Annotated in this window: 39 protein-coding genes and 1 pseudogene; 27 read left to right on the top strand and 13 right to left on the bottom strand. The window is 42.7% G+C overall.

The genetic code is table 11. The annotated features are described in order from the left end of the window. Positions 1-117 precede the first annotated feature (117 nt). From uvrA to M2135_RS13005, 3 genes are read right to left on the bottom strand one after another with little or no spacing between them, the layout of a single operon-like run. Complete coding sequence (gene uvrA / locus M2135_RS13015) at positions 118-3,003, bottom strand: excinuclease ABC subunit UvrA (protein ID WP_280748949.1); 2,886 nt, start codon at positions 3,001-3,003, stop codon at positions 118-120. 16 nt (positions 3,004-3,019) lie between these two features. Then, positions 3,020-3,994, bottom strand: coding sequence for a lytic transglycosylase domain-containing protein (locus M2135_RS13010; protein WP_280748948.1), 975 nt, complete (start codon positions 3,992-3,994; stop codon positions 3,020-3,022). Then, positions 3,975-5,300: a gliding motility-associated C-terminal domain-containing protein gene (locus M2135_RS13005; protein WP_280748947.1), complete on the bottom strand. Its 1,326-nt coding sequence runs from the start codon at positions 5,298-5,300 to the stop codon at positions 3,975-3,977. Before M2135_RS13005 ends, M2135_RS13010 begins: the two co-directional genes overlap by 20 nt. An 83-nt stretch (positions 5,301-5,383) precedes the next feature. Between M2135_RS13005 and M2135_RS13000 the strand changes: the two genes are divergently transcribed. Then, positions 5,384-7,201 (top strand): LysM domain-containing protein, encoded by a 1,818-nt coding sequence (locus tag M2135_RS13000; protein ID WP_280748946.1) that lies wholly within the window; start codon positions 5,384-5,386, stop codon positions 7,199-7,201. Positions 7,202-7,254: 53 nt separating this feature from the next. Further along, the gene (locus tag M2135_RS12995; protein WP_280748953.1) at positions 7,255-7,881 is read left to right on the top strand and encodes a porin family protein; all 627 of its coding nucleotides are present in this window, start codon (positions 7,255-7,257) and stop codon (positions 7,879-7,881) included. A gap of 75 nt (positions 7,882-7,956) precedes the next feature. Here the strand turns inward: M2135_RS12995 and M2135_RS12990 are convergent, their stop codons facing one another. Continuing rightward, positions 7,957-8,547, bottom strand: coding sequence for a 30S ribosomal protein S16 (locus M2135_RS12990; RefSeq protein WP_280748945.1), 591 nt, complete (start codon positions 8,545-8,547; stop codon positions 7,957-7,959). A 266-nt stretch (positions 8,548-8,813) separates the two neighbouring features. Here M2135_RS12990 and M2135_RS12985 point away from each other — a divergent pair, with 266 nt between their 5' ends. The 3 genes from M2135_RS12985 (at position 8,814) to yihA (ending at position 12,550) form a co-directional block, all read left to right on the top strand. Next, positions 8,814-10,124, top strand: coding sequence for a SpoIID/LytB domain-containing protein (locus M2135_RS12985; protein WP_280748944.1), 1,311 nt, complete (start codon positions 8,814-8,816; stop codon positions 10,122-10,124). Between the two features lie 340 nt (positions 10,125-10,464). Then, entirely contained in the window at positions 10,465-11,940 is a 1,476-nt protein-coding gene (locus M2135_RS12980; RefSeq protein WP_280748943.1) for a sodium:solute symporter, read from the top strand. 7 nt (positions 11,941-11,947) lie between these two features. After that, entirely contained in the window at positions 11,948-12,550 is a 603-nt protein-coding gene (gene yihA, locus M2135_RS12975; protein ID WP_280748942.1) for a ribosome biogenesis GTP-binding protein YihA/YsxC, read from the top strand. Here yihA and M2135_RS12970 read toward each other — a convergent pair. The 3 genes from M2135_RS12970 to M2135_RS12960 form a co-directional block, all read right to left on the bottom strand. Beyond that, complete coding sequence (locus tag M2135_RS12970; RefSeq protein ID WP_280748941.1) at positions 12,542-13,081, bottom strand: DUF2148 domain-containing protein; 540 nt, start codon at positions 13,079-13,081, stop codon at positions 12,542-12,544. The two genes, yihA and M2135_RS12970, sit on opposite strands and share 9 nt — an antisense overlap. 87 nt (positions 13,082-13,168) lie before the next feature. Continuing rightward, entirely contained in the window at positions 13,169-15,283 is a 2,115-nt protein-coding gene (locus tag M2135_RS12965; protein WP_280748940.1) for a KamA family protein, read from the bottom strand. Between the two features lie 135 nt (positions 15,284-15,418). Next, on the bottom strand, positions 15,419-15,829 hold the full coding sequence (locus M2135_RS12960) for a response regulator (RefSeq protein ID WP_280748939.1): 411 nt from the start codon (positions 15,827-15,829) through the stop codon (positions 15,419-15,421). A gap of 603 nt (positions 15,830-16,432) precedes the next feature. On the opposite strand from M2135_RS12960, the gene M2135_RS12955 reads away from it, so the two are divergent. The 3 genes from M2135_RS12955 to M2135_RS12945 are packed head-to-tail and all read left to right on the top strand — an operon-like array spanning position 16,433 to position 20,187. Next, on the top strand, positions 16,433-18,283 hold the full coding sequence (locus M2135_RS12955) for an SLC13 family permease (RefSeq protein WP_280748938.1): 1,851 nt from the start codon (positions 16,433-16,435) through the stop codon (positions 18,281-18,283). Between the two features lie 55 nt (positions 18,284-18,338). Next, complete coding sequence (locus M2135_RS12950) at positions 18,339-19,289, top strand: phosphatidylglycerol lysyltransferase domain-containing protein (RefSeq protein ID WP_280748937.1); 951 nt, start codon at positions 18,339-18,341, stop codon at positions 19,287-19,289. Next, positions 19,243-20,187: a GNAT family N-acetyltransferase gene (locus tag M2135_RS12945; RefSeq protein WP_280748936.1), complete on the top strand. Its 945-nt coding sequence runs from the start codon at positions 19,243-19,245 to the stop codon at positions 20,185-20,187. The genes M2135_RS12950 and M2135_RS12945 overlap by 47 nt, the downstream gene beginning before the upstream one ends. Here the strand turns inward: M2135_RS12945 and M2135_RS12940 are convergent. From M2135_RS12940 to M2135_RS12925, 4 genes are all read right to left on the bottom strand, one after another. Then, positions 20,184-21,548 (bottom strand): sigma-54 dependent transcriptional regulator, encoded by a 1,365-nt coding sequence (locus M2135_RS12940; protein WP_280748935.1) that lies wholly within the window; start codon positions 21,546-21,548, stop codon positions 20,184-20,186. The two genes, M2135_RS12945 and M2135_RS12940, sit on opposite strands and share 4 nt — an antisense overlap. A gap of 307 nt (positions 21,549-21,855) precedes the next feature. Further along, positions 21,856-24,348 carry an ATP-binding protein gene (locus M2135_RS12935; protein WP_280748934.1) on the bottom strand — a complete coding sequence of 831 codons (2,493 nt, stop codon included), beginning with the start codon at positions 24,346-24,348 and terminating at the stop codon, positions 21,856-21,858. A gap of 327 nt (positions 24,349-24,675) precedes the next feature. After that, entirely contained in the window at positions 24,676-25,662 is a 987-nt protein-coding gene (locus M2135_RS12930) for a glycoside hydrolase family 43 protein (RefSeq protein WP_280748933.1), read from the bottom strand. 29 nt (positions 25,663-25,691) lie between these two features. Next, positions 25,692-26,900 carry an L-serine ammonia-lyase gene (locus tag M2135_RS12925; protein WP_280748932.1) on the bottom strand — a complete coding sequence of 403 codons (1,209 nt, stop codon included), beginning with the start codon at positions 26,898-26,900 and terminating at the stop codon, positions 25,692-25,694. A gap of 482 nt (positions 26,901-27,382) precedes the next feature. Here M2135_RS12925 and M2135_RS12920 point away from each other — a divergent pair, with 482 nt between their 5' ends. From M2135_RS12920 to M2135_RS12830, 19 genes and pseudogenes are all read left to right on the top strand, one after another. Then, positions 27,383-27,982: a rhomboid family intramembrane serine protease gene (locus tag M2135_RS12920; RefSeq protein ID WP_280748931.1), complete on the top strand. Its 600-nt coding sequence runs from the start codon at positions 27,383-27,385 to the stop codon at positions 27,980-27,982. Positions 27,983-28,065: 83 nt separating this feature from the next. Continuing rightward, positions 28,066-29,514: a hypothetical protein gene (locus M2135_RS12915; protein WP_280748930.1), complete on the top strand. Its 1,449-nt coding sequence runs from the start codon at positions 28,066-28,068 to the stop codon at positions 29,512-29,514. Continuing rightward, positions 29,486-30,883: a GDSL-type esterase/lipase family protein gene (locus M2135_RS12910; protein WP_280748929.1), complete on the top strand. Its 1,398-nt coding sequence runs from the start codon at positions 29,486-29,488 to the stop codon at positions 30,881-30,883. The genes M2135_RS12915 and M2135_RS12910 overlap by 29 nt, the downstream gene beginning before the upstream one ends. 177 nt (positions 30,884-31,060) lie before the next feature. Beyond that, on the top strand, positions 31,061-32,527 hold the full coding sequence (locus M2135_RS12905) for an MBOAT family O-acyltransferase (protein ID WP_280748952.1): 1,467 nt from the start codon (positions 31,061-31,063) through the stop codon (positions 32,525-32,527). 81 nt (positions 32,528-32,608) lie between these two features. After that, positions 32,609-34,543, top strand: a complete 1,935-nt coding sequence (locus tag M2135_RS12900; protein WP_280748951.1) for an NAD(+) synthase — start codon at positions 32,609-32,611, stop codon at positions 34,541-34,543. An 832-nt stretch (positions 34,544-35,375) separates the two neighbouring features. Continuing rightward, the gene (locus tag M2135_RS12895) at positions 35,376-36,281 is read left to right on the top strand and encodes a DUF5119 domain-containing protein (protein WP_280748928.1); all 906 of its coding nucleotides are present in this window, start codon (positions 35,376-35,378) and stop codon (positions 36,279-36,281) included. A 31-nt stretch (positions 36,282-36,312) separates the two neighbouring features. After that, entirely contained in the window at positions 36,313-37,368 is a 1,056-nt protein-coding gene (locus M2135_RS12890) for a fimbrillin family protein (protein ID WP_280748927.1), read from the top strand. A 56-nt stretch (positions 37,369-37,424) separates the two neighbouring features. After that, positions 37,425-38,477 (top strand): fimbrillin family protein, encoded by a 1,053-nt coding sequence (locus M2135_RS12885; RefSeq protein ID WP_280748926.1) that lies wholly within the window; start codon positions 37,425-37,427, stop codon positions 38,475-38,477. Between the two features lie 149 nt (positions 38,478-38,626). Beyond that, entirely contained in the window at positions 38,627-42,859 is a 4,233-nt protein-coding gene (locus tag M2135_RS12880) for an IPT/TIG domain-containing protein (protein ID WP_280748925.1), read from the top strand. Between the two features lie 193 nt (positions 42,860-43,052). Beyond that, positions 43,053-44,285, top strand: a complete 1,233-nt coding sequence (locus M2135_RS12875) for a Cof-type HAD-IIB family hydrolase (protein ID WP_280748924.1) — start codon at positions 43,053-43,055, stop codon at positions 44,283-44,285. Continuing rightward, complete coding sequence (locus tag M2135_RS12870; protein WP_280748923.1) at positions 44,285-45,361, top strand: isochorismate synthase; 1,077 nt, start codon at positions 44,285-44,287, stop codon at positions 45,359-45,361. The genes M2135_RS12875 and M2135_RS12870 overlap by 1 nt, the downstream gene beginning before the upstream one ends. A gap of 25 nt (positions 45,362-45,386) precedes the next feature. Further along, complete coding sequence (menD, locus tag M2135_RS12865; RefSeq protein WP_280748922.1) at positions 45,387-47,066, top strand: 2-succinyl-5-enolpyruvyl-6-hydroxy-3-cyclohexene-1-carboxylic-acid synthase; 1,680 nt, start codon at positions 45,387-45,389, stop codon at positions 47,064-47,066. 5 nt (positions 47,067-47,071) lie between these two features. Next, entirely contained in the window at positions 47,072-47,896 is an 825-nt protein-coding gene (gene menB / locus M2135_RS12860) for a 1,4-dihydroxy-2-naphthoyl-CoA synthase (RefSeq protein WP_280748921.1), read from the top strand. Positions 47,897-47,899: 3 nt separating this feature from the next. Further along, positions 47,900-48,916, top strand: a pseudogene (locus M2135_RS12855) (o-succinylbenzoate synthase); the annotation flags it as partial. An 18-nt stretch (positions 48,917-48,934) separates the two neighbouring features. Continuing rightward, positions 48,935-49,993, top strand: a complete 1,059-nt coding sequence (locus M2135_RS12850; protein ID WP_280748950.1) for an AMP-binding protein — start codon at positions 48,935-48,937, stop codon at positions 49,991-49,993. A gap of 369 nt (positions 49,994-50,362) precedes the next feature. Continuing rightward, positions 50,363-51,277 carry an aspartate carbamoyltransferase gene (gene pyrB, locus M2135_RS12845; protein WP_280748920.1) on the top strand — a complete coding sequence of 305 codons (915 nt, stop codon included), beginning with the start codon at positions 50,363-50,365 and terminating at the stop codon, positions 51,275-51,277. Between the two features lie 13 nt (positions 51,278-51,290). Next, the gene (gene pyrI, locus M2135_RS12840; protein WP_280748919.1) at positions 51,291-51,755 is read left to right on the top strand and encodes an aspartate carbamoyltransferase regulatory subunit; all 465 of its coding nucleotides are present in this window, start codon (positions 51,291-51,293) and stop codon (positions 51,753-51,755) included. Between the two features lie 9 nt (positions 51,756-51,764). Beyond that, on the top strand, positions 51,765-52,331 hold the full coding sequence (locus M2135_RS12835) for a flavin reductase family protein (protein WP_280748918.1): 567 nt from the start codon (positions 51,765-51,767) through the stop codon (positions 52,329-52,331). Between the two features lie 3 nt (positions 52,332-52,334). After that, positions 52,335-53,057: a porin family protein gene (locus M2135_RS12830; RefSeq protein WP_280748917.1), complete on the top strand. Its 723-nt coding sequence runs from the start codon at positions 52,335-52,337 to the stop codon at positions 53,055-53,057. 3 nt (positions 53,058-53,060) lie between these two features. On the opposite strand, the gene M2135_RS12825 is transcribed toward M2135_RS12830, so the two are convergent. Further along, the gene (locus tag M2135_RS12825) at positions 53,061-55,964 is read right to left on the bottom strand and encodes a PD-(D/E)XK nuclease family protein (protein ID WP_280748916.1); all 2,904 of its coding nucleotides are present in this window, start codon (positions 55,962-55,964) and stop codon (positions 53,061-53,063) included. A gap of 48 nt (positions 55,965-56,012) precedes the next feature. Further along, positions 56,013-57,017: an L-glyceraldehyde 3-phosphate reductase gene (gene mgrA / locus M2135_RS12820; protein WP_280748915.1), complete on the bottom strand. Its 1,005-nt coding sequence runs from the start codon at positions 57,015-57,017 to the stop codon at positions 56,013-56,015. Positions 57,018-57,429 lie beyond the last annotated feature (412 nt).

Below are 57,429 nucleotides of genomic sequence, written 5' to 3'. Positions count from 1 at the left end.
GCAAAAAGCAGTAAACAAATCAGGCATACACTGGCTGGCAGAAAGTCTTCCGAACATGACTGGGTTTCACCCGGGGTTATGTACATTAAAGTCCTCTGGACTTTTGAGGTTTACAATTTATAACGACATTTCGTTCAATTCTGCTTTAAGAAAAGATGAAGTAAACCCGATCCCGCTATCGGCCAAAGCCTCCGGAGTTCCTGAAAATAAGACATTTCCTCCGTTACGACCTCCTTCCGGACCAATATCGATCACATAATCTACACTTTTTATCACATCCAGGTTATGCTCGATGATAATAATTGTATTCCCTTTTTCTACCAATCGGTTCAAAACACCCAACAGAACGCGGATATCCTCAAAATGAAGTCCTGTTGTCGGTTCATCAAGGATATATAATGTCTTCCCCGTATCTCGTTTGGCCAACTCCGTAGCCAGTTTTACCCGCTGACTCTCCCCACCGGATAAGGTAGTCGAAGGTTGTCCCAGTTTGATATATCCTAATCCCACATCTTGTAAGACTTTTATCTTGGAAAGGATATTAGGCACATTTTCAAAAAATTCTACAGCCATATTAATGGTCATATCCAATACATCGGCAATGGATTTTCCCCGAAAACGCACTTCCAAAGTCTCCCGGTTATACCGTTTTCCGTGACAATCTTCGCACGGAACGAGTACATCGGGAAGAAAATTCATCTCAATGGTCTTATATCCATTCCCTTTACAGGTTTCACAACGACCTCCCGATACATTAAAAGAGAAACGACCCGGCTTATAACCTCTGATCTTCGATTCCGGCAACTCCACAAATAAATTGCGTATATCGGAAAAGACTCCCGTATACGTTGCTGGGTTGCTCCGAGGAGAACGACCGATAGGCGACTGGTCGACATTGACTACCTTATCGATGTTTTCTATACCCTTCACCGACTCATAAGCCAACGGATCTTCCAGTGAACGATAAAAATGCTGACTGAGAATCGGCTGGAGTGTATGGTTGATTAATGTTGACTTACCACTTCCGGAGACACCGGTTACTCCGATTAATGTACCTAATGGAAATTTAACGTCTACCTGTTTCAGGTTATTCCCGGAAGCGCCTTTAATTGTAATCGATTGTCCATTTCCTTTCCGTCGTTTCTTTGGTATCGCTATTTCCTCCTGACCATTGAGAAAAGCGGATGTTAGTGTATCGGCTTTCAACATCTCATCCGGTGTTCCGGCAAAAACGATCTCGCCGCCCAATCGTCCTGCACGAGGCCCCATGTCTACGACATAATCTGCGCTTAACATCATGTCTTTATCATGCTCCACAACAACTACCGAATTCCCTGAATCACGCAGCTGTTTCAAGGAATTGATCAGACGGATATTATCCCGTTGATGTAATCCGATACTCGGCTCATCCAAGATATAAAGCACATTGACCAACTGACTCCCTATCTGTGTAGCCAGCCGGATACGCTGGCTCTCTCCTCCTGATAACGTTGCTGAAGCACGATTCATAGAGAGATAATCCAATCCGACGTCTAACAGGAAGGAAAGACGTGAACGTATTTCTTTCAGTATTTCTACTGCGATTTGTTTTTGTTTGGCATTTAGTTTCTCTTCTACACCTTCAAGCCATTCATAAAGTTCTGAAATATCCATTACAGCCAATTCAGCGATATTCTTGCCGGCTATGCGGTAATGAAGCGCTTCTTTATTCAGCCGTTGACCGTTACATTCCGGGCATGCAGACATTTTAATAAACTGACCGGCCCACTTCTGTGCAGATGCAGATGCTTCACTTTCCTGTTGCATCAAAATATATTTGGCCACCCCCTCGTAGGAGAGAAAATAATTGGAATTACCCAAAGAGGCGTTTTTGATCTGCAAGCGTTCATCCGTACCGTTCATAATGTCGTCCATCGCCTCTTCCGGAATATCTTTTATAGGAGTCTTTACTGTGACGCCATACTTTTCACAAATAGCCTCTATCTGCCAAAATATCAGGGTATTTTTATACTTACCCAAAGCCACTATACCACCATTATGGATACTCAGGGACGGATCAGGAACAATTTTTTCCATATCCAGCAGATTAACTTGTCCCAACCCTTTGCATTTCGGACATGCCCCTTGCGGAGAGTTAAACGAAAAGTTATGAGGTGCTGGTTCGCTATAAGACAATCCTGTTTGCGGATCCATTAAACGACGGCTGTAGTGACGTACCTCTCCCACTTCACCATCCATGATCATAATCAGACCATCCCCCTGTTTCATTGCGACTTTCAGACTCTCTTTCAGCCGACGTTCATCAGAAGAAGATACTTTCAACTTATCAATGACCACTTCTATACTGTGCATTTTGTAACGGTCGAGTTTCATGCCATGAAAAACCTCTTTGATCTCGCCATCCACCCGCACATGCAAATATCCTTTTTTCCGGACATGCTCAAAGAGTTCTTTGTAGTGTCCTTTTCTGTTACGAATCAATGGGGCCAATAAATAGATCCGTTCACCTTCATACTCTTCAAGAATAAGTTGCAGGATCATCTCTTCGGTATATTTCACCATCTTCTCCCCACTCAAATAGGAATAAGCCTCTCCTGCCCTGGCGTATAGTAAACGAAAAAAGTCGTACACTTCGGTAGTCGTTCCTACGGTAGAACGGGGATTACGGTTTGTCGTTTTTTGTTCGATTGAGATAACAGGGCTCAATCCGGTTATTTTGTCTACATCCGGACGTTCCATATTTCCCAGAAAATTACGTGCATACGCTGAAAACGTTTCAATATAACGCCGTTGGCCTTCCGCAAATATGGTATCGAAAGCCAATGATGATTTTCCACTTCCACTCATACCTGTGATTACCGTCAACTGGTTACGCGGAATGGTTATATCAATATTCTTCAGGTTATGCACACGGGCACCCCATACGGAGATCAGGCCGCCCTCTATTTGATTTACGTCTGTAGAAGAAGAGGTCTTTTCACCTCCACGTTTATTTTTTGTCATATTCTTTACCTAAACATCATCTGACCACCCAGGCAGGATTATGTACGACTGCGTTGGGGGTGTTGTAATACATCTCTTTTTCTTTGGGGACTTTGATTTTATATGTTTTACCTGCTGTTTGCAATTTCCGGTCACGCAACCATGGATTGAAACGTTTAAGATCGGCATAAGTCATATTATATTTCTTTGCAAAAGCTGCCAAATCCTGTATATCCGAACGAACTGTTATTTCTTCGCATTCGATCAGTTTATACAGATCACGGGCACGAAAGATAAAGCCATATTTATACGGATTTTCAAAAAGCTGTTTGATCGCCATAATCCGATAAGGATAACGGGAGGTTTCCTCTACCAGCCACAGGTCTAATGCCTGATCTGCTTTCTGTTTCTCCAATTCACCCGTAATTCGGGCCATCCCACCATTGTAAGCACAGGCCACATCTATCCAGTTACCATATTTGTCATAGGCTTCTTTCAAATACTTACAAGCCGCCACTGTTGATTTCTCCACATGACAACGTTCGTCTACCGTAGGGGTAATCGTCAAGCCATACTGCCTACCCGTACCTTCCAAAAACTGCCACATCCCTACCGCACGTGCCGGCGAAGTCACTCTTGGATCCAACTGACTTTCGATCACTGCCAGGTATTTGAAATCATCCGGTATCCCATTGGCTTTAAGAATAGGTTCAATAATGGGGAAGTATCTGTTTGCCCGCTTGAAATAGAGCATTGTGGTCGAATGAAAATAGGTAAAACTGGATAATTCACGATCAAACCCTTCACGGATATTATACCTGCGAAGATCGATTGTTTCACCACAGAATAGTATAGAGGTCGGCACTTCAGGCGTAACAGTCATTGATGAAACCACCGGCCGTTCATCCATCACCTTTTTGGCATCATTCGCACTAATATACACATATGCAGCCATCAGACAGCATAAAACTCCTGTCAGAAAATGAAACACACTATTGTTCAATAACTTCATCTTGTACTGTTTTTGAGCGGAGAATATTGATATCCCCTTTCTTTTTATACTTTGTTCCATCCGAACCTTCTGCTTCTATGACATAGAAATAGACTCCCGGAGAAACATATTTTCCTCCTTTTTTACCATCCCATCCCACAGCCGGGTCTGTCCAATGAAACAATTGTACCCCCCAACGATTAAAGATCCACCCTTTAAAACGAACTAGCGATTTATAGGAAACCTTAAACTCGTCATTCACCCCGGGAGACATTCCGGGAGAAAATGCATTCGGAACAGCCAGAAAAGATTCAGCCACATTGATCACAAAAGAGAGAGAATCCTGACAACTATTCGTTCGGTCACCAACTTCCAATAATGCACGGTAGCTTCCTGCACGATTAAAGGTATATTCGACCTCATCGGATGTAAAATCAATAATAGGTAATGTTTCTCCATCTCTATAGATCCGCCATTTATAATCTGCCGCTACCGGATCGTTACCATAAGCGACAAACCGGATCGTTACCGGAGCCGAATATCCTTCTTTCGAAGAATCCATATTAGGCGATTCCTGTGAAACAACAGTAGTATCCGCATCTATCTTTATTGCAACAGTGGCATATTCACCTGTATTTATCTCTTTTTCCACATTAAAATGACGGGCAAAATAATCGCCTCTCAACCAAATATCCGTATCGATTAAAGGAGCATCATACGATTTTTGAAAAGGATTACCCGACACAATACAAGTCGTATCTTTAGTTGTAAAGATTTTGCTTTCTTCATTATAATCCAACGTATAATAAGAGATTTCAAAGGTTCGGTTTACCACCAATGGAACGCCATTAATGGAGTGATAACTCAATTGAGGCATCGTGTATTCCCCTGTCAGAAGAAAAGATTCACAGACATTACTATTTTCTGATACGCGCAGACTGGTGATATCAAATGCATATTGACTATAATCAATGATCCAGACATACCGATCCAATTGGCCCTGTTCTTTTACATAATATCCATAACCACCATCTATATGAGTCACCAAAGAGGTATTCCCATTTTGCGAACTGGTGACTGCTTCACTTTCATTCACCTTTGTCTTATAACGAAACCATTGATGATTAGAAGATGTCGAAGTATAGCTGATCTCAACACCATCCATTCCATACACCAGATAAACTTCTATTTTATTAGCGGTATCGTGATGCGCAAGAAGCGGGGTGCCTCTCCCTCCGGTTACGGTATATTGTTGGGCATAGGCTGTCAGTATAACGAGTAAAAAACAGATAATTAAGCCTGGTTTGCCGAATAATTTACTTTGCATATATATGATCTAATTAGCTTTCAAAATTAGTATTTTATGCGGACATACACTATCTTTGCCTCCTAAATATTGTATACGAACAGATGAACAAAAGTTTTATATACGCACTTCTTTTTATCCTGCATTTCTTTTGTCTGCCTCTTTTTTCACAAGTAGTAAACAGACAAACTATAACTACAAACGAACAAGTATCGGATATATTTTACCATACGATAGAACCCGGGCAAACCGTATATGCTATTGCCACCATGTATGGTGTAGGCGTTGAAGATATCCATCGGTTAAACCCGGAAAGCCGTGAAGGAATCCGTGCCGGAGCGACATTAAAAATCCCACAACGCGACGTTGCCGTGGCTCCCATTGACGCCCATGATGACGGGTACACTTATCATACCATTCAACCCAAAGAGACATTGTATTCCTTATCTGTACGGTATACTATTCCGGCTACAGATATTATGGAAGCCAACCCCGGGTTATCGGTCGAGACCTTCACGATCGGTAAAACGATCCGTATCCCAGCTACACGCATAGAGACTTTGCCAACTACCGAAATACAAACAGTAACCAAAGAAATTGATTATAAGATTCAGCGTAAAGAAACGATGTATAGTATATGTCGAAAATTCAATATCTCCAGCAATGAACTTATCGCCTTAAATCCGCAATTGAGAAGTGGGCTTAAGACCGGAATGGTTATTCGAATACCTGTTCAAACAGAAGAAACAGTCACCACCGAACCTGTTCCTCTTCAGGAAGGAGAAGTGAATGCTTTATTAACCGAACCCAAAAGAATAAAAAAAGTCGACCGACTGAGAGTGGCTCTCCTATTACCTTTTATGGTAAACGATTTGGTACCATCAGCAAATACCGCCCGTTTTATTGAATACTACGAAGGATTGTTGTTATCCATTGACAGTCTGCGGAGTTTAGGGAGCTCAATTGAATTATCCGTATTTGATATAGGCAATGACACACGTAAATTAAATGAAACACTTCGGGAAGAAGCTGTTTTAAACGCCCATTTAATCATTGGTGCCGTACAGAGTGAACAGATTAAACCGGTTGCCGACTTTGCCCAAAAACACGATATAAAATACATTATCCCATTTACTTCCCGAAATGATGATGTATTATCAAACGCAAGTGTATATCAAGTCAACACCCCTCATTCTTATCTGTATTCCAATGCAGCCTTTGCCGGTTGCAATTTGTTTGCAAACGATAACATCATTATCGTAAATATCATGGATAAAGAAGAAAAAATGGATTTTATTAAAACATTCAAATCCGAGATGTTAAACCAGAATATTCCTTTTAAAGAATTGGTCTATAAAAGTGAAACATTTGCGATGGATATTCAACAACTCCTACTACCAGACAAACGAAATATTGTTCTACCCACTTCGGCCTCATTAGAAGCATTAAATAAGATCAAAGCGCCTTTACGCACGCTGACCGAACCCTCTGTTATCGAAGAGCGAATCGGTTATACCATTCATTTATTCGGTTATCCCGAATGGCAAACCTATACCCGTGACTGTCTGGAAGATTTCTTTGCATTGAACACATATATATACAGTAATTTCTATGCCGAGAACCTCTCACCGGATGTACAACGGTTTTATGTTAAATACAAAAACTGGTACAGTAAAAATCTGATCAACACATATCCCAAATACGGCATACTTGGGTTTGATACGGGAATGTTCTTTTTAGATGCCATGAGAAAATATGGTTTGGATTTTGAAAATCACCTGGGTCAGATCCGATATAAAGGGTTACAGACGAATTTCAATTTCGAGCGGGTCAACAACTGGGGAGGATTTATCAATACCAATATTTTCATTGTCCAGTACAGAAATGATTATACCATTACACGAAGCGAGATAAAAAAATGAGAAAGCGGATCACTCTCCTCTTGGCCATAACGACGTTGTTTTCTGTCTTCAAGATGACAGCTCAAACTCCTTTCCAACAGGAAATATGGATAGGTGGTTCTCTGGGTGTCAACTTTTCATCCATCAACTTTGTCCCTAAAGTATGGCAAGGGATGAATATGGGGTATACCGGTGGATTAGCCTTACGTTGGATTACAGAAAAACATTTAGGATTGCAGGCTGAACTCAATTATAGCCAGCAAGGGTGGAAAGAAGATTTCACAGACAATCCCAACTACGAAGAATATGCCGGTTCGCATTATGAGCGAACCATCAATTACCTTGAACTGCCTTTTCTCACACATATCTATTTCGGCAAAAAAAGTTTCCGGTTTTATGTTAATTTAGGACCGAAAATAAGTTATGCCATCAGTGAAAGCACTTCCTCCCTATTAGAAGGAGAAGCTGCAAATTACAAAAACGAACAACATGATATGCCGATCGAAAATAAATTCGAATGGGGACTATGCGGAGGACCTGGTTTGGAATTACGTACCGGTGTAGGATCGTTTATGCTTGAAGGACGTTATTATTACGCCCTCAGTGATATCTATGGTAACAAAAAGAAAGATGAATTCTCCAAGTCCTCCGGACAAACATTATCTGTCAGACTAACCTATTTACTACCATTACGGAAATAAGATACTGAAATTCAAAAAATAAAAAAAGACTATTCCCCCGAAGGCGAATAGTCTTTATTTTTTTGTCAGCAGAAATTATTCTGCACTCTCAGCAGGAGCCTCTTCTGCAGGAGTCTCTTCAACTACAGGAGCAGCATCTTCTACTACTGGAGCCTCAGCTTCCTCTGCAACTTCTTCTGCTTGTGCTTCAGCAGCAGCAACGGATAATTCCGCCTTTTTCTTAGCTACTTCTTCTGCTTTCGCTTTGTTCACTTCTTTTTCAGCTTCAAGGCGAGCCTTCGCTTCTGCTCTCGCAGCTTCACGATCTTTATCCTTTAATGCCTGCACTGAAGCTTGTCTGTCTTTCAACCAAGCCTGGAATTTATTTTCCGCTGTAGCTTCGTCGAAAGCACCTTTCTTCACACCTTCCAATAAATGCTTTTTCAAGCATACACCTTCACGTGAAAGAATATTACGCGTTGTGTCTGTAGGTTGAGCACCTACTTGTAACCAATACAAAGCTCTTTCGAAATTCAAATCTATTGTAGCAGGATTAGTGTTCGGATTATAAGAACCTATCCTTTCAATAAACTTTCCATCACGTGGAGCCCTGCTGTCTGCGACAACGATCTGGTAAAAAGCATAATTTTTACGACCGTGTCTTTGCAATCTGATTTTTGTTGCCATGTTTGAATAATTAGTTTACGCTGTTTGTATTAGCGGCTGCAAAGTTAGGAATAATTGTGAAAACACAAAATATTTGAACCAAAAACAGGCCGGGAATATGCGAGGAAGACAAAGATACGGCAATAATGACATTTTGTTTTGTTTTTACCAAGAATAGAGTCTATATTTGCTTATATAAGACACTACAATTCTTAAATTGGCGCAATTTTATTGACATTTTTTCATTAAACCCAATAAAAGGCTTACTTAAGCAGTAAAAATAAAATATGGAAGCTCCTGTTGTAAATATAGGCATTCTGACTAAAAAAAATGTCTCTTTCATTCTGAATGATGAATATATCCACGTTGAAACAGCGTCTTTCCTAAAAGGGAAACAGCGTGCTGTATGGAGAAATGGAAAAATTCTCTTCAGAAGCAAACTCTACACCGAACTCTTCTTTGAACCGACCAACAAAACGGCCTCTTTTGATTTGAAAGAGGTTACGATCGGTGTCGATTTTCATTGGCAAAGAAAAGAAGACCAACGCTTTCGGGGAGCACTGAACCTTATCGCAGGGGCAGATGGTATTATCGTCATCAACCAGTTGGATATCGAAGAGTATCTGACCAGTGTCATCTCCTCCGAAATGCGTGCTACTGCTTCAAAGGAATTCCTGAAAGCACATGCCGTTATTTCCAGAAGCTGGCTATTGGCGCAAATTGAGAAAAACAGTCGCCTCGCCAATAAGAAGAATTACAAAAGTAGTTTTCAGGATGAAGAACAACTGATTAAATGGTACGACCGGGAAGATCATGCCATTTTCGACGTTTGCGCCGATGATCACTGCCAGCGCTATCAGGGAATTACCCGTGCTTCTACGCCTATCGTAGAAGAGGTGATCAGCGAAACCCGGGGAGAGATTCTGATGAGTGATTCTACGATTTGTGACACGCGGTTTTCCAAATGTTGTGGAGGTGTCACCGAAAAATTCGAACATTGCTGGGAACCCATCCCTCATACTTACCTGACAACCGTGCGAGACCATACGGAAAAGAACGTACCCGATCTGACCAATGAAAAAGAAGCCGATCAATGGATCAGGACTTCTCCGGAAGCATTCTGCCATACGACCGACAAATCCATACTGAGTCAGGTACTCAACAATTACGATCAGGAGACTACCGATTTCTACCGCTGGCAGATCACCTATACACAAGATGAACTCGCTCGATTGATCCATCGTAAAACCGGGTATAATTTCGGTAAAATACTCGATCTGATCCCGCTGAAAAGAGGGGGATCCGGCCGGATAGAACAACTACAAATTGTTGGCAGCCTACTCACTTACACCATCGGAAAAGAGTTGGAAATACGGCGTTCACTGTCAGAATCTCATTTATACAGTTCTGCATTTGTGGTGGATAAAGGTGAATTAATCAATGGAATACCCTCCCGCTTCACTCTGACCGGAGCAGGCTGGGGGCATGGAGTTGGACTCTGTCAGATCGGAGCAGCAGTGATGGGTACCAAAGGGTACAACTACAAACAGATCCTTTCCCATTATTACCAAGGCGCAACGATTGAAAAGCATTACTAATACAAATCTTATGAGTCCCATCGGTTTATTTGAAATATAATGAACACTTTTCTGTTAGAGGTACCTCTAAATTATTTTACACGTACCTCTAAACGGATTTAGACGTACCTCTAAATTGTTTTAGACGTACCTCTAACAAAAAACGGAGGTAGGTGTAACAAAAAAACAGTTCGCATACTGTGATTTTTTCAATAGGATGGCGTAGAAAAAAACAGGTATACTTTTCGAAAACCAAACAATGAAATAGGATACAATAGAACTGAAATATAGCTGTTGCAGATCTATGAATCTACAGGGCAAAAGAATTATGCTTATCTTTGCGTGAAATTCACGACAGAGCATGAACAGCTACATCATACTCATCATCATTGCTGTATATTTCAGTCTTTTACTTTTGATCGGTTGGATCACAGGAAGGAAAAATTCAGGGAATGACGCTTTTTTTTTAGGCAACCGGACTTCTCCCTGGCTGATTGTATCCATCGGCATGATCGGAACCTCCTTGTCGGGAGTCACATTTGTTTCTGTGCCGGGAATGGTGAGAAGCATCGATATGACATATATGCAAACCGTGTTCGGTTTTTTTGTCGGTTATATTATCATTGCAAAAGTACTGTTGCCGCTCTATTACAAATTAAAACTCACCTCTATTTATTCCTATTTAGACGGACGCATCGGACGAAGAAGTTATAAAACCGGCGCCTCTTTTTTCTTGTTATCAAAAATTGTCGGTGCGGCAGCTCGCCTTTACCTGGTGGTTCTTATTCTTCAAACTTATGTGTTCAGTACCTGGAATATACCTTTTGGCATAACGGTTGTTTTCAGCATTCTAATGGTCTGGTTATACACCTACCGCAGTGGGATTAAAACCATCATCTGGACAGATACACTTCAGGCCATTTGTCTGGTGGCGATGTTAATCGTTATCATCTGGCAGGTCAAGAGTAAAATGGAGTTGAATACCGGAGAAATGGTTCAAACACTTATCAACAGTCCGCATTTCCGGATTTTCGAATTCGAGGACTGGCATAGTACACAACATTTTGCCAAACAGTTCTTCAGCGGTATATTCATTACAATTGTTATGACCGGATTGGATCAGGATATGATGCAAAAAAATCTCTCCTGCAAAAGCCTGAAAGATGCACAAAAAAATATGTATACATACGGTTTTGCCTTTACGCCGGTTAATTTCCTGTTCCTTTCATTGGGAGTCCTTCTGTTGACTTTAGCCTCGCAACAGCAAATCGAACTGCCGGCTTTGAATGACGATATATTGCCTATGTTTTGTACATCAGGCTTACTGGGAGATTCTATTCTGATCTTTTTTAGTATTGGGATTATTGCCGCAGCATTCAGCAGTGCCGATTCGGCATTGACGGCATTGACGACTTCTTTCTGCGTGGATATACTCAGCATCGAAAAACAAGAGGCGCAGCAGGCCAAACGCACACGCCTGAAAGTGCATCTGTTAATATCTATTCTTTTTGCAGTAATCATCCTAATATTTAAAGCCTTAAACAACCGCAGTGTTATCGACGCCATTTATATGATCGCTTCATACACCTATGGACCGCTACTCGGACTGTTTGTATTCGGGCTATTTACCAAAAAAATGCCTCGCGACAAATATGTACCCTATATCTGTATAGCCTCTCCTTGTATTTGTTTTATGATTGATACGTTGGTGAAGTATTATACCAGTTATGTATTCAGTTACGAAATGCTTATGATAAACGGAACGATTACTTTTATCGGATTATGGATCAGTTCCTCTAAACAAACGTTACAATCCGATAGACCACACATAAAATAAAAAGTCTATGGAAATCAAAAGTGCAGAGTTTGTAATCAGTAACTCGGACGTTCGTAAATGTCCGGAAGGGGAACGACCCGAATATGCCTTTATCGGACGGAGTAATGTGGGTAAATCGTCGTTGATTAATATGCTGACCAACAAAAAGGGATTAGCCATGACCTCCCAAAAGCCTGGAAAAACACAGCTTATTAATCATTTCATGATCAATAACGAATGGTTTCTGGTGGATTTACCGGGATACGGATATGCACAAAGAGGTAAAGAAGGACGGGAAAATATCCGTAAAATCATCGAGGACTACATTCTTGAACGCGAACAGTTGACCAACCTTTTTGTCTTACTCGATTGTCGCCATACCCCCCAGAAGATTGATCTGGAGTTTATGGAATGGCTGGGGGAATGCAATATTCCTTTTTCTATTATATTCACTAAGATTGATAAAGTCGGTCGGCAACGTTTACAGGAGAACCTCACCACTTATCAAGATAAATTGCTGGAAAGTTGGGAGGAACTCCCTCCTATTTTCATCTCTTCTTCGGAAAAAAGAGAAGGACGTGATGAAATATTAGGTTACATCGAACAAATCAACCAGACGCTTTTACGGTAGAGGGGTTTTGGATTTTCTGTCGAAAAAGGGATTCTTACTGGTCGCACTCACCGGGACAGCCATCACACATTTGCACTCGTCTAACATCCCCAATCGCTGAGCAGCATATCCGGCGCTGAACATAACCCGGGTATCCACACGCAGATCGGATGCCATTGCACAGGCTGAACCCAAAGCAATTCCTACATCTACCGTATTAATTACACAGGGGACTGCATCTGGTTTTTCAGCACATGTGTCAAATCCGCAATGTGCACAGTTCAATCCTTGTGTTTTTTGCATCGTACCAAGGATCAATAAAGCGTCAGCCTGTAAGATATTCTCGGCATCACGGAGGAAAAATTTCAGATTCTTTTCGGCCGAAATTTGAATCATCTCTTCCGACAACCGGATGATCTCTTCGCCTGTAACCATTGCTATTTCAATAATATCAACTCCTTTTCCTTTAGGTGCCGTGCGGGCAGCTGTCATCATACGCTGAACAACCTGTATCACTAATTCATGATTGATATCTCTTTCGTTGATAATCATAAGTATCGCATTTTTTATTTAACAGAAAAACTTAGAACGAACAAATATACGCTTTTCCTGATCACCTCTGTTTCTCACTATCGATTATTATTCGTCAACCGTTTTATCGATCTGCAGATTGGTCATTTCAGGGGTGACATCAAACGAATAATCGGGATAGTTATAGATACTAAAACGCGGCTCGGTTTCCCCTTCACAATAATTCCAGATAGAACTATATTCAGCAACATCTTCTCCCATCTCTCTTAACTGCCGTAAATAGGCGGCTATCGATTTATTCTCTACAATAAAGACCTCGCCGATCCGGTCGATAATCGGACTATGCCAACGGCTGATATCGTGATCAAAACGTAAGATACGTTTTCCTTCTTTCGTCAGACCGATCACCTTAAAAGTCATGCTCTTTCCTATTCCAGGCAGATTGAGCACATTGCGGTCGGTTCCGGCAAACAACAACTCATTCGCTTTCAGAAAACGAAGCAAGTTTTTTCCCAGGGAGTGATGATGATTAATCAAGTGATGTAACTCTTTTTGTTTATCAACGGGAATGCGGCCGAATATCTTTTCTTCATTCGCCTCTTGCAAGGAGCGGCTATTGGGGGTAAATACCGCATAGTTTTCACGAAAACCTTTTACCGAAAATGTGTAATAACAGACAACTCCGACCGCATTCAGTGTCTGCCGTAGTTTGGCTGTATGTCCACGACGTGAAGCAGCGACAGTAAAAACCAACTGATTGGTGACCACCCACCCGGCAGAAAGGATCGCCTCAATGGCCTGTTTGGCCTCCGGAGTAACTTCTAATGGAGATTGAAAATGGGTCTGAATATAAAACTGAGAAATCCCTACCTGGGAAGCTTTTTCTTTGAACTCCCTTAAGATCTCCACCAACTCATTCGTTACCCGGCAAGGCAGATAGGCCAACAGACGTGATCCTAAACGGATGCGCTGAAGTTCGGCATATTTCTGACCATCCCTCCGTCCTTCATTCGCTTTACGTTTTCGAACAGCCATTTTATAGACAGCCTCCAATATTTTTCGTAATGTACCATTCTGACTCATCAATGCATCCCCGCCGGTAATCAAGATATCCCGCAATTGGGCATCTTCTTCAAAATAGGTCATCAACCGCCGTAGTTTCTTATCCCACGATTCTTTGGGTTTCAACGATTCAAGATCAAAGTTCAAACGTTCACTCTGAAAATCATACATCCGCTGGCAAGAGGCACATAAGCCGCCACAAGCACGTCCCATGGAATCAGGAATTAAAATGGCTACCTCCGGATAACGACGGTGAATATTTTTTTCATCAGGAAGCAACCATCCCGCAGCATTGGGTTTGCCCGATTCCAATAGATCTTCTTTTTCCCACGCTTTTATCTCCCCATAGGTTTCGACCAGTTCATTGGAATAAAGAATATAAGAACGGATAGTCGCATCGTCATAACCTTTCCCTTCGATATTGAGCAGTGATAAATAATAAGGAGTCACGAAAAAAGGCATCCCTTTTCGCTTTGCTTGTATAAGAAGTTTCATGGTCGCCTCCGAAAGGGTATTTCCTAAAAAGGTATTCAATTCTGTGGGGCCTTTCAGAGCCATAGCCAGATGAAAACGTGAACTGCTCCACCACTCATTCACCTGCCTGTATTTTTCTTCATAAGTCAATCCATCGGGGAAATAATATTTGGAGGAAGGGGCATGCCGTTTGTCTATTTTCCGGATCAATTCACGAATGATCCGCTCTTTATTGGCTTTACGGATAGCAATCACATTCGGGTCAAGACCTGTCGGCCAACGGTTCATCTGTCTTTTGACCCTGGAACGGTCTGCGGTATATACCAAAGGTTGCTGTAAAAACAGAAACTGATAGAAAAGATCGAGAAATAAATCCGTTGAAAAATCTTCCGTTAACCAGCCATTCAAAAATTGCCACAAATAAACGGCGGTATTTATGCATATCTGATTGCCTGTCGACAACTCGTCGACAAACGATTGATCATAGTCGATCATCAATAGAAGCCGTTTTTTCACGTCTTCTCTGAAATGATCCTCTTTTACTGCCGCAAGATAACAGCGTAGTTTCTCCTTAAAATGTTCTGGGGTTTCAGTTTCGCGAGCGAAAGCGACCAACTGGGGTAATAACTGTTCGTATTCTTTTCTTAATCGTATTAAATCAAAATCGAGTCGTTTTTTGATCATCATATTTGTTAATCACTTAGATGGAAAATCTATTATAGATCTTGTGCTGTGTGAGGTATAGCACAAATATAACAAATTAATCCATAAAAGGAGAACGATATGAGTCAAAAACCCTACATACGAACAAGTAATTCTACATTATTTAACTTGCCACTCGATATCCGGGCAATAGTTACTAATTGTAGACTTCAGTACTTTCTGGTTGATTGGTTTTGTAATAAAATCAGAAGCGCCTGCATTTCGGGCATATTCCATATCCACATCAAACGCATAAGCAGATTGCATGACGATCGGAATGGTTTTATCCGTTTTTCTAATCTCTACTAAAGCTTCTATACCTGTCATCTCAGGCATCTTAATATCCATTAGAATTAAATCGATCCCTCCTTCTTCAAATAATGTAATGGCTTCCTTTCCCGTTTTAGCACGTTTTAAATTGCAGAATTTTGATAATATGGTATAAAGCAATAGATAGTTACTATCTTCATCTTCAGCGATCAAGATAGTTCTTCTCGTATTAGGAAAAGTTTCAGTAGTTCCTGTATTCATCCCTTTTGTTTGTAGTGATTGTTCTCTGATATCTAATGATAGCCAGAGAGCCTTGTTTTACTTCCGCCACAAAAATAATAATTATTTCGTACAAAAATTAAATAATTATATTTTTTAAATATTCATTAATCAAAAAAGCAAACATTTCTAAATATTCAATAACTCAGACAACACACCAATGAGCAATTATGTTAAATTAACATCGTTAAAACACAGAAGCACAAAAACAATATATTAATACTAAACACAACAACGTCAAATAATAACGAAGTTATCGTTTTGCTATCATTCTTTTTTCATCAACTGGTTATAACGTTTTTTTAGTTTTACAAATAACTTCAAACCAGATTACTCTCATTTTTATCGAGACAAAGCGGGTAGGTTTTGAATAAACTGAGGCGGAACAAATCGATTTTTAACAAAAAACAATAGACAGCCTTCCTGTGTTGCCCCCAGACCGACACATTGGTCGTTCACGACAGGCCATTGATACACAGCATCTTTATTTCATCACAAAATAAAAGCTATTCGAACCACTAAACTTTTTAAGAATGTTTGTAGTTTTACTCTCTGAAATGGATCTTCAAACAATAATACGTTCTTATGCTCACAACGCTTATTATTCTGGCTGTTGCCGCCTTTTTCTTTGTCAACGGAAAAATACGTTCAGACATTGTCGCTCTATGTGCATTAGTGCTCCTTATTTTATTTAACATCCTTACTCCGGAAGAAGCGCTTTCGGGATTTGCTAACTCCATCGTTATTATGATGGTTGGCTTGTTTGTGGTTGGAGGCGCTATCTTTAAAACGGGATTGGCTAAAATGATTAGTGGCAAGATTCTGCAATTAGCCGGAAAAAGTGAAATTAAACTATTCATATTGATTGTACTGGTGACAGCCTTTATAGGAGGGTTTGTCAGTAATACCGGGACAGTTGCGTTAATGCTTCCTATTGTTGTGAGTATGGCTATGAGTGCTAACATCAGTCCGAGTCGTTTTTTGATGCCAATGGCATTTGCCAGTAGTATGGGAGGTATGGCAACTTTAATCGGAACTCCGCCGAACTTAGTCATCCAAGGGGTACTTGCGCAGCAAGGATACAATGATCTTTCGTTCTTTTCTTTTACACCTGTAGGGATTGTCTGTATTGTTATCGGATTAATTGTGCTTATACCTTTAAGTAAATTTTTCCTCACCAAAAAAGAAGAGAAAAAAGGAGAAGAGACTTCATCCAGTCGTTCTCCAAAAGAATTGGTTCAAAAGTTTCAATTGACCGATAATTTATTCAGAGTCCAAGTCGGAATGCAGGCTACGATTGCCAATAAACGGTTAGTCGATCTGAATATCACTCAGAGATATAACATCTCCATACTGGAGGTCAGACGCAAATCCACCACTCAGGGACGATTCCTTAAAACTGTCGATCAAAAACTGGCCGGACCCGATACCGAACTTCTGCCTGGCGACATTCTTTATCTGTTTGGAGCATTTGAACATATCCAACGTTTTGCCGAAGAGAATCAACTTGAAATGACTGAATCCAAAGTGTCTGAATTTGCCGGTCCAGAAAAACTAAGCGTACAGGAAATAGGAATTGCAGAGATGTTACTGACTCCCGATTCAAAACTGATAGGCAGAGCGGTTAAAGACTCTGATTTCCGGGATAAATACGGAGTAAATGTATTAGGTATTGAACGCAATGGGAAATATATCCTTTCAAACATTAAAGATATAAAGATGCATTCAGGGGATATCTTATTGATTCAAGGCACATGGGAAAATATCACCTTTTTAAGTAAAAAACAGACCAATTGGGTCGTATTGGGACAACCCATCGAAGAAGCAGCCAAAGTAACACTTGACTATAAAGCGCCATTAGCGGCATTAATCATGCTTCTCATGATTGTTGCTATGGTTACACAAGTAATTCCGGCAGTTGCGGCAGTACTCATAGCTGCAATATTAATGGTGTTGACCGGATGTTTCCGGAGCGTGGAAGATGCTTACAAAACAATCAATTGGGAGAGTATCGTTTTGATTGCAGCCATGCTTCCTATGTCATTGGCTTTGGAAAAAACAGGAACCTCCGCACTTATTTCCGAGAAATTGGTAGGCGGGCTGGGTGATTATGGTCCGATCATTCTTATGGCGGGTATCTATTTCACGACCTCGTTGATGACGATGTTTATCAGTAATACGGCTACCGCTGTACTGATTGCTCCTATTGCGATGCAGTCGGCACTGGCTATAGGTGTAAGTCCCTATCCGTTCCTTATGGCTGTTACAGTTGCTGCCAGTATGTGCTTTGCTTCTCCGTTTTCTACTCCACCCAACGCTTTGGTGATGTCGGCTGGAAAATATACATTTATGGATTACGTAAAGGTCGGAATGCCTTTGCAGATTATTATGGGTATTGTCATGATATTTGTATTACCTTTATTATTCCCATTCTAAACATTTAAAGGCGATCAGGAGTTTTACTCGTAACAAATTTAAGTTTCATATAAAAATGGAAATACCATTTAAACCGATCACATTAGAAGATAAGGAGGTGATTACCTCTTATACAATGTCTTCAGATTACCGTAATTGTGATTTTTCTTTTGCCAATATGTGCAGTTGGCGCTTTTTGTATAACAGCGAATTTGCGATTGTTGACGATTTTCTGCTGATTCGTTTCTGGATAGAAAATAAAAGTCGGATAGCCTATATGATGCCGGTAGGCAACGGTCATTTACAACAAGCCATACTGACACTCGAAGAAGATGCATTAAAACATGGACATCCTCTATTAATACTCGGTATAACCCTTGACGCTAAAGAAAAATTAGAAACAACTTTACCCGGTAGCTTTCATTATATTCCAGAAAGGGATTTTTATGATTATATTTACCTGAGAGAAGAGTTGGCATCCTTAACAGGCAAGAAATACCAAGCCAAACGGAATCATATCAACAAGTTTAAAAAACAATATGATTTTGAATATTTACCCATCACCCCCGATCTTGTTCCATTCTGTCTTGAACTGGAAAAGAAATGGTATAAAGCGAATCGCACAGAAGAAGGTGAAGATGAGTTAAGTGATGAACGACGTTCATTAACCTATGCATTACACCATTTTAGTGAACTGGGATTAAGCGGTTGTGGCATTTGTGTAAACAATGAGATTGTGGCATTTTCATTCGGAGCTCCGGTCAATCACAACACATTTGCCGTTCATATCGAAAAAGCAGACATCAATTATGACGGAGCATATGCTGTCATTAACCAGGTATTCGCGTCCCATCTTCCCGAACAATACATATACATCAACCGCGAAGAAGATTTAGGCATCCCGGGTTTGCGTCAGGCCAAATTATCTTATCATCCTTATGAACTTTTAGAAAAATACACAACGATAAAACGGACTATCCATGAGCAAAAAACAACAGATTATCGATCTCTGGAAAACCAGCTTTAACGATAGTGATACATTCATACAATTCTACTTTAACAAAGTATACAAAGATGAAAACGCGCTCACGATAACGAAAAACGGAAAAATAATCTCTGCTCTTCAGCTGATTCCTTACGACATGACTTATGGAAAAGAGACCATCAGTGTCGGTTATATATCAGGCGCATGTACCGATCCTTCCGAACGAGGCAAAGGTTGGATGCATCAACTTTTGCTTCAGGCATTTGAGATGATGAAAGAGCGAAACATGACAATAACAGTATTGATTCCTGCAGAGAAATCACTTTTCTATTACTATCAGACACAAGGATATACTCCTGTTTACGACTACTCCCTACGTCTGTTTTCAATAAAAGAACCTGGATCGATAAACAATCATATACAGATTAAACCCTTAAATGAGGAACTCTTTCATTCTTCCTATATCTATTTTGACCGGAAATTGCGAGAAAGACCAATGAGTATCTTGCATTCTGAAGATGATTTCAAAAATATTGTGACTGATAACCGGCTGGATGGAGGAGATGTTGCAGTAGCAACTAACGAAAAAAATGACGTTACAGGGATCGCCTTTATTTCTTTTGCGGAAGACAAAAAGATCATTATAAAAGAAATACTTTATAATCGGGAAGAAATAAAAAACGCACTGTTAACAGCTATCGCCAATCATTATAAAACACCTCAGTTAATCTACAAAACCCCGCCGTCTCTACCCGACACACATCCATATGGCATGGCTATGGTTATCGATCGGCAGAAGATGATTACCTTATGGAAAGCTACTAATCCGGAGAATCCACACTCCTTCGATTTACTAAACACAATGAATATACAGGAACTAACCGCTCTTACATTGGGGTATAATGAACGAAAAGCATATATGAATCTGATGATGGATTAATTATCCAGATTATATAACTTCATCTTGTTGTACAATGTCTTGCGGTCTATACCCAGTAAACGGGCTGCCTTAGCTTTATTGTATCCCGATTCCCGAAGTGCTTGCTTAATCAGATTGGATTCATGCTCCTCCTTTTTTAACGAACCGATAGAAGTCGAGGTAGAAACCGGAGCCGAAGAAGCAACAAACAACTCTGCCGGCAAGTCGCCTTTCCTTATTTTTCCTCCTGTAGCCAAAAGCGTTGCATATTTAATCGTATTCCGCATCTGGCGAAGATTTCCCGGCCAGTTATAGGCTTCTAATATCTGATAAGTCTCCTCATCAAATCCTTGAATATGCTTATTCAATTCATTGTTAGATAGATTCAGGAAATGATCCACAAACAATTTAAAATCTTCTTTACGTTCTTTTAAGTCCGGTATACGGATCGTAAACTCATTGATACGGTGGTAAAGATCCTCCCTAAAATCTCCTCCCGAGATATTTTCACGTAGATTCTCATTCGTTGCCGAAATGAGTCGAATATCGATTGTTATTTCCTGATTACTTCCGATCGGTTTGACTTTACGTTCCTGCAAAGCACGGAGTAGTTGCATCTGTACTTCATAAGAGAGATTACCTATCTCATCCAGAAAGACAGTTCCTCCTTGTGCCGCAACAAAAGCACCGGTTTTATTGTCTATAGCCCCGGTGAATGACCCTTTCATATGACCGAAGAACTCTGATGCTGCCAGATCCTTGGGTATAGCACCGCAGTCTACGGCAATAAAAGGACCTCCTTTACGATTGCTTTCTTCATGAATATAACGTGCCACATACTCTTTGCCGGTACCACTCGATCCGGTAATAAGCACAGACATATCGGTCGGAGCCACCAATCGGGCATGATCATATAATTGAATCGCAGCAGCACTCTTGCCTACAATATATTTTCCTGAAAAAGAGTCGGTATCAGAAGAATGTTGTGTACGTGGTGGAGCATCCTGTTGTTTTGCTGAAGAATTTCCCTGAAGTGTTTCATTGATTTTTTTCAAAAGATCATCCGGATTCACCGGCTTGCCGATATAATCAGAAGCACCCAGCTTTATAGCCTGAACCGCAGTCTGTACCTCAGCATAGCTGGTAATCATAATCACCGGAATAGTGATCGACTTTTCGTTCAGCCATTTCAGTAAATCAATACCATCTCCGTCCGGCAAACGTAAGTCAGAGATCAGCAAATCATAGCCTTTCTTTTCTATTTGCTCTTTTGCCTCATTAACAGTAGATACAGCTATTGCATCAAAACCTTTCTTCTTTAGCCAGGTAGTTAACATTAAGGAGAAAGTGATATCATCTTCTACAATTAATATGGAAGTCATTCGCTTTTGTATTTGGTTGCGTAAAAGTAGTGTTTTTCATTCAAAAAAAAAAGGCATCCCCCTAAAGAGATGCCCTTCACTTCTTAATGTTTTTGGAGCTAAATATCTTCAAAACTTTGATATAACGGTATAAATGTAGAAACGTTTGTTTGATCATTATAGTACCAATATTATACCAGAATAGTTATTTTCTCCTCCAAAAATATTAAAATATTAATTATCAACAAATTAACCTGTTTGGCACATAAAGAAGCCTTTCCAAATACATGGGGAATCCGTCCACATGTGTGGAAATTTTCCACACATATCATTCCACACTCGATTCAACTTCCTCCACAATAGAAGAGGCTTGTCTGATGACATCTGTCAGTAAATGCATCCAACCGGAGTCGGTTAATTCAAAATCATTACGTTCCAATATCCGCAAATGCTGCACCAGTATATTTGCCCCCAACATGGTAAACAGCGGAATCAGTTTATGAGCGAGACGCGCCGCCTCTTTCCTGTCATTCTTCTCCAGTGCACCCTGAAGTAATGTTATACTTTTATTTGTTTCCGCGGAGAACGTTTTCAAAATCGAGGCAGATGCATTTTTGTCATTCGCAGCAAAAGCCGTCAATGCACCTGTATTCAAGTTTTTCTTCTTTATTTCTTCCGGAAAAATCTGGTTCAAAAGAGTCACCAGCTGTTCTGTGGTAAAAGGTTTACTTAATGAGTCGGTAAATCCGGCATCATGATATACTTTTTTATTCTCTCCGACTGTAGCTGAAAGCACGACCACCGGTAAGGTTTTCGCATCAGGCAAATCTGATCCCCGAATCTGTTTCACCAATGCATACCCATCCATTTCCGGCATCTGGATATCCGTTAATACAATATCAAACGAATCGGTTCTCAATAATTCCATAACAGCCTGCGGGTTGGTACACGAAACCGATCGGATATTATTCTGTTTTAAGATCGCTTCCATCAAGGCTAACTGCAATAAGTCATCGTCTACCAAAAGACAGGTGATGTTCTTGCCTGAAAAAGCAACACTTTTTTCTTCGTTCGCTGTCACTTCTACCTCTGAAACAGACTGGTTTTCCGCCAACGGTAATGGCAAGACCACCGTAAATGTACTGCCTTCACCAGGAACACTCTGAAGCAAGAGTTCTCCATCCATTAACGCAACTAACCGATTCGTTATAGATAAACCTAATCCGAAACCTTCTGTTTTTTCAGATCCGGCCAAACGTGCAAACTCTCCAAAGATCTTTTTCTGTTCTTCCTGCGGGATACCTGCACCGGTATCCGTTACAGTCAGAATCAGTTTAGATGGCGTTTCTCCATTTTCATCTTCGTTTGTCGTTGCCAACTGGCTACAATCGATCGTGATGACCACTTGCCCTTTCGACGTGAATTTGATCGCATTAGAGACCAGATTACCTACGATCTGACGAATGCGTACCACATCCCCGACAGAGATCTTCTCTGGATCACCTTTAATGTCAAGAACAAGTTCAAGCCCCTTTGCAGAAGCCTGAGGTTTGAAACTCTCATATATCTCACGAAACAAATCCGATAATTTAAAAGCGACCTTGTGTAATTCCATTTTACCTGTTTCAAGACTTTCAAAATCCAATAAATCATTCACTAAAGAAAGAATATGTGCAGACGATCCACTCATATTTTTAAGATATTGTTGTTGCTGTTTGTTCGGATTCGAACGCAACAGCAGTTCAATATAACCAATAATCGACGATAAAGGAGCGCGGATATCATGACTGATAGTCATAATCAACCGTTCACGTGCTTGTAATAGTTTCTCGGCATACGTTTTCGCTTTCTCCAGTTGCTGGCGATAGAATCGACTCTTGGAGATATCCCGCATGATGAAGTAGATAAAGGCAAGCGTTACAAAAATGGTTATCAGGCCAATAAAATTAATCAGATTAGAGGTATCTTCTACCAAATCCTGTCGCTCCTGCATACGTGCAAAAGAGGCTTCCATCTCTTCCTCTTCCATATCGCGGAGTATTTGATTAATCCGTGATGTGATCATACTGTTATCATACCGCAATGTCGGTGAGCGATTGATCAATACTTCCCGCATCTGTTTTTGTTCATTAGCTACCGCACGACGAATATCTTGCAATGTACTCGAAAGCAGTTCAAACGGATCATACACATTGACTATGGTATCTTTCTGCACCTGCTGATTCGCCGAAACAAGTATAGCCGTATCAACCACTTCCGGTCGGAAAACATTTGCTACACGACGTATGAAATTTCGTTTCTGTCGTTCAACAACCACCGTATCCTGCTGCACATCACTCCGTTCCTGTATCGTTATCTCTTCGATCAATTCAGCCCCTTTAGCCAATGCATTATTAATCCTTTTTGCATATAAATCGGCATTAGCTTCTTTGATCAGGCCAAGTAAATCACTCGTATTTGCGCGTTTTCTTTCAAGCAACATATCGATGGTATCAATTTTGAGCAATTGAAGGGTATCAGTCACCAACAGTCGCAAGGAATCAATGTTGGCATGTGCTTTATCCAACGTCTCATTGAAATACGTGAAATCTTCCCCGTCTTCAGTATTAAGTAACTGACCCATCGTTTCACTCTCATAGACCAGAGACAAGATATTTGTGACAAGATAGATTTTTTCTCTCGGCACACTGTTAATATCATCTTCATTCGCTAATCGTTTGGTAATATTAAACAGATAAATAACCGCTCCTACAGCAATAAGAATAAGCAGTATATATCCCAAAAGGATTTTACGGGTAGTGAGTTGTTCGTAAGGTTTCATAGTCCGAAATTATTTATTGTTCTTTTGTTCATCTATATTTAAAATCCAACATTAAAAAAGTCTCTTTTGGTGGCTGTAACACAATTCTCCGATCGGTCAGAAAAAGCCATTAAAGCCGTGTTATACGGATATAATCCGAACAACTATCGTATCGGTAAAAGAGGTTACAAAAACCCGATTACGTAAAAATATAAACAACTAATATTTGCTACCTCAAAGATAGGTTACTGCCTAGATACCGTTATATCACTATTTAATAGCAGTAGAATATGCAAACAAAAGCAAAGATAGTGGAATAATATAATGAGTAAAAACTGTTTTACAACATTATTTGATCGTTCGCGCTTCAACACCTTCAAATGTCATGACGATCGGATTTATAAATCCGTTTTCATCAAAAGTCATTTGATCAATACAGGTCACACGATGATCACGTCCTTTATTATCCAACGGACGACGATGATACACAATATAATAATCCTCTGTTCCGGGTATTTGCATCAATGAATGATGTCCGGCACCTGTTGCGATCTCCAGATCTTGTTGCAAAATGACACCAATCCGGTTGAATGGCCCAAACGGAGAATCGGCTATCGCATAAGCGACCGAATAATCATCACGAGTCCACCCACCTTCACTCCACATAAAATAATATTTCCCGTTCTTTTTGAACATAAATGGTCCTTCCACATAATTTTCAGGAGTCACTTCCTTATACATCTCACCATCCTCGAAAGGAACAATAGCCGTAAAATCATCGTTCAACAAAACCATATTACAATGTTTCCATCCGCCGTAATACATATAATACTTCCCGTCATCATCCCGAAAAACAAACTGATCGATCGGTTGAGCGCCATTCACGATATCATTAATCAACGGTTTACCTAATAAATCTTTATAAGGACCTTCCGGGCGATCACTTACCGCAACCCCAATCCCTCCGATTTCACCTTCATGCACATCGTTCGCGCCAAAAAAGAGATAATACTTCCCATCCTTACGAATCACAGCTGGTGCCCACATCGCTCGTTTCGCCCATTTAACTTCGTTATTGTCCAGTATAGAAGCATGTTTGGTCCAGTTTACCAGATCTTTCGACGAAAAACAATCAAAAAATGTTTGATTGTCAAAAGCGTCACTCCACGTCGGGTAAATCCAATAGGTATCATCGTAAATGATCCCTTCCGGATCGGCATACCACCCTTCAAAAATCGGATTTCCACTTTTCACAATTTCTCCCGTTTGTTTCTGCTGTTGTCCGCATGAGATCAATAGCGTTAGTGTTGCAATGACATAAACAGTCGTTTTCATTTTCATTAATTAAATTATAGAATTAGTATTTATGATCTCTTTTCCATGTTTTTAGCCAGTCCTCCTTCAGATGTCTCTTTGTATAAACTAGGTAAATCATGCCCTGTCTGACGCATGACCTCTACCACCTGATCAAAACTGACCCGGTGTTTCCCATCCGAAAAATTCGCATACGCATTGGCATCCAATGCCCGGGCAGCAGCAAAAGCATTTCGTTCTATACAAGGAATTTGTACTAAACCGCAGACCGGATCACACGTCAATCCCAAATGATGCTCCAACCCCATCTCTGCGGCATACTCTATCTGCGCAGGCGTTCCGCCAAACAACTGGCAAGCCGCACCGGCACCCATGGCACAAGCCACACCGACTTCACCCTGACACCCCACCTCTGCTCCTGAGACAGACGCATTTGTACGCACCACATTCCCGAATAAACCGGCCGTCGCCAATGCACGCAGAATACGTGAATCCCTGAATTCACGCGAATCCTTTAAATGATACAATACAGCCGGCAATACCCCGCATGATCCACAGGTCGGAGCCGTCACAATCTCTCCCCCACTGGCATTCTCCTCCGACACGGCCAATGCATAAGCATATACTTTCCCGCGTCCTTTAATACTTCCGCCATACCCTTTGGCTCGGATCAGATAATCCGAAGCTTTCCGGCGAATACCCAGTCCACCCGGTAGAATACCTTCCGTCTCCAATCCTCTGACTATCGCCTGCTGCATGACCTGCCACACCTCAGCCAGATAATCCCAGATCTCAGTTCCTTCACGTTGTTCGACATATTCCCAATAGGAATAACCTGTTTTCTCGCACCACAATTGGATATCATAAATCGTATTCATTTCATACACTTCGGCCGTCTTCAATTCATTAAAATCTTCATTAGCCAAAGTACCGCCACCAATGCTGTACACCGTCCAGGATTCCAATAGATCACCTTTTTCATTAAACGATTCAAACTGCATACCGTTCGGATGAAACGGAAGAACGATTTTGGGTTCCCACACAATATTCGTCGGAGCTATCGGCTCTAATACTTCCAGAATAGCCACATCTGTCATATGCCCTTTCCCTGTTGCAGCCAGGCTTCCATACAGCGTCACAGTAAAACGAGAAACAACACTGTTTCGTTCCAAAAATAGTTTAGCGGCTCGCATCGGCCCCATCGTATGGCTACTCGACGGCCCATGTCCGATACGATATATTTGTTTGATAGACTCCATCTGTTCTTATTTGTGTTTTACTTGATCAAAACTGCACACGAATTGTTGGTATACAAAAGTATGGAAATAAACTGACTTCTTCTAATCATTTTCTTAAAACGATAAGATCCTTTTTTTACATCGATCCGGACACTTTTCTGTTAGAGGTACGTCTAAAATAATTTAGAGGTAGGTGTAAATCAATTTAGAGGTACGTCTAAATTCGTTTAGAGGTACCTCTAACAAAAAACAGACCTACCTCCTACAGAAAAAGGAGTTATACAAAATCGGAAAACCGTCGAAATAATCCGAATAAATAATGTAAACCAGTCGCAAAAACAGAATGCGTTTAAGTATGTTTCAATCGACCAAGCCTTCCGAATCGTACAAACAACAAACATTTATGGAATAACAACATAAGTGGCTTTTATTTTTATCGTACACGCTTATTAATGCTGATTTTTATGTAAGTTTGCACCTTTTTAGTATAAAAAGCAGACAAAATGATAACTTATCTGATTATCGGTATTACGGCCGTTCTCTCCTTTCAATGTTTCTCTAACAGAGCCTGGTTTATGCGGTTGGCCTTTATTCCGTTTCGGGTTGTACGGGATAAAGAGTGGTACCGGTTGATCTCCCACGGGTTTATTCATGCCGATATGATGCATCTGTTGGTAAACATGTTTACTTTCTGGTCATTCGGTCTTTATATGGAACGGACTTTCGAATGGATGGGTTCAGGGAAATGGGGATTTCTGGGATTGTATTTCGGAGGGATGATTTTTGCTTCTGTGTACGATCTGATCAAACAACGCGATAACTCATTATATGTTTCCATCGGGGCTTCAGGTGCTGTATCTGCGGTTCTGTTTTCATCCATCATCTTTGATCCGTGGGGGAAAATTCTACTGTTTGCCATAGTGCCGATTCCCGGAATCGTCTTTGCGTTATTATATCTACTCTATTGTCAATATATGGCCAGACAGGCCAATGATCATATCAATCATAATGCGCATTTTTATGGAGCACTCTACGGTTTTGTATACCCCATACTACTGCAACCCTCTTTGTTGCAGCATTTTATTTCCAATCTAAAACTATAATGGATAGACAGCAAAATCGGTTTGTTTCAAATTCATGTTCCTAATATTATACCTATATTTGCAGCCACGAAAAGAAAAGGTTAATGGAGAATAAAAATTATATGGGCCATTTATTGGCTTTACTCATCTTTACCCTGATCATCTGTTTTACTTTATATGAATTACCGGATCATATGCTGGGATTCAAAATAAAGCGAATCGATCTGTTTTCGGATATACGTATAAAATCCAACAACCAACTGGCCGACTCGCTTCAAATCCTATTGGCACAGGAAGATTCGATTCAAATAGATTCTGTTGCCGTGATGGATTCAATCGCACTGACTACCGGTTTAAATACGCAGGTATTGGCACAACGGGATTCATTATATAAAAGTTTGTTTTCGCCCGATGGGATGGATGGAACCGGAGAACGGATCGAGGATTATTCACCCGGACATATCGGTTTGAAGCACTTTTTTACGGCGCTGAATAAACAAGAAGAGATCAATCGCCCGGTACGTGTCGCTTTCCTTGGGGACTCTTTTATTGAAGGTGATATTCTTGTTGGCGATTTGCGTTCGGGTCTGCAAAAAATATTCGGAGGACGAGGAGTCGGGTTTATTCCTATTCACTCCGTTTCCGCGCAATATCGACCGACGGTCGAGGCCGTCTCCGACGGTTGGAAAACATATTCGATCATGGCGGAGAAAAATCACAACTATACACTACCCGGCATGTTTTTTGAACCACAAAGTCAAGAGGTCTCCATGTCGATAAAAAGTACAAAATATTTTTCAGAAAAAATAACTGCCTCTTCATTAAAGCTGATATACAATCAGAATAAACAGACAGTCATGTCTCTGAAGATAAATAATGAGAGCGATTCATTGACACAGGTGCTTCCACCTACGCAAAAAATTACGCAAACCGTATTAGAGGGTGAATTTACCGATGCCCAGTACACCTTTACAGAGACAGATGGATTCCGTGCGCTTGGAGTCGCTCTGGAAGACAATACCGGGATTGTTGTAGATAATTTCTCTTTACGGGGTAATTCAGGGATAATACTTGATCGGTTATCCGCCAAACAGTGTCAGAGTTTTTCGGAGATTCGTCCTTATGATCTGATTATCTTGCAATATGGGTTGAATGTTGCCAGTCAGGATATGCTCGAATACGGCTGGTACGTACAGCGGATGGTTCATATTATCCAGCATATTCAGACCTGTTTTCCCAATACCGACATTCTATTGTTAAGTGTTTCCGATCGGGCCTATATGGAAGACGGTAATTTTAAAACAATGCCGGGCATCATGGCATTAGTACATGCACAACGCCAGATCGCCAAACGCGCCGGAATACCTTTCTGGAATATGTTCGGAGCAATGGGAGGAGAAAACAGTATTGTGAAATATGTTGAAAACAGCTGGGCTAGTAAGGATTATACCCATTTAAGTTTCCGTGGAGGGCGTGAGATAGCTACCGCACTGATAGATGCTTTAATCAAGGAAAAAGAGTTTTATGAGAAAGCAGAGGATGCCATACATTAGTCTTTCTCTGTTGCCGGTTATACTGGCTATCAATTTTTGCCTTCCACAATTCGTGAGAGGGCATATTATTCATATTCCTGATTCGTTACCACCTATAACAGTTCAGGTAAACGACTCGTTATGCATCATTACTGATTCTGCTTACACACTAACTCCTTTTTTTAAGGAATTAAAGGCTTTACAGGATGGCAAAGATACCGTGATCTCCATCATACACCTGGGAGATTCGCATATACAAGCGGGATATTTCAGCGGACAAGTGATGCGCCTATTGCAAGATGAATTTGGAAATGGCGGCCGTGGATGGATTGCTCCGTTCAAATTAAGCAAGACCAATGAACCGGATGATTATTATATCAATTCGGTCGTTAGAAACTGGGAGACAGGTCGAATTGCTCAAAACAAACAGAAAACAGCTATTGGACCGGGGGGTATCGGAATCAAGACAGATGCGCCATCAGTCAATTTTGAGTTAAAAATTACCCCTGTCAATGGTGTCGGTTATTCATTCAATCAGGTTGTTTTCTATCGAAGTAAAGGGTCTATGCCGATGTTGCCGGCTGGACCACTGAAAGAGTCTGTTCAGGTCTCATTGGCGACCGACACATGTATGGACAATATTTTAGCCGATACTTTCCGTATTCATTGTCTGACCGATATCTTCGAACTGCACAGCACACGACGTAAACGAGGAACAGACGAACTCCTTCCGGCTGCTGATTTCGACAATATTTACTACGGATTCAGTCTGACCAATGGCGGATCGGGTCTCTTATATCACTCCATTGGTGTCAACGGAGCGATGTTTGTCAACTATACGGATGAAAGCTATATCCGTCAGTTGGCACTTTTGCACCCATCCCTGTTAATTATTTCCCTGGGGACAAACGAAACTTTCGGACGACGGTTTACCGCTACCGAGTTTACCAAACAGATAGATGCATTCATCGCACTGATCAAAACACATCTGCCTAATACAACATTACTGTTCACTACGCCCCCCGAATGTTTTCGACGTGCCTATGTGAATAAAAAATATACCTACGTGCGCAACGAGAATATTGAACGTGCCGCCAAGGCGATTGTCAACTATGCCCGTCAACATGGAATCGCCTGTTGGGATATGTTTGCTATTACTGGCGGAAAAAACTCCAGCAAGAAATGGTACGACGCTGAACTCTTTAGTGCCGATCGCATCCACTTTCGAAAAGAGGGTTACCTGCAACAAGGGTATTTGTTCAATCATGCATTGATAAAAACATATAATCAACAATTGGTTCTCGAAAAAACAGCAACATCCGTTACTGGGGAAGAGATCCAGGATTCGTTACAAATGGTTAATGATAGTATCTTTGCAAAAAAACAATAGAATCCGGATACGCATCATAAAGTAGAAGATTAAGACTATATGACGATTGGCTATTTAACATTGGAAGAAGCAATAGAGATCACCTCAAAGTGGCTGAAGCAATTTTTGGCTCCTGAAAACTGGCAGTTCTCCACCGAGAAACTGACAGATCTGTTTGTCTATAATCCGCAAGCACCGATGTTGTTCAACAGTGGGTTATTCTTCTTCCTGTTTATTGGTTTTCTGATGATCTATATGTCGTTAAGTAAACATACGTTAGCGCGGATTATCTACGTCACTCTCTTCTCCCTCTATTTTTATTATAAAAGTAGTGGGATACTCTTTCTTTTACTGATTCTCACTGCTACTTCCGACTATTTAATAGCCAAAGCCATCAAACGCACGACTCCTATATTCAAAAGAAAGTTGTGGGTGGTACTGAGTCTCTGCATCAACTTGGGGATGCTGGCTTACTTCAAGTATTTCAATTTTGTATTCGATATTTTCACCTCACTCGGACATACAATCGGAAACTGGTTCAATATACAAACATTGCAACAACTCGAATATCAGCCTGTCGACATTTTCCTTCCGGTAGGGATCTCCTTTTTTACATTTCAGAGTCTCAGCTATATCATCGATATCTACCGAAGAAAGGTTCAACCGTTGAACCGCTGGATCGATTATCTGTTCTATGTCTCCTTCTTCCCGCCGTTGGTAGCCGGTCCGATTGTCCGTGCACGCGATTTCATTCCGCAAATGTACAACCGCCCATTCCTCACCCGAGCCAATTTCGGAGAGGGAGTCTACCTGGTACTCTGCGGATTATTCAAAAAAGTCGTTATATCCGACTATATCAGTCTGAACTTTGTCGATCGTGTCTTTGACACTCCCCTGCTCTACTCCGGCCTGGAAAACCTGTTGGCCATATACGGTTATGCTTTACAGATTTATTGCGACTTTTCGGGGTATTCGGATATGGCAATCGGCATCGCTCTTCTGTTAGGTTTCCGGTTCCATATTAATTTTGATTCGCCTTATCAATCTGCCACGATAACCGAATTCTGGCGTCGCTGGCATATCTCTTTATCGTCCTGGCTAAAAGATTACCTCTATATTTCATTAGGAGGAAACAGGAAAGGAAAACTACGCACTTACATCAACCTGATGATTACCATGCTATTAGGCGGGTTATGGCATGGTGCTTCCCTCAGTTTTGTTCTGTGGGGAGCATTACACGGCATCACGCTGGCTATACATAAATTCATCATGACCCTATTCCCAGGTTTCAAACCGTTGGGGCATCAGATGCGTCCTTTCAGGCGGTTTTTAGGCATTCTCTGCACATTCCACCTGGTCTGTTTCGGTTGGATATTCTTCCGGGCCGATTCGATCAAAATTGCTAAAGAAATGCTCCACCAAATCTTTACCAACTTCCATTCGGAGATCTTGCCACAGTTCATTATAGGCTACGAAGGGGTCTTTTCGTTGATGGTTCTGGGGTACTTCCTCCATTTCATGCCGAAAAGCGGTGGAGAAGCCATGCAAAAACTGGTCACCGACTCCCCTTTATTGTTTCAGATTCTGATCCTGACAGCTGCCATCTTTATCGTCATACAAATGAAGAGTGCCAGCGTACAACCTTTTATTTATTTCCAGTTCTAGACAGAAACCTGTTCAACTTTTGAGCCGTACATTCCGTCCTACGTCAAATAATACCTATCTTTGGAGATCAAACTGACGATTATGCATAACGGATTTGTTAAAGTAGCAGCCGCAACACCGCTTGTTCGGGTGGCCGATTGTTTTTATAATATTCAACAGATAGAAGAAATGATGCGCCGGGCAGCCGAAGCAGGTGTCCAGTTGATTGCTTTTCCCGAATTGGGTGTTACAGCATATACCTGCCTCGATCTGTTTGCCCAACAAACATTGCAGCAGGAAGCAGAAAGAGCGCTTCTGCAACTCGTCCGACAAACCAAAGACCTCGATCTACTCACATTTGTCGGTGTACCGCTCGTTTCTGGCAATCAACTGGTCAATGCCACTGTCGCTTTTCAGAAAGGCCGTATACTGGGAGTCGTACCTAAAACCTACCTCCCCAATTACAAAGAGTTTCAGGAACAACGCTGGTTTACTTCCGGACTCGATCTCATTGCCAAACAGATCCGTATCGGCGACAAAGATTATCCGATGGATCGATCCCTGTTGTTTCAATCCGGAAAAGTGTGCGTAGGCGTTGAGATATGTGAAGACCTCTGGATGCCGATCCCTCCCAGTTCGCATTTAGCCATGATGGGAGCCAATATCATCGTCAATCCTTCGGCCAGTAACGAACTGATCGGTAAACATCCGTACCGCAAACAATTAGTCAGCCAGCAATCGGCCCGTTGTATCGCCGGATACATCTATGCCGCCTGTGGCTTCGGTGAATCGACTACCGACCTTGTCTTTGCCGGTGGTTCGCTTATTGCTGAAAACGGAACGATACTTGCCGAAGCCGAACGCTTCACGACCAACGGTCAGCTGATCATCAGTGAAATTGATGTCGACTACCTGCAACACGATCGCCTCGTCAACGTCTGTTTTACCAAAGGAGCCTCTGATGCTGTTCCGGAAAAACAGATCACCGTTGCATTCGATTGGGTCGAGACAGCCTCCAAACCGTTTGCTTTGACTCGCCACATCGATCCGCATCCTTTTACTCCTTCGGGCAACGATCTGTCTGCCCGGTGTGAAGAGATTCTGCAAATACAAGTCGCCGGCCTATCCAAACGCCTGGTACATACCCATGTGCAAACAGCTATTATCGGTATTTCGGGAGGATTGGACTCCACACTCGCATTGCTCGTCACCGTTATGGCATTCGATTTGTTGAAAATTCCCCGTAAACAGATCATCGGCATTACGATGCCGGGATTCGGAACTACCGGACGCACCTATAAGAATGCTGTCGACCTGATCAACTCCCTTGGCGTCACTTTCCGGGAGATTTCTATCAAAGAAGCGGCGACCCAGCATTTCAACGACATCGGTCACGACAGTACGATGCATGATGTCACTTACGAAAATGCACAAGCCAGAGAACGTACACAAATACTGATGGACGTAGCCAACCAGGAAAACGGCATGGTCATCGGTACCGGCGACCTCTCCGAACTGGCACTTGGCTGGGCGACTTACAATGGCGACCATATGTCGATGTACGGTGTTAATACAAGCATCCCGAAAACACTCGTCAGGTCGCTCGTTGAATGGGTGGCACACTATAAAGTAGACGAAACTTCCCGACGTACCCTTCTTGATATCGCCGACACTCCGATCAGTCCCGAACTGATCCCAGCCGATGAACATGGCAATATCAAACAAAAAACAGAAGACCTCGTAGGCCCTTACGAACTCCACGACTTCTTCATCTATCATTTCATGCGGTTTGGTGCACGGCCTACCAAGATCTATTACCTGGCACAACACGCCTTCGATGGTCGCTATGATCAGGAAACAATCAGGAAATGGCTCCACACCTTCTTCCGTCGTTTCTTCCAGCAGCAATTCAAGCGCAGCTGTCTGCCCGACGGTCCCAAAGTAGGCTCCGTCAGTCTCTCTCCACGAGGCGACTGGCGTATGCCGAGTGACGCCATGGCCACCCTGTGGCTGCAGGAGATCGAATCCCTATCCTGAAAGATTCGTAACCGTCTGAAAAATCGACCGAAGAGTTGTCCGAAAAAATTTGAGAGATAAATTCGTTTGACAATTGTCGGACGATCATTCGATAACTGTCAAACGATCATTCCACAATTGTCAAACGATCATTCGATAATTATCAAATGAATTTTTGATTACGTTTTTTTCGGAAACAGATCCGATCTTTTTGGAAAACGATTCGGCCGATTAAAAAAACGTACTTGACAGGAAGAATACTTGAAGATAAGACTCAGGCAAAATTCCGCAGGAATTCATATGCATAACCCCATCTGAAGATAAATCTGTATATCAAATCCACGTTATTTACCCTTTTGGATAAACGACAATTTCACAATGCATGTTTTTAATAATTTAAATAATGTTAAAAAAACAAGGGGTGATTCAAATAATTATATATCTTCATCCTTTGATATTCAATGTATCATGTCATTGAACAATTTAGTGGCATTTCATGTTATTAAGAGAGAATAGTTGACTGGTGTTATTTTTTGTTTATGGTTTCCTATAAGCGCTGGTTAAACTTAGAATTAAACATTGCTGTCTGGTATTTGAGCGGAAAATATAAATCGCGTTATGATTATATATATGGTGTGTGTGAATTGCGAATATCAAGGGCAAAATCTCAAACAAGTAAAATTTAGGATCGACACGTTTGAACGTATCACTCATACTTTTATTGATAAAAACAAAAATTGACCGTTTGAAACGATTTACGACATATTGTCTCGGAATCCTCTTCCTCTTGCTGGGTTTTAGCTCTTGCATAGAGGATGATCTCAAAAATTGCTCGTCAGTAGGCGAAATTCCTGTGAGTGTTGTTATTCACTGGGACAATATTCCGAGTAAAATGTTGATCATGCCGAATAATATGACTGTACACTGGTATTCAGAATCTGCACCTCTTATCTCTTCCGACTTGGGTGTTTATGGCGGACTGGAACGGCTTCGTGCCAGCCTGTGTGATGTGATGTGTATGGATTTCTATGGAAATGCGAACCTCTCTTTTCGGAGCGACGGTACACGCGAAGGTTTTGAGGTGTATAATATCCTTAAGACAAATACATACAACACCCTGGTGCCTCAACTTCCGGGTGGTGAGACAACGGTGGCGGAAGCTAATCCCCAAATGTTTTATATAGATAGCCGTTCGCAAGATATCGATCTCACGAATGTACCTCCCGGTGATACTGTTACCGTACATTTTTATCCTGAAAATGTACTGAGGGAATTTACATTTATGGTCTACGATGTAACAGGCGCTGAATATATGATCAACAGTAGCGGAGCCATATCCGGTATGTCGGGATCGTATTTCCCCGCAAACAAACAGTTGGCGTCTACCCCTTCCACCATCTTATTCCCCACCGTAGAAGTCATTCCGGATGCTCAATCCAGCAAACGTTGGACGGATGAAGAAAAAGCATTCTTCGCGGCTAAAAATCCGAATTGGCAAAGTGCCGACACGCTTATCGGCTGGACGCGCGACTGGGTGACCGGGAAGTTTGTTACTTTCGGACCACTCGACACGAATAATAACCGCTTCCGTCTGACCGTGCAAACAACCAACCAGAGTAGCGATTCCGATTTCGGCGCATGGGGATTTTGGAACGGACAATGGGAAGAGACTGTTGCCGAGCAAATCAAAGGGGCAATGGGTGTAAAACGGCACATGGGAAGAACAGCTGGCCTGGCGGCAAAAGAATGGCGGATATGATATCGTACTCTACAACGACCATCGCCTCTCTATGGGCAAAGGCAACGGAGATATCGGCAAGCCGGCAGAAGATGGATTTACCATGACGGTAAACGATTGGGGGGGGTTGGTAGAAGTACCGATGGCAGGAGGAAGTCCGCGCACCCATTCATCGACCGCTGACTTACGTGCAGCCGTCAATACTTATGCTACCATTCCCGACTTTGTCGTGAACGGGATACATACTAATGCGGGCAATTGGTCGTATATCTTTAACGAACAGTATGTCTATAAACCGGAAAGCGGCTTGATCTGGACGTATGAACCCAAAAAATACTGGCCACAGGCAGGAGAAGTGGACTTCTACGCGTATGCACCGGCGGGTATACGAAACTTTATCACCGGATTGAACAACAACGGCGACGGTACATCTCCACCGGTTATTGAATACAAGATGCCTTATAAAACCAACGAGGAACCGCCCTATGGAACCGGGGAACCTACAGCACCCCTGGTTGTAGACGACAATCAGGAAGATTTATTGGTCGCTGTGCAAAACAGCGAACTCCCGTGGCAAACAACCGATCCGGTGCATTTCACCTTTCGTCATGCATTCAGCCGGGTATTCGTGAAGGCGAAGAGTGAACAGAATGACAATCGCTACCGCATCAAGGTGGTGCGCGTTGAACTGCGTAACCTATATACCCAAGGCAAGTTGGAACTCAAGGCCGACAATACGTCAGATCCCATCAGCACCGGTATTCCCGTAGGGAAGAACGAACAGTTCAGATACGGCTCTTCTGGCGATGTGATACTCTGGAGCGGACAAAAGACACCGGCAGATTATCATTTCAACCTGTTGTCGTCTGCCGTGACGGTTAAAAATGATTATACGACGCTATTGAACAGCGACGACGGCGTTTTCGTTATGCCGCAAGTCGTTCAATCCAATACAGCGTTATATGTGGCATACGATATCTATACTGTATCGCAGACAGACGGCGAGCAGTATCACTCCTCGGCATCAAAACTGCTGCCCTTTGCCAGCGGTTTTGCTTTTGAAATCGGAAAACAATACGAGATACAGGCAACGTTGAATGTGCCTTAAGAGAAACAAAAGAGAAAGTTATTATATGTATTATTCATCAATTTTATTTTAATATTATGAAGCAGAAAATGATTTTAGGTTTGTCCCTGCTGGCAATGGTCGGACTGTGGACAGGATGTACGGATGAAGAACCACCGGTCGCATACAGTGGTACTACCGGAGGAGGAGAAGAAATTGCCTTCCGGGTACAAGGAGGCGTTCCGGAAACGACTAAGACAACAGCAACAACTGCTGATAAGGTAGATGCTTTTGTTGTTTATGGAACGGATAATAAGTCTACCTCCACAAATATTTTTGAGGGTGTAACCGTTGCGCGCCAAGTGGATGGTGGTTTTACCTATAGCCCTAAAAGGTTCTATTCCGTAGGTGCTGCATCAGCCGAATTTGTGGCTTATTCGCCTGTGAGCGCAAAAGTTACAAATCCGGTAACAACAACGTTAATGACTACTGGTGTCACTTTTGACTATGAGGTAGTTGCTCCTGATAATTCAGAAGGCAAGACTACACAGGAAGACCTGTTGATAGCAGCCACCCCGGTTTCCTCTCCTTCTGCTACTGCTGTTAATTTTGCTTTTACACACGCTCTTTCGCGTATTTTCGTAAAGGCCAAAAGTAGTATGAAAGAGACTGTTGTAATCAAGGGGCTTACTCTCAAAAATCTGTATCCGGAAGGAACACTTACCGGTACCCCTGGCACTCCATGGACATGGGAATGGATCACTTCAGGTACTAAAACTGTATTCCCTTATGCGCTTGCCAATACTGGTATAGCCGTACCGGCCGGTATAGGTACAGGTGCATCCCCGAATAATGTTCCGGTTCTTGTGACCTCGATGGAACAAGGGATGATGGTGATTCCACAAAAATTGACTTGGGATAACGGTTCTACTCACGATCCTGCCGAAGACTTTTATCTTGAGGTGACTTACGATGTGGCTAATCTTACAAATCAGGTTGCGAAAATTAATCTTACAAAAGATTATTTATTTGAAGCCAATACGCAATATGCCATAACAATAGAGTTCTCTTCTTCTGTTACCAATCTTATTGAAATTGGCTTTACTATTTCTGTTGGTGATTTTGCAAATGATCCTACAACAATGCCATAAAACATTCTGAATTTTAAATAATTATCCTGCGCGCCCTTGGTTGGGCACGCAGGAACTAAAAGATAATCTATTAATACCACTTATAATAACACCATTATCATAAACTGATGAGCGCCTCTCGATATAGAAAGCTTTTCCTCTTTATTGCTATGACCTTCGCAGTACAAATAAGTGCGTGGGGGCAGTCAACTCCTGTTTCCAGTCTTCCAACGACTACTCCCTGGATGTTAAGTTCTGGTAACTTTCAAATCCCCACCGGAGTATATTCGATTGCGATTGAAGCGCTTGGCGGTGGCGGTGGCGGTGGAAATGCTACATCTGACGGATTAGCAGCCGGTGGTGGTGGCGGTGGTGCTTATGCAAAAAAAAATAATGCAGCAGTAATACCGAACGGTGATCCACTTGTTGTTACAGTAGGGGGTGGTGGTTCAGGCTCTGGTAGCGGAAAAAATGGTGAGGCTTCTGTTGTTTCACTGGGTGGTACCGAATTAGTTAGAGCAGGTGGTGGCTCAGGTGGTGGTGTTAATAAAATAGATGCTGGAGCTGGCGGCCAGGCTACTGTTGGTGATATCCGATTTTCGGGAGGTAATGGAGGTATAGGAAATACTGGTTCTAGTACCGGTGCCGGTGGTGGAGGTAGCGGTGCTGCAAGTACGACAAATGGTAATGACGGAGAAGCTGGCCGGTCAGGCAACAATGGTGGTGCCGGTGGCATGGCTACTGATGTTGGTGGTGCTGGTGGAAAAGGTGCTGACGAAGGTAGTACTTGGACAAGTAGTCGTGGTGAAGGTAAAGGTGGTCTCATTTACGGCGGCGGCGGCGGCGGTGCAAAAAGAGCTGCATATGCCGGTTCAAATGCCAACGGTGGTAGCGGAGCAGCCGGCTTTGTAAGAGTCTATTTAAATCGACCTGCTCCCCCTGTGATCTCACTTTCTACTGCGACAGAAGTTTGCGAAGACAATCCTGTTATTATAAATGCGACTACGATTAATCCCGTTCGTGCGGTTGATGGCTGGGAATGGATATATAACGATATTACTCCCGGTATTTATACCAGTATGCCTACATTAGACATTTCAACATTGGCTCCGGGTGATTATACGTTCAAAGTGAGAGCACATTATGGGGATATCAGTTGGAACGGAACGCTTTACGAAGGAGTCTATCAAGATTCTGAAACAACCGTTTCATTCACCATCACCCCCAAAACAAAAACGCCGGAAATCCGCTGGAATTACGAAGATATTTGTCCTATAGATGAATCGGATGGCGAAACTTATTCAGCAGCAGATTCCATGAATATCGCTACTCCGTGGAATCCGAACGGTGTCTATTTTGCAAACCATATCGTGTGGGATTCACTTGTGGTGAACATCGGCTATGAACATTTGGGCGTTATCCCACAATTGTCACAAATAAGATGGTATTCGGATGAAGCATGTACACAGCTTGTTCGTCAGGGTGGTTCCATTCCTATAGCCGACAGTGGGGTTATGGAACATTTCTGGCAAAACAGGGCACATCCGCGTGAAGAATATTGGGCCACCGTTATTCATCCCGATAGCTGCGAGAGCGACCCGATCCATGTGGTAGTCCATATTCGTGACGGTGAAGTCCCTATAGAACTTGAGTTTGACGATTTAATCGGTTACGTGCAGACGAGCGGAAGTCCCATAGACCTGTCGGATTTCCTGGATCTTAAGTTGGATGCTACGCAGCGTTTGGAATGGTATTCATCGGAAGATGATGCATTGGATGCCATAGCCGACGGAGTTCCAAACCCACCAACTTCAATCTCTGAACCCACTTATGATCCTAAGGTAGAAACAGATATCACCTACTGGGTTGTAAGAGGCGATGACTGGGGCTGTTACTCGGCACCCACCCCTTTCCGCATACTGCTTGTACCTATGCCGCAAATAGTGATCGACACCAATACGCCCCTTGTCTGTCCGGGAGATGGGGTAACGGCTACCGTAACAATCAATAATGGCACAACTCCCTACTCTTTCAAGATCGTAAATATGAATACAGGGGATATCAATGAACAAACAGGCTATACCGACGATACATATACCTTCACTGCCACTCCGCTCACAAAGGTAACGTATCGGATTACTGAATTTAGCGATTCAATAACGCCTTTGGTAACCTATCCCCCATATGGTTTATATATCCCTAACACCCATTATTTCGATCAGGTGGAACTATCTGTCATTGAGACCGAAATAATGGGAATAGCCCCCAATGCAGGACCTACTGCCGGTGGCATTTATACAAGTGACCCATTGAGTCCCATCAATCCTATCGGATTAGTGACTATCACCGGAAAAGGATTCGATCCGTATAATGCAGGTAACAATTCGTGGGTGACCTCTGTTACGTTTGGCGGTATAAAAGCGACTAATATCCGGGTCGTTGACAATACAACGATTACCTGTACACCCCCAGCGCATAATGCGGGGAATGTGACAGTAGCTGTGACTACCGGTTGTACGACTGCGACGTTGACAGAAGCCTATTGCTACGAATCGATACATATTGCTGAAATAACCCCGGCTTACGCCCCTGTTACCGGCGGAACAACGATTGTGATCAGAGGAACAGGCTTTTTCCCGACCGGAGATCCCAGTGATGTCTCTGTCTGGCTGTGCGGAGTGGAAGCAGAAGTTGTTCACAACGAACTTAATAATATTCATCTGAAATGCGTGACCGGCAAGTCCGATTCTTCATTACATGGCGATATAGTCATATTCAATGGCATCGACACCCGCACATTCCCGCTGATGTTCACCTATTACCCGGTAAAATTCATTGAAAACGGTTCCTGGAGCGAGCCACACCGGTGGGAAACGCAAACGGATGATCATATTCTTCCCTATGCCAATGCCGTTGTACAAATCGAAGCCAACTGCTTGCAAGATATAGATGTAGAGATGGATAGCATCACCGTACATCCATCCAAAGCATATACGCTTGAAAATGGCATTGAATTAAAAGCCAATGTTTTTACACTGAAAGAAAATGCTTCTTTCATGGATAATAATATAAGTGGAGGTAAGATGCAGGCCGTTCAACAAAATGTAGAACACCTACTGGAAAAAGGCCGCAACTGGTATGTGAGCAGTCCTGTACAAGGAGGTGTAATACCTTCGATCTCTGCTGTAATAGGTAGTGCACGGGTGGAGTATTACAACGAAACATCGAATGCATGGATGATACCCAGTGCCTTTTTGACTGGGCAGGGCTATACGGTCAATTCAACAACGTCAGACATCGCCGTGAAGTTTTCAGGAACATATACGGATGGTAATCAGGGGCCTTTGAATCCTACCCGTCTCGGCACGCATGACAAAGCCGGGTTCAACCTGGTAGGTAATCCATTCCCTTCGTATTGGCATTGGACAGCGGAATCGACACAACAAAGCGGTCTATACAGTACGATATGGTATCGTACCTATGTGGCTGGTGTATATGAATTCTGGGCATACAATGCCTCGGGCAATGTGGCGGTAGCACCAAGTTGGAAGGATGCAACGCCTACCGGCTCTTACGCTCTGGGATATATTCCTCCCATGCAGGCCTTTTGGGTACGGGTACGTGAAGGGGAAAGCGGAGGTACACTCACGTTTACCGATGCGCATCGCCGCCATGCCGATCATGGCAGCAATATGTTGAAGTCCTCTGAAGTAAACGATACAGAGTCCCGTCCGTTACTGCGTATCACGGTCGACAACGATGTAAACTCTGATGAGACAGTCATTTACGCAGACCCAGAAGCGAAGAAAGCGTTTGACACATACGATAGTGATAAATGGTTGGTCAATCGAGGGGTAGAAATATTTACCCTGCCCGCTTCTTCCACACGGGAACTGGTTATAAACGGCCTTCCGGAAATTATGCACGGCACGGAAATACCTATCGGCTTCCAGGCTGGCGAAAGTGGAATTTTCCGTTTCCATGCGAAAGAGATACTGAATTTAGATACCTTGGATGTGATTTTGCGCGACAAATGGCGTAAGGTTGAATTCGATCTTCGCAGTGGCGATTACAATTTCGAATCGAGCGGCATATCCGGTACAGATCGTTTCAGCGTGCTCTTCCGTCGCTTGACAAGTTCCGGAATACCTGACATCAATGCCGATAATGATAAATTATTGGCCTATGCCAATAGTGAAGGGCAAATGACTGTTTACCTGAATATCCGGAACAGAGAAGGAAGTAAGGTTTATGTTTCTGTTTTCGACATTATGGGACGAAAACAGGCCGAACTACCTGTTATTGTAGGTGAACAAACTACATTAAATAAGATATTCCACGGAGGTGTGTATATATTACGTACTGACACACACACAACGAAAGTCATGGTAAACAGACGGTGATATATAATTTGTATTGTATGAACAATGCGTTAAATTAACGTCTATTGATAAAAAGGAGTAGATCAACCCAGCAATCAGGTTGATCTCTTTTTTTTGACCAGATACGTTCTATTTTTTATCCCGATATCGGCTTTTGTGCCGCTCCTTTGAGACATTTTATGTAGTTTTGTGATCCGAACCAAAGATAACAAACATGAAGTATAAACTATTAGTCCTGGATGTAGACGGCACCTTATTAAACAACAATAAAGAAATAATGCCGGGCACACTAGCTGCTCTGAAAAAGATACAACAGATGGGTGTACGGATCGTTTTGGCTTCAGGTCGCCCTACTTACGGTTTGCTCCCTATCTCAAATGCTTTGGAACTTAACAATTACGGAGGTTTTATCATGTCGTATAACGGTGGGCAAATCTTCAGTGTACAAAACGGCGAGATGCTTTACGAAAAACAGATCGATCCTGAGATGATACCTTATCTCAATAAGAAAGCCAAAAAGAATGATTTTGCCATATTCACCTACTACAATGATACGATTATCACAGATCGCCCCGACAACCCGCATATTCAGTCGGAAGCCAAGATCAACGAGATGCGCATTGTAGCGGTAGAAGACTTTCCTGCAGCTATCGATTTCTGTTCCCATAAATGCATGTTGGTCAGCGACGATACAGAAAACCTTATCGGACTGGAAAATCATTGGAAAAAAAGACTAAATGGAGTCCTGGATACCTTCCGTTCAGAGGAATTCTTTCTTGAAGTAGTTCCTACATCTATCAATAAAGGCGATAGTCTTGCCCTCTTGCTTGACAAACTCAATTTAAAACGCGAAGAGGTTATCGCTATTGGCGAAGGAGCCTGTGATATCCCTATGATTCAGTTAGCCGGACTTGGTATTGCGATGGGAAATGCGTCCGATGCCGTCAAAAGCTGTGCCGACGACATCACACTTTCCAACGAAGAAGATGGGGTAGCCGCTGCGATAGAGAAAGCGATCCTTTCGGAAATACGCGCGACACAAATACCGTTGGATGAACTTAACGCACGTGCCAAACATGCGCTTATGGGCAATCTGGGTATCCAATATACGTTTGCATCCGAAGATCGTGTCGAGGCCACCATGCCGGTAGATGTACGGACACGTCAACCGTTTGGTATTCTGCACGGAGGCGCCACACTGGCTCTGGCGGAAACCGTAGCGGGACTGGGATCGATGATCATCTGCAAACCGGATGAAATTGTGGTTGGTATGCAAGTAAGCGGTAATCATATGTCGTCGGCACAAGAGGGTGACACCGTGCGTGCCGTTGCGACAATTATCCACAAAGGCCGTTCTTCTCATGTGTGGGACGTTCATATTTACACCTCGACCGATAAACTGGTGTCTGCTGTGCGAGTAGTCAATAGTGTGATTAAAAAGAGATAATGAAGGAGGATGTGCAAATAGAGCATATCCGGGAATGGATCAGTCGAGAGAAGAGCTTCGCACTGTATCGCATCCCCGGAGAAGAACAGATCCGAATTGTCGGACCGTCGAACGAAGCTGTCCGTCTCTTTTCTTCGATTGAAGCACTGAATGAACAGAAAGGATTTGTGATTGCTCCGTTTAAGATATCGTCTTCAACTCCTCTAATTCTTATTCCGGCCGAGAATCATGAATGGAGAAATGAGCTCTCCGAGATCTCTGAAATAGAAAGAAAGCAGTCGATAAATAACACTGTTCCTTCGGATGACTATAAAAAACGGTTTGAAATATTTCTCCAGCCTCTGTTATCCAAGGAATTGGACAAACTGGTGCTCTCACGGCAAGAAAAGGTGGAATACAACAGGAATTTCTCCCCTTTTGCGCTGTTCTTAAGAGCGTGTAAACGATACATTCGTTCGTATGTTTATTTTTGCTATACGCCTCAGACAGGGATATGGATAGGCTCTACACCTGAGATACTTCTTTCAGGCAACAAACAGCAATGGCATACCGTTGCTCTGGCCGGAACACAACCTTTACAGGATGGCGAACTTCCTGGTCAGTGGGACGATAAAAACAACTATGAACAACGTCTTGTTGCCCGATACATTCAAAAACAATTGGCGACGGCTGGTATTCGAGCCAAAGAAGAAGGCCCCTACAGTGTGCGTGCCGGTGAACTGGCTCATCTGAAAAGTGACTTCTACTTTTCACTTCCCGATAACCGGTCTCTTGGCAATCTGCTTAGTCTGCTCCATCCGACTCCGGCGATTTGCGGTCTGCCTAAAGAGCAGGCTTACCGTTTTATCCTTGATCATGAAGGATATGACCGCCGCTATTACTCGGGGTTTATCGGCTGGCTCGATCCCGACGGACAGACTGATCTGTATGTGAACCTCCGTTGTATGTCGATCCAACAGGATATTATCCAACTTTATGCAGGTGGCGGATTACTCGATTCGTCTATCCTTGAAGAGGAATGGCAGGAAACGGAAGACAAACTGCAAACAATCAAACGTCTTATGGATCTTTATTAATGGATAATTTAAACACGCAGTATTTATGTTTTCAAGTAATAAAAATATTCTCCAGCTTGTTGCTTTATTCAAAGCACATGATATAAAAAATATTGTACTCTGCCCGGGAAGCAGGAATTCCCCTCTTATCCAGAGTTTCCTTAATGAACCGTTTTTTACCTGTCATTCTGTGACGGATGAACGTAGTGCAGGTTTCTTTGCTGTTGGACTGGCTTTGCATGGAGGTCGTCCGGCAGCGGTTTGTTGTACTTCAGGGACGGCTTTGCTCAACATATTCCCTGCGGTGGCTGAAGCTTTTTACCAACAAGTACCTTTGATTGTTATTTCTGCCGATCGTCCGGCGGCCTGGATCGGTCAGATGGATGGACAAACATTACCCCAAAATGGAGTATTCAAAGAAATGATTAAAAAGTCGGTTAATCTGCCCAAAATTCACATAGAAGAAGATGAATGGTATTGCAACCGTCTGATTAATGAAGCTTTACTGGAACTGAATCACCGGGGTAAAGGACCGGTACATATCAATATCCCTTTGTCGGAACCATTATTTGATCTGTCGGTGCCTACTTTACCCGAAGTTCGTGTGATTACCCGGTATCAGGGGCTGAATGTCTACGATCGCAATTACGATGATCTGATCAAACGCCTGAACAGTTATTCGCGCCGCATGATCGTAGTCGGACAGATGACGCTTATTTACCTGTTCGAAAAGAAAATAGGCAAACAACTCTATAAACACTTTGCCTGGTTAACCGAACATCTCAGCAATCGGGTTATTCCGGGTATGGCGGTTAAAAACTTCGATGCCATACTTTACGCTTTACCCGAGGAACAACTCAAAAAATTGCATCCGGAACTTGTTATTACCTATGGCGGACATGTCGTTTCTAAGCGACTGAAAAAATACTTGCGCGAAAACCCGCCCAAGGAGCATTGGCATGTCTCTGCAGACGGCGAAGTAGCCGATCTGTATGGTGCAATGACGACTATTATCGAAATGGATCCTTTTGAGTTTCTGGAGAAGATCGCATTTTTACTTGAAAATAAACCGAACAGCTACCAACAGGCCTGGGAAAACAGTTCGAAGATGATCTTCGAGCCTGAACTACCCTATTCCGAGATATCGGCTATCGGCAAGTTACTTCACGCCTTACCGGAAAACTGTACGCTTCACCTGGGAAACAGCTCTCCGATCCGGTATGCGCAGTTATTTACCTTTCCTGAAACCGTAGAAGTCTGTTCCAATCGTGGAACTGCCGGTATCGATGGTTCACTTTCAACGGCTGTCGGCTATGCTTCAGCTTCGGATAAGATCAATTATGTCGTTATAGGCGATCTTAGTTTCTTCTACGATATGAACGCGCTTTGGAATCCACATGTACGTTCCAACCTGCGTATCCTTTTGCTCAACAATGGTGGCGGGGAGATCTTCCAAGCTATTCCGGGATTTGAAATGACTGAAAAAACACACCGTTATGTGACGGCGACACACCAAACTTCTGCTCAGGGGTGGGCGCTTGAACGCGGATTTCGCTACTTGCAAGCCAAAGACGACGAGACCTTGTCGGCGGCAATGGCTGAGTTTACCCAACCGGAAGAAGCACCACAGCCGTTATTGCTCGAAGTCTTTACAGACCGTGCAGAAGATATTCGTTTGTATAAATCTTATTATCATCAACTGAAAGAACAACTTCATTCAAAATAAATATTATGGCAACACAAAGAGAGTGGTCAACGATCAAGACATACGAAGATATTCTATTTGATTTTTACAACGGAATAGCCCGGATTACGATCAACCGTGAACGTTTTCGCAATGCGTTTACCCCCACTACCACCGGGGAAATGAGTGATGCTTTGCGTATTTGCCGTGAAAATCCGGAGATATGCGTAGTTGTTATCACCGGTGCGGGTGATAAAGCATTTTGTTCGGGTGGCGATCAGAATGTCAAAGGTTTCGGTGGATATATCGATAAAGACGGTACTCCCCGTTTAAGTGTACTGGATGTTCAGAAGCAGATTCGCTCAATCCCGAAACCGGTTATTGCCGCAGTAAACGGCTATGCAATCGGTGGCGGCCATGTACTTCATGTGGTATGCGACCTGTCAATTGCTTCGGAGAACGCCATTTTCGGCCAGACCGGTCCACGTGTCGGTAGTTTCGATGCTGGTTTCGGTTCGTCTTATCTGGCGCGGGTTGTCGGTCAGAAGAAAGCGCGCGAGATCTGGTTCCTTTGCCGTCAGTATAATGCGCAGGAGGCGTTGGATATGGGGTTGGTCAACAAAGTCGTATCGCTTGAGCAACTGGAAGATGAGTATGTGCAATGGGCTGAAGAGATGATGCTCCTGAGCCCTCTCGCCCTGCGTATGATCAAGGCTGGTTTGAATGCGGAACTCGACGGGCAGGCGGGTATTCAGGAATTAGCAGGTGACGCAACCATGCTCTACTATATGACGGAAGAAGCTCAGGAAGGGAAAAATGCTTTTTTGGAAAAACGCAAGCCTGATTTCCGGAAATACCCTAAGTTTCCCTGACGAATGAAACCGTTTACGGTAGAAATTATTCCGCATATACTCCGGTTCAAACAACCTGCCGGAACATCACGTGGTACATACACCGAACGCAAGGTGTGGTATGTGAAATTCACCGCAAAGGATGATCCGACTCACATCGGCATAGGTGAATGTGCCCCCCTGCCCGACCTGAGTTGTGATGATCTTCCCGATTATGAAGCGATACTGAGTGATTTTTGTCGTCAAACAGTAGCAAACGGAGTGATCGATACCGAAGCATTACGTGTTTATCCGTCTATCTTATTTGGACTTGAAACAGCCTTTCGTCATTTCCAGACACAATCTTTTGCACTTTGGGATACCCCTTTTTCACAGGGCAGTCATGGTATTCCAATCAATGGCTTGATCTGGATGGGCGATTCGTCAAAGATGTTGTCGCAAATCGAAGACAAACTTGTGGCTGGTTTCCGCTGTATCAAATTGAAAATCGGCACGATTCGTTTTGAGGAAGAACTGGAACTATTATATTATATCCGTCGACATTTCGGAGCGAATGAACTCGAACTGCGTGTCGATGCTAATGGTGCTTTCTCACCCAACGAAGCGATAGATAAACTCAACCGTCTTGCAGAGTTGAATATCCATTCCATCGAACAGCCTATCCGTGCCGGACAATGGGAAGAGATGGCGCGGCTTGCTGCAACATCACCCATCCCGATTGCTCTGGACGAGGAGTTGATCGGTATCCATAACCAGACAGAAAAACAACGTCTACTCGCTACCATCCAGCCTCAATATATTATCTTAAAACCATCTCTCCACGGTGGATTCTGCGGTTCGGAAGAGTGGATACGTGAAGCTGAACAGGTCAGAGCCGGATGGTGGATCACATCGGCGCTTGAATCGAATATCGGGTTAAATGCTATCGCCCAATGGTGTGCTACCCATGAAAATCCACTGCCACAAGGACTCGGAACAGGAGCGCTTTTTGTGAATAACATCAGCCTACCTCTTGAAGTACGTCGCGATAGCCTTTGGTTTGCCCCCCTGCAACCAATATTGAATACGGACAGCGACCGGCAATTATTTGCTATTGACCGTCACGCCGCTTTCCGCCGTGAGTTGAATCATTTTATAGCGGAATGGTCGAACGACACTCCTACCCTCACCCTTCAGACCTCCGGTTCGACCGGGCAGCCCAAACAGATCACCGTCCGAAAAGAACAGATGCGTCAAAGTGCCCGGCAGACCAATGATTTTTTAGGTCTACAGCCGGGTGATACCGCATTACTCTGTATGCCGTTGCAATATATTGCCGGGAAAATGATGGTGGTTCGTGCGTTAGAAAGAAATCTACGGCTTATTGTCCGCCAACCCTCCGGTCATCCGCTTGCTGATGTAGACACGCCCGTTCGTTTTGCAGCAATGGTACCGATGCAGGTTTATAATACCTTGCAACAACCGGATGAAGTCGAACGGCTGAAAGCCATCGACATCCTGATTATCGGTGGAGGTTTTATCAATGATGAACTAAAAAATCGACTTCGCGATTTTCCGAACAAGATATATGCCACTTATGGCATGACGGAGACTTTATCGCATATTGCCCTTCGCCGCATCAACGGAGAGGATAGATCGGAATATTACACCCCTTTTCCGGGTATCAAACTGACTCTTTCTACAGATCATGCATTAGTGATAGATCTTCCGTATATCGATCAACCTCTTGAAACCAACGATATTGCCGAACTTTTACCCGATGGGCGTTTCCGTATACTCGGCCGCAAAGATAATGTAATCAATACGGGAGGTATTAAGGTGCAGGCGGAAGAGTTGGAAGCAGCTTTACATCTTGTTATTGATACTCCTTACGCAATTACTTCTGTTTCGGATCCCCGGTTAGGTGAAGCCATCGTTCTGTTGGTCGAGAATGAAAAAACAAACAGTCCATCCATGGATATGTTGTATGCACAAATCTGTAGGCAGATTCCTACGCATCAACAGCCCAAAATGATCATTCCCGTTGCAAATATCCCCTTGACCGCAACAGGCAAAATTGACCGAAAAGCCTGTAAAAACCTGGCTTTTATTCACTCGAAAAGCTCATCTATTCGCTAAACTCTCTTGATAAATTTTAGAAATCACCTTGTGATTTTTCAGATACATCGTGCCTTTTTCTGATATTATCTGACTGTTTTTTTGTTATACCTACTTCCGTTTTCTGTTAGAGGTACGTCTAAAACAATTTAGAGGTACGTGTAAATCGATTTAGAGGTAGGTGTAAAACAATTTAGAGGTACCTCTAACAAAAAACAGACCTACATCCGACCAAAAAAGGTATTACACAAAACAGGAAAATCCCCGAAACACTTGAATAAATAAAGTAAATCACTCTTAAAAATAAGATGAGTTTAATATCATAGAAGAAATGTGATTTCAGTTACATGATTTTTACGTAAATTTGCATCAATAAGTCAAAAAGATCCCATGGAAAGTAAAAGTTTAGTATCGATCGATCAATGTTCGAAAGCGGACATTCTTCGTATTCTTGACAATGCCCGGAAATTTGAAGAGAACCCTAACCGCAACCTTCTGGAAGGAAAAATAGCTGCTACCTTATTCTTTGAACCGTCTACGCGTACCCGTCTCAGCTTTGAAACGGCCATCAACCGATTGGGCGGAAAGGTGATCGGCTTTCAGGATGCGTCGACAACCAGTTCATCGAAAGGTGAGACGCTGAAAGACACCATTCTGATGGTGAGCAACTATGCCGATCTGATCATTATGCGTCATCATCTGGAAGGGGCGGCTCGCTATGCTTCGGAAATCACCGATGTCCCTATTGTTAATGCCGGAGACGGTGCTAACCAACATCCGTCGCAGACACTTCTCGACCTCTATTCGATTCGAAAAACACAGAACACGTTGGATAACCTGACAATTACGATGGTGGGCGATCTGAAATACGGTCGAACAGTCCATTCGCTGATTGTAGGAATGTCGCATTTTAATCCGACTTTCCATTTCGTTGCACCCGACGAGTTGCGTATGCCTGAGGAGCAAAAGAATTTTTGTGATCAACTGAATATCAAATACAGCGAACATACTGATTTCACGGAAGAGATCATCAACCAGACGGATATTCTGTATATGACCCGCGTTCAACGCGAACGTTTCACCGATCTGGAGGAGTACGAACGGGTTAAGAATGTCTATATCCTGCGTAATGAGATGCTCAAAGAGAGCCGCGAGAATCTCCGTATACTCCATCCACTGCCCCGGGTGAATGAGATCGCTTATGATGTCGATGACAACCCGAAAGCTTACTATATTCAACAAGCCCGTAACGGATTGTTTACACGCGAAGCGATTATTTGTGAAGTATTAGGTATTCAGATTTAAAAATTAGTCGATTATGTCAGCCCAAAAGAAAAGAGAATTGCAGGTTGCCGCATTGGAAAACGGTACTGCTATCGATCATATCCCTCCTAAACAGTTATTCAAGGTTGCATCACTACTCGGCCTTGAGGAAATGGATAATACAATCACCATTGGGAATAATTTGCATAGCAATAAGATGGAATGTAAAGGGATGATCAAAATTTCCAATAAGTTTTTCAAGGAAGATGAGATCAACCGTATTGCATTGGTTGCGCCCAATGTGATACTCAATGAAATTCGTGATTTCGAGGTGGTCGTAAAAAGACCGATCACTTTGCCGGATCGGGTGATTGGGGTTGTTCGCTGCAATAACCCGAAATGCATCACGAATAACGAGCCGATGCCATCATACTTTGACGTGATCGATAAAGAAGCCGGCACGATCCGGTGCCGTTATTGTGAACGGAAAATCAATAAAGAAGATATTGTGCTTAGATAAGAATAGACCATGAAACAAGACTGGAAACCGGGAACAATGGTTTATCCGCTTCCCGCCGTAATGATTAGTTGCGGTAACGAACCTTCGGAATATAATATAATCACGGCTTCCTGGGTTGGAACTATTTGCACGAATCCGCCGATGTGTTATATCTCCATTCGCCCGGAGCGTCACTCCTACCCTATTTTAAAGAAAAATATGGAGTTTGTGATCAATCTGACCACAGAAGATTTGGCCTATGCGACCGACTGGTGCGGGGTGAGATCGGGCAAAGACTATAATAAGTTTGAAGAGATGAAACTGACACCTGGCAAGAGCTCCGTCGTGAGCGCTCCGACCATTGAAGAGTCTCCCCTATGCATCGAATGTCGGGTAAAAGAGGTTTTGGCATTGGGTAGTCACGATATGTTTATTGCCGATGTGGTCAACGTGCAGGTAGACGATAAATTCCTTGATCCCTCGACCGATGCTTTTGATATGAAAGCGGCTAACTTGCTGGCGTATATGCACGGCAAATATTATGGGATAGGCGATTTGATCGGAAAATTTGGCTGGTCGGTCCAAAAGAAAAAATAAAGGATGAAAAAAGCCGGGTTGATCACACTTATTTTGTTGGTCGGTTTTATTGGTGTAGCACAGGAACCGGACAAATCAAAGGTGAAGCCCTTTAACTGGGGGGCAACTGTAGGGTTAAGTGCCAACCTGCCTGTAATAAACTCGATCACGGTAGATGATATCGAACTCGAAGATATTCATCTTAAATACAAGGTGGGATACCAAGCCTCTGTCTTTGCGCGGGTCAATATCGACCGTTTTTTTCTTCAACCCAGTGTCTCCTGGCTACATTCGGAAAGTGAAATACTATTTTCTATTCCACCATTAACAGAAACGACTGCTTTTGCGCCATCCAATATTCAAACAGAGAATCAGATTGAGATAAGAACGCGCTCGCTTGAGATGCCAATCTATATTGGTTATCATATTGTACAAGAAGCACCCTACGGACTTAGCTTTACGGTCGGACCAAGGATAAAATATAACTACGACGTAACCTATACGATCAATGTCGACAATTCCACGCATGAACTGGTGAACGAAGGATCTCCATGGGGTGTTAGTATTGCAACCGGTGTTGGGGTAAATATATGGCGTATGTTCTTCGATTTCTCCTACGAATTTGGATTGAATCGCTCTGAGTCGGATTTTCGGGATAAATCGGCAACAATCCCCATGCCTGTCAACTATGTCACCATTAATAAACGCACCAATGTGATGAGTTTTTCGTTTGGTCTGCTGTTCTAACCGTTATTTTCCGCAAATACCTTTAAAATCACAATACGTACAGGCTTTACCGGTAGGTGTTTGTATAAAAGAAGTTTCCCGACTGAATATTTCATCTAAACAGGTACGTAAACCGGTTTCAAATTCATCCATGTATTCCCGAAAATCATCTATAGGCAGTTTCTTGCGTTCAACACGCTGTTGCACTGTCGTTTCAAACGGATCGGCAAACAAACGGCGCATATAATAAATGGCCGGCCGGATCGGCCGATCGGAAGGTGTTTCCTGAACATACATCCAGGCATACATAAAGACCTGCATAACAGCTTTCGCACGATCTTTTGCCGACTGGTCAAACAGTGCCGGGATATCATCAAAGACCAGATCCCCCAGACCACTCTTATAGTCGACGATCCGAATCGTTCCGTCAACCTCATCGATACGGTCGATAAAACCTTTGAGCGGTATCACCGATCCATCGGTAAGCGTAAAAAGAGTTGTGATCCTTTTTTCTGATTCCAGATAACGGAAAGGGGTCAATTTACCATCCCGACTAAATACCTTAACGACATATTTGCGAATCATTTCTCCGATAAGATAATTCTGTCCGGTAAGCGGACGCAGACGTTCGGTTTTGAAAAACTCCCGTGCAAATGCCATTGTGATTTTTTCAGTGATCAGATGTTGATCTTTACGAATAAGTTCAAGTATATCGGCTGTGATCAGCTGACCTTTCAGCGGTTTGTAAAGTTCTTCCAGTACTTTATGCAGAATACTTCCGAAAACACTGCTTTCGATCGTTTCACTGACCTCCTCCTCTTCTTTGACCCCTTCTATCACAGAAAAATAGAATTTTAACGGACAATCGAGATAGGTATTGATGGCACTGGCCGACAGCGCATAGGTTCCCCCTTCGCGAAGATCGTCAAGACGCCGAAGAATCTCGTCGTTTTTTATTATTTCTATCGCCGGAGTTTTGGTAGACGAGACGTTGTATATCAATAATTTGTTACGAACAGGCTCTTTATAATGATAATGAAGTTGATGTACATAACGACTGACCTCACCGGTCTGCAAACCTGTTGTTCGCGTATCGTAGATCAGACTAACGTGAGACGCCCGGTGAATGAGTCGATAGAAATGGTAGGCCCAGACACTATCCTGATGTTCATAAGTCGGCAAACCGAAACCACGACGAAGGTTATAAGGAATAAACGAACTGGCTGCTTTACGTAGCGGAAATATCCCCTCATTCATCGAAAGAATGATGATACGATCGAAATCGAGCGCGCGTGTTTCCAAGACCCCCATGACCTGTAAACCGGAAAGCGGTTCCCCTTCAAAAGGGATCGTAATCAGGTCGGTCATCCGGCGCAAGAGCCGAAAATAAGTTTCCGGACGCATCTCAACACGATGCTCTCGGATCACCTCCTTAAGCCGGTTGACAGTCGTGAAATAATGGAAAATAAACTCCTGATCGAGATCAAAATCACGAACCTGTGGAGTAACCGATTGTTCCTGCTCCGTATCGTTTTGTGGAACGCTTTCGTTTTTCAGACGGTTCAATTGTCCATTGATACCGGTAAGTAGACTAACCAGGTAGTCTGACAATTCATTGGCCTCAATAACCGGAGTAAAAATCAGTGCCAACAAGGGAGTCGTTGATAACTCCTCCTGCGAGATATAAATTTTATTGAAACGCGTAATATCGGAGATAAGCGGTTGTACACTCTCCGGAGCGATTGCCTTCATATAACGGTGGTTAAGGATAGGCAATACATCACGGTAATAAAACTGCGGAATCCGATCGACATACCGGATATTTTTCTGCAATGTCAGAATATCATTCATTAATAAAGCTACCGGCGTATGGCTGAGCGGATATCCCATAGTGACATTAATATGGTCGATCTCCGGAGGAATAGCATTAAGCACTGGCATCAACATATTTTCATCGGGCAAGATGACTGCTGTCCGAAGAGCGGTTTCACCTTCGAGAGGCTGTTCTTTGGCATACTCCTCAAGCAGGGTATATATATGCTTGGCTTGTCCGACACCTGAAGGAATACCAATCACTTCAATGGCTGTCTCTACCGGTTCTTCCGGTGACAGTTCGTAAAGCGATGGAAAGAGCGTCATATTGCGTTGAACAAAGAAAGAGGCTTTATTCTCAGGATCGGTCACTTTCTTGGAAGCATAGTCCCAATAAAAGTCGGCCATCCCCAACTGAGAAAGTCGGAGTAACAACCCTTCTTCAACTACCGACAAGGCATTAAGCCCTACAAAAACAACCTTGTCGTAAGGTAATCGGATATCGGATGTTTCCCGGATATTTTCGACTACTTCACGGAAAATCATGCCTTCATACCCTTTACCCTGTACAGCAAGTGCCTGTTTCAACTCCTGATAGAGTTCATAGAGAATCTGCCAGACCGCAAGAAATTCTTGCTGGTTGACGGAGATGGCCATGGGGTTAAAAGAGGACCAGAACGAACGGATGGCTGCAATTTGTTTTTCTGTAAGGAAAGTAAAGTCGGTATCTATCGTTTTCAGGTCGGTCACATTCGTAAATAACATACGGGCATCGGCCATATACTTGTCGACATCATCAAAGTCGTTGAGCAACATCTCTCCCCAATAGAGAAACTCATCAAACGATTCGGCTGAATGACTTTTGCGGATATAGATCTCATAAAGTGTCACCAACATACTGATACGATCAGCAACCTGTTTATCACTTAGTTCGACAAACAGATCGCTGATCGTAATTATAGTCGGTGAAAACAACGGACGATCCGCTATCTCCGTCAAATACTTCTTGAAAAAAAGCCCTGCCCGCCTATTGGGAAAAACAAAAGCCAAACGACTAATGTCTGCTCCGTATGTCCGGTAAAAGAGGTCTGCTATCTGATATAAGAACGGTATCATGTACGCGAATTTTACACAAACGTACACAAAAACCGGCAGTTTTCACTCTTAGGTCAGCTTTGATTGAAGGACTTTCTCTATCGCTTCTAGTTCAGCGGCAGCGAACTGGGTATTCTTCAAGGCATTCAGATTATCCATTAACTGCGCTACAGAACTGGCACCAACAATAACACTGGTGACACGCTCATCTTTCAACAACCAGCTGATTGCCATCTCCGCCAACGTCTGATTGCGTTCTTTAGCGATAGTATTAAGTAAACGTACTTTCTCGATGGCCTCAGGCGTTACTTGTGAACGTTGCAAATGACCTGTTGATTTAGCTGCACGAGAATTTTCCGGTATCCCATGCAGGTATTTATCGGTCAATAATCCTTGTTCCAATGGAGAGAAAGCGATCAAACCGACTCCTTCTTTTTCCAATAAAGGCAAGAGATCGGGTTCACTCCACCGATCGAACATGGAATAACGTGCCTGATGAATCAAACAAGGCACCTTATGTTCGCGAAGAATAGAAATGGCTTCACGGGTCTGCTCCGCATTGTAATTGGAAATACCGACATACAACGCTTTTCCTTGCCGTACCATATCGGCTAATGCTCCCATCGTCTCTTCCAACGGAGTCTCGGGATCAGGACGGTGGGAATAGAAAATATCGACATAATCCAGTCCCATGCGTTTAAGGCTTTGATCCAAACTGGCCATCAGGTATTTGCGACTGCCCCATTCGCCATACGGGCCGGGCCACATATCATAACCGGCTTTAGATGAGATGATCATTTCGTCACGGTATGCACCCAATCCTCTCTTAAGAATATGTCCGAAGTTCTCTTCGGCCGAACCATACGCCGGTCCGTAATTATTGGCCAGATCAAAATGTGTTACCCCATGATCAAACGCTGTATGCGCAATCTTGATAAAGTGATCAAACACATCCACACTTCCGAAATTATGCCATAACCCTAATGAAATAAGAGGTAACTTAATGCCACTACGACCACAACGACGATAGGTCATTTTGTCATAGCGGTCAGGATCTGCTTTGTAGTATTCCATGGTAATCGATTTAAGTGAATAATTGTCGTGCAGACAAAGGAAAAAAAAATAACCGATATCTCCTACGCTTTCATTTTGTATAAATACTCTTTTATTGTATAACACCGTAAACGAAGTCAAACAAAAACCAGAACGCCGCTATCGGTTTATCTGAAGCATTTACAACACATTCTTGTTAGATGTAGAACACTTTTTTGTTAGACGTACCTCTAAATTGTTTTACACCTACCTCTAAATGAATTTACACGTACCTCTAAATTATTTTAGACATACCTCTAACAGAAAACAGAGGTAGGTCTAACAAAAAAACAGTCAATATGTCCTGTCCTGAAATAGGTTGTCATTCAACAAAAGTAAACTTATGTTAGAAACGAAACAAAATGGCAGTATTCGTTACAGCCGCTCATTAAAA

The organism is Parabacteroides sp. PF5-9, assembly GCF_029893105.1.
GTDB lineage: Bacteria > Bacteroidota > Bacteroidia > Bacteroidales > Tannerellaceae > JARXWG01.
This window is presented reverse-complemented; position numbering and strand designations above follow the sequence as displayed.

What these genes read in the sequence shown, in the direction of transcription:
- uvrA (WP_280748949.1), bottom strand. Translation starts at nt 3,003, where the DNA reads ATGACAAAAAATAAACGTGGAGGTGAAAAGACCTCTTCTTCTACAGAC.
- M2135_RS13010 (WP_280748948.1), bottom strand. Translation starts at nt 3,994, where the DNA reads ATGAAGTTATTGAACAATAGTGTGTTTCATTTTCTGACAGGAGTTTTA.
- M2135_RS13005 (WP_280748947.1), bottom strand. Translation starts at nt 5,300, where the DNA reads ATGCAAAGTAAATTATTCGGCAAACCAGGCTTAATTATCTGTTTTTTA.
- M2135_RS13000 (WP_280748946.1), top strand. Translation starts at nt 5,384, where the DNA reads ATGAACAAAAGTTTTATATACGCACTTCTTTTTATCCTGCATTTCTTT.
- M2135_RS12995 (WP_280748953.1), top strand. Translation starts at nt 7,255, where the DNA reads ATGACAGCTCAAACTCCTTTCCAACAGGAAATATGGATAGGTGGTTCT.
- M2135_RS12990 (WP_280748945.1), bottom strand. Translation starts at nt 8,547, where the DNA reads ATGGCAACAAAAATCAGATTGCAAAGACACGGTCGTAAAAATTATGCT.
- M2135_RS12985 (WP_280748944.1), top strand. Translation starts at nt 8,814, where the DNA reads ATGGAAGCTCCTGTTGTAAATATAGGCATTCTGACTAAAAAAAATGTC.
- M2135_RS12980 (WP_280748943.1), top strand. Translation starts at nt 10,465, where the DNA reads ATGAACAGCTACATCATACTCATCATCATTGCTGTATATTTCAGTCTT.
- yihA (WP_280748942.1), top strand. Translation starts at nt 11,948, where the DNA reads ATGGAAATCAAAAGTGCAGAGTTTGTAATCAGTAACTCGGACGTTCGT.
- M2135_RS12970 (WP_280748941.1), bottom strand. Translation starts at nt 13,081, where the DNA reads ATGATTATCAACGAAAGAGATATCAATCATGAATTAGTGATACAGGTT.
- M2135_RS12965 (WP_280748940.1), bottom strand. Translation starts at nt 15,283, where the DNA reads ATGATGATCAAAAAACGACTCGATTTTGATTTAATACGATTAAGAAAA.
- M2135_RS12960 (WP_280748939.1), bottom strand. Translation starts at nt 15,829, where the DNA reads ATGAATACAGGAACTACTGAAACTTTTCCTAATACGAGAAGAACTATC.
- M2135_RS12955 (WP_280748938.1), top strand. Translation starts at nt 16,433, where the DNA reads ATGCTCACAACGCTTATTATTCTGGCTGTTGCCGCCTTTTTCTTTGTC.
- M2135_RS12950 (WP_280748937.1), top strand. Translation starts at nt 18,339, where the DNA reads ATGGAAATACCATTTAAACCGATCACATTAGAAGATAAGGAGGTGATT.
- M2135_RS12945 (WP_280748936.1), top strand. Translation starts at nt 19,243, where the DNA reads ATGAGCAAAAAACAACAGATTATCGATCTCTGGAAAACCAGCTTTAAC.
- M2135_RS12940 (WP_280748935.1), bottom strand. Translation starts at nt 21,548, where the DNA reads ATGACTTCCATATTAATTGTAGAAGATGATATCACTTTCTCCTTAATG.
- M2135_RS12935 (WP_280748934.1), bottom strand. Translation starts at nt 24,348, where the DNA reads ATGAAACCTTACGAACAACTCACTACCCGTAAAATCCTTTTGGGATAT.
- M2135_RS12930 (WP_280748933.1), bottom strand. Translation starts at nt 25,662, where the DNA reads ATGAAAACGACTGTTTATGTCATTGCAACACTAACGCTATTGATCTCA.
- M2135_RS12925 (WP_280748932.1), bottom strand. Translation starts at nt 26,900, where the DNA reads ATGGAGTCTATCAAACAAATATATCGTATCGGACATGGGCCGTCGAGT.
- M2135_RS12920 (WP_280748931.1), top strand. Translation starts at nt 27,383, where the DNA reads ATGATAACTTATCTGATTATCGGTATTACGGCCGTTCTCTCCTTTCAA.
- M2135_RS12915 (WP_280748930.1), top strand. Translation starts at nt 28,066, where the DNA reads ATGGAGAATAAAAATTATATGGGCCATTTATTGGCTTTACTCATCTTT.
- M2135_RS12910 (WP_280748929.1), top strand. Translation starts at nt 29,486, where the DNA reads ATGAGAAAGCAGAGGATGCCATACATTAGTCTTTCTCTGTTGCCGGTT.
- M2135_RS12905 (WP_280748952.1), top strand. Translation starts at nt 31,061, where the DNA reads ATGTTGTTCAACAGTGGGTTATTCTTCTTCCTGTTTATTGGTTTTCTG.
- M2135_RS12900 (WP_280748951.1), top strand. Translation starts at nt 32,609, where the DNA reads ATGCATAACGGATTTGTTAAAGTAGCAGCCGCAACACCGCTTGTTCGG.
- M2135_RS12890 (WP_280748927.1), top strand. Translation starts at nt 36,313, where the DNA reads ATGGGCAAAGGCAACGGAGATATCGGCAAGCCGGCAGAAGATGGATTT.
- M2135_RS12885 (WP_280748926.1), top strand. Translation starts at nt 37,425, where the DNA reads ATGAAGCAGAAAATGATTTTAGGTTTGTCCCTGCTGGCAATGGTCGGA.
- M2135_RS12880 (WP_280748925.1), top strand. Translation starts at nt 38,627, where the DNA reads ATGACCTTCGCAGTACAAATAAGTGCGTGGGGGCAGTCAACTCCTGTT.
- M2135_RS12875 (WP_280748924.1), top strand. Translation starts at nt 43,053, where the DNA reads ATGAAGTATAAACTATTAGTCCTGGATGTAGACGGCACCTTATTAAAC.
- M2135_RS12870 (WP_280748923.1), top strand. Translation starts at nt 44,285, where the DNA reads ATGAAGGAGGATGTGCAAATAGAGCATATCCGGGAATGGATCAGTCGA.
- menD (WP_280748922.1), top strand. Translation starts at nt 45,387, where the DNA reads ATGTTTTCAAGTAATAAAAATATTCTCCAGCTTGTTGCTTTATTCAAA.
- menB (WP_280748921.1), top strand. Translation starts at nt 47,072, where the DNA reads ATGGCAACACAAAGAGAGTGGTCAACGATCAAGACATACGAAGATATT.
- pyrB (WP_280748920.1), top strand. Translation starts at nt 50,363, where the DNA reads ATGGAAAGTAAAAGTTTAGTATCGATCGATCAATGTTCGAAAGCGGAC.
- pyrI (WP_280748919.1), top strand. Translation starts at nt 51,291, where the DNA reads ATGTCAGCCCAAAAGAAAAGAGAATTGCAGGTTGCCGCATTGGAAAAC.
- M2135_RS12835 (WP_280748918.1), top strand. Translation starts at nt 51,765, where the DNA reads ATGAAACAAGACTGGAAACCGGGAACAATGGTTTATCCGCTTCCCGCC.
- M2135_RS12830 (WP_280748917.1), top strand. Translation starts at nt 52,335, where the DNA reads ATGAAAAAAGCCGGGTTGATCACACTTATTTTGTTGGTCGGTTTTATT.
- M2135_RS12825 (WP_280748916.1), bottom strand. Translation starts at nt 55,964, where the DNA reads ATGATACCGTTCTTATATCAGATAGCAGACCTCTTTTACCGGACATAC.
- mgrA (WP_280748915.1), bottom strand. Translation starts at nt 57,017, where the DNA reads ATGGAATACTACAAAGCAGATCCTGACCGCTATGACAAAATGACCTAT.